The 40816-nt window shown below is 60.8% G+C and carries 41 protein-coding genes; 15 read left to right on the top strand and 26 right to left on the bottom strand.

Features of this window, described 5'->3' with window-relative positions; all coding sequences use genetic code 11:
• Positions 1–322: 322 nt before the first annotated feature.
• Positions 323–1114, bottom strand: coding sequence for a crotonase/enoyl-CoA hydratase family protein (locus JV201_RS08785; RefSeq protein ID WP_219406754.1), 792 nt, complete (start codon positions 1112–1114; stop codon positions 323–325).
• 423 nt (positions 1115–1537) lie between these two features.
• Here JV201_RS08785 and JV201_RS08790 point away from each other — a divergent pair, with 423 nt between their 5' ends.
• Positions 1538–3211 (top strand): DEAD/DEAH box helicase, encoded by a 1674-nt coding sequence (locus JV201_RS08790; RefSeq protein WP_003209050.1) that lies wholly within the window; start codon positions 1538–1540, stop codon positions 3209–3211.
• 69 nt (positions 3212–3280) lie between these two features.
• Here the strand turns inward: JV201_RS08790 and JV201_RS08795 are convergent, their stop codons facing one another.
• Positions 3281–4048, bottom strand: coding sequence for a class III extradiol ring-cleavage dioxygenase (locus JV201_RS08795; protein WP_102368447.1), 768 nt, complete (start codon positions 4046–4048; stop codon positions 3281–3283).
• Between the two features lie 102 nt (positions 4049–4150).
• Here JV201_RS08795 and JV201_RS08800 point away from each other — a divergent pair, with 102 nt between their 5' ends.
• Positions 4151–4807 (top strand): thiopurine S-methyltransferase, encoded by a 657-nt coding sequence (locus JV201_RS08800; protein WP_219406755.1) that lies wholly within the window; start codon positions 4151–4153, stop codon positions 4805–4807.
• A gap of 51 nt (positions 4808–4858) precedes the next feature.
• Here the strand turns inward: JV201_RS08800 and htpX are convergent, their stop codons facing one another.
• Both htpX and JV201_RS08810 read right to left on the bottom strand, forming a co-directional pair.
• Positions 4859–5746 (bottom strand): protease HtpX, encoded by an 888-nt coding sequence (gene htpX, locus JV201_RS08805; protein ID WP_003209055.1) that lies wholly within the window; start codon positions 5744–5746, stop codon positions 4859–4861.
• Positions 5747–6060: 314 nt separating this feature from the next.
• Positions 6061–7272: a pyridoxal phosphate-dependent aminotransferase gene (locus JV201_RS08810; protein ID WP_003209058.1), complete on the bottom strand. Its 1212-nt coding sequence runs from the start codon at positions 7270–7272 to the stop codon at positions 6061–6063.
• Between the two features lie 202 nt (positions 7273–7474).
• Here JV201_RS08810 and msrB point away from each other — a divergent pair, with 202 nt between their 5' ends.
• The 3 genes from msrB (at position 7475) to JV201_RS08825 (ending at position 8933) form a co-directional block, all read left to right on the top strand.
• On the top strand, positions 7475–7867 hold the full coding sequence (msrB, locus tag JV201_RS08815) for a peptide-methionine (R)-S-oxide reductase MsrB (RefSeq protein ID WP_003209059.1): 393 nt from the start codon (positions 7475–7477) through the stop codon (positions 7865–7867).
• Positions 7868–7998: 131 nt separating this feature from the next.
• Positions 7999–8484 (top strand): glutathione peroxidase, encoded by a 486-nt coding sequence (locus JV201_RS08820; RefSeq protein ID WP_219406756.1) that lies wholly within the window; start codon positions 7999–8001, stop codon positions 8482–8484.
• Positions 8481–8933 (top strand): MarR family winged helix-turn-helix transcriptional regulator, encoded by a 453-nt coding sequence (locus tag JV201_RS08825; protein ID WP_008432153.1) that lies wholly within the window; start codon positions 8481–8483, stop codon positions 8931–8933. The genes JV201_RS08820 and JV201_RS08825 overlap by 4 nt, the downstream gene beginning before the upstream one ends.
• Here JV201_RS08825 and JV201_RS08830 read toward each other — a convergent pair.
• Entirely contained in the window at positions 8917–11226 is a 2310-nt protein-coding gene (locus JV201_RS08830; protein WP_219406757.1) for a response regulator, read from the bottom strand. The genes JV201_RS08825 and JV201_RS08830 overlap by 17 nt on opposite strands.
• A 167-nt stretch (positions 11227–11393) precedes the next feature.
• Here JV201_RS08830 and JV201_RS08835 point away from each other — a divergent pair, with 167 nt between their 5' ends.
• Positions 11394–12284, top strand: coding sequence for an ATP-binding protein (locus tag JV201_RS08835; RefSeq protein WP_003209065.1), 891 nt, complete (start codon positions 11394–11396; stop codon positions 12282–12284).
• Positions 12281–12763, top strand: coding sequence for a GAF domain-containing protein (locus tag JV201_RS08840; RefSeq protein ID WP_003209067.1), 483 nt, complete (start codon positions 12281–12283; stop codon positions 12761–12763). The genes JV201_RS08835 and JV201_RS08840 overlap by 4 nt, the downstream gene beginning before the upstream one ends.
• 44 nt (positions 12764–12807) lie before the next feature.
• Here the strand turns inward: JV201_RS08840 and JV201_RS08845 are convergent, their stop codons facing one another.
• The 8 genes from JV201_RS08845 to JV201_RS08880 all read right to left on the bottom strand — a co-directional run bounded on the left by JV201_RS08845 (position 12808) and on the right by JV201_RS08880 (position 21659).
• The gene (locus JV201_RS08845) at positions 12808–16440 is read right to left on the bottom strand and encodes a transporter substrate-binding domain-containing protein (RefSeq protein WP_219406758.1); all 3633 of its coding nucleotides are present in this window, start codon (positions 16438–16440) and stop codon (positions 12808–12810) included.
• Between the two features lie 8 nt (positions 16441–16448).
• Positions 16449–17075 (bottom strand): response regulator transcription factor, encoded by a 627-nt coding sequence (locus JV201_RS08850; RefSeq protein WP_003209072.1) that lies wholly within the window; start codon positions 17073–17075, stop codon positions 16449–16451.
• 249 nt (positions 17076–17324) lie between these two features.
• Entirely contained in the window at positions 17325–17732 is a 408-nt protein-coding gene (locus JV201_RS08855) for a response regulator (RefSeq protein ID WP_003209073.1), read from the bottom strand.
• Positions 17733–17957: 225 nt separating this feature from the next.
• Positions 17958–19289 (bottom strand): deoxyguanosinetriphosphate triphosphohydrolase, encoded by a 1332-nt coding sequence (locus JV201_RS08860; RefSeq protein WP_003209075.1) that lies wholly within the window; start codon positions 19287–19289, stop codon positions 17958–17960.
• Positions 19290–19361: 72 nt separating this feature from the next.
• Positions 19362–20525, bottom strand: coding sequence for an EAL domain-containing protein (locus tag JV201_RS08865; protein ID WP_219406759.1), 1164 nt, complete (start codon positions 20523–20525; stop codon positions 19362–19364).
• A gap of 92 nt (positions 20526–20617) precedes the next feature.
• Positions 20618–20959, bottom strand: a complete 342-nt coding sequence (locus tag JV201_RS08870; RefSeq protein WP_008432159.1) for a hypothetical protein — start codon at positions 20957–20959, stop codon at positions 20618–20620.
• A complete protein-coding gene (locus JV201_RS08875; RefSeq protein WP_003209078.1) occupies positions 20956–21342 on the bottom strand; it encodes a phage holin family protein in 387 nt (128 codons plus the stop codon). The genes JV201_RS08870 and JV201_RS08875 overlap by 4 nt, the downstream gene beginning before the upstream one ends.
• Positions 21343–21344: 2 nt before the next feature.
• Positions 21345–21659, bottom strand: a complete 315-nt coding sequence (locus JV201_RS08880) for a YqjD family protein (RefSeq protein ID WP_003209080.1) — start codon at positions 21657–21659, stop codon at positions 21345–21347.
• Between the two features lie 348 nt (positions 21660–22007).
• Here JV201_RS08880 and JV201_RS08885 point away from each other — a divergent pair, with 348 nt between their 5' ends.
• Positions 22008–23216, top strand: coding sequence for an ammonium transporter (locus JV201_RS08885; RefSeq protein WP_003209083.1), 1209 nt, complete (start codon positions 22008–22010; stop codon positions 23214–23216).
• Here JV201_RS08885 and JV201_RS08890 read toward each other — a convergent pair.
• The gene (locus JV201_RS08890; RefSeq protein WP_032898912.1) at positions 23203–24924 is read right to left on the bottom strand and encodes a monovalent cation:proton antiporter-2 (CPA2) family protein; all 1722 of its coding nucleotides are present in this window, start codon (positions 24922–24924) and stop codon (positions 23203–23205) included. The two genes, JV201_RS08885 and JV201_RS08890, sit on opposite strands and share 14 nt — an antisense overlap.
• A 141-nt stretch (positions 24925–25065) precedes the next feature.
• On the opposite strand from JV201_RS08890, the gene JV201_RS08895 reads away from it, so the two are divergent.
• From JV201_RS08895 to JV201_RS08905, 3 genes are all read left to right on the top strand, one after another.
• A complete protein-coding gene (locus tag JV201_RS08895; RefSeq protein ID WP_087694778.1) occupies positions 25066–25302 on the top strand; it encodes a glutaredoxin family protein in 237 nt (78 codons plus the stop codon).
• A 74-nt stretch (positions 25303–25376) separates the two neighbouring features.
• Positions 25377–25712 carry a hypothetical protein gene (locus JV201_RS08900; RefSeq protein ID WP_003209087.1) on the top strand — a complete coding sequence of 112 codons (336 nt, stop codon included), beginning with the start codon at positions 25377–25379 and terminating at the stop codon, positions 25710–25712.
• 65 nt (positions 25713–25777) lie between these two features.
• Positions 25778–26668, top strand: coding sequence for a pseudouridine synthase (locus JV201_RS08905; RefSeq protein WP_219407146.1), 891 nt, complete (start codon positions 25778–25780; stop codon positions 26666–26668).
• Between the two features lie 57 nt (positions 26669–26725).
• Here the strand turns inward: JV201_RS08905 and JV201_RS08910 are convergent, their stop codons facing one another.
• Both JV201_RS08910 and mobA read right to left on the bottom strand, forming a co-directional pair.
• A complete protein-coding gene (locus tag JV201_RS08910; protein ID WP_003209090.1) occupies positions 26726–26947 on the bottom strand; it encodes a YgdI/YgdR family lipoprotein in 222 nt (73 codons plus the stop codon).
• An 80-nt stretch (positions 26948–27027) separates the two neighbouring features.
• Entirely contained in the window at positions 27028–27630 is a 603-nt protein-coding gene (gene mobA / locus JV201_RS08915; RefSeq protein WP_177035739.1) for a molybdenum cofactor guanylyltransferase MobA, read from the bottom strand.
• A 75-nt stretch (positions 27631–27705) separates the two neighbouring features.
• On the opposite strand from mobA, the gene moaB reads away from it, so the two are divergent.
• Both moaB and glp read left to right on the top strand, forming a co-directional pair.
• Positions 27706–28245, top strand: coding sequence for a molybdenum cofactor biosynthesis protein B (gene moaB, locus JV201_RS08920; protein ID WP_003209092.1), 540 nt, complete (start codon positions 27706–27708; stop codon positions 28243–28245).
• Positions 28229–29455 (top strand): gephyrin-like molybdotransferase Glp, encoded by a 1227-nt coding sequence (glp, locus tag JV201_RS08925; protein WP_219406760.1) that lies wholly within the window; start codon positions 28229–28231, stop codon positions 29453–29455. The genes moaB and glp overlap by 17 nt, the downstream gene beginning before the upstream one ends.
• Positions 29456–29598: 143 nt before the next feature.
• Here glp and JV201_RS08930 read toward each other — a convergent pair whose 3' ends face one another.
• The 5 genes from JV201_RS08930 to minC all read right to left on the bottom strand — a co-directional run bounded on the left by JV201_RS08930 (position 29599) and on the right by minC (position 33799).
• Positions 29599–30888: a M18 family aminopeptidase gene (locus tag JV201_RS08930; RefSeq protein WP_219406761.1), complete on the bottom strand. Its 1290-nt coding sequence runs from the start codon at positions 30886–30888 to the stop codon at positions 29599–29601.
• A gap of 171 nt (positions 30889–31059) precedes the next feature.
• Positions 31060–31695 carry an RluA family pseudouridine synthase gene (locus JV201_RS08935; RefSeq protein WP_008432172.1) on the bottom strand — a complete coding sequence of 212 codons (636 nt, stop codon included), beginning with the start codon at positions 31693–31695 and terminating at the stop codon, positions 31060–31062.
• Between the two features lie 96 nt (positions 31696–31791).
• On the bottom strand, positions 31792–32046 hold the full coding sequence (gene minE, locus JV201_RS08940) for a cell division topological specificity factor MinE (RefSeq protein ID WP_003175252.1): 255 nt from the start codon (positions 32044–32046) through the stop codon (positions 31792–31794).
• 3 nt (positions 32047–32049) lie between these two features.
• On the bottom strand, positions 32050–32862 hold the full coding sequence (gene minD, locus JV201_RS08945) for a septum site-determining protein MinD (protein ID WP_003209098.1): 813 nt from the start codon (positions 32860–32862) through the stop codon (positions 32050–32052).
• Between the two features lie 199 nt (positions 32863–33061).
• Positions 33062–33799 carry a septum site-determining protein MinC gene (minC, locus tag JV201_RS08950; protein ID WP_219406762.1) on the bottom strand — a complete coding sequence of 246 codons (738 nt, stop codon included), beginning with the start codon at positions 33797–33799 and terminating at the stop codon, positions 33062–33064.
• 118 nt (positions 33800–33917) lie between these two features.
• On the opposite strand from minC, the gene JV201_RS08955 reads away from it, so the two are divergent.
• Both JV201_RS08955 and JV201_RS08960 read left to right on the top strand, forming a co-directional pair.
• A complete protein-coding gene (locus JV201_RS08955; protein WP_219406763.1) occupies positions 33918–34853 on the top strand; it encodes a lipid A biosynthesis lauroyl acyltransferase in 936 nt (311 codons plus the stop codon).
• A gap of 32 nt (positions 34854–34885) precedes the next feature.
• Complete coding sequence (locus JV201_RS08960; RefSeq protein WP_087694783.1) at positions 34886–36037, top strand: patatin-like phospholipase family protein; 1152 nt, start codon at positions 34886–34888, stop codon at positions 36035–36037.
• A gap of 140 nt (positions 36038–36177) precedes the next feature.
• On the opposite strand, the gene JV201_RS08965 is transcribed toward JV201_RS08960, so the two are convergent.
• From JV201_RS08965 to JV201_RS08985, 5 genes are all read right to left on the bottom strand, one after another.
• Complete coding sequence (locus JV201_RS08965; RefSeq protein ID WP_003209104.1) at positions 36178–36963, bottom strand: outer membrane protein OmpK; 786 nt, start codon at positions 36961–36963, stop codon at positions 36178–36180.
• Positions 36960–37355 (bottom strand): hypothetical protein, encoded by a 396-nt coding sequence (locus JV201_RS08970; protein ID WP_219406764.1) that lies wholly within the window; start codon positions 37353–37355, stop codon positions 36960–36962. The genes JV201_RS08965 and JV201_RS08970 overlap by 4 nt, the downstream gene beginning before the upstream one ends.
• A 43-nt stretch (positions 37356–37398) precedes the next feature.
• Positions 37399–38751, bottom strand: a complete 1353-nt coding sequence (locus tag JV201_RS08975; RefSeq protein ID WP_219406765.1) for a nucleobase:cation symporter-2 family protein — start codon at positions 38749–38751, stop codon at positions 37399–37401.
• Between the two features lie 196 nt (positions 38752–38947).
• Complete coding sequence (locus JV201_RS08980) at positions 38948–40249, bottom strand: urate hydroxylase PuuD (RefSeq protein WP_219406766.1); 1302 nt, start codon at positions 40247–40249, stop codon at positions 38948–38950.
• Between the two features lie 50 nt (positions 40250–40299).
• Complete coding sequence (locus tag JV201_RS08985; protein ID WP_003209110.1) at positions 40300–40803, bottom strand: ureidoglycolate lyase; 504 nt, start codon at positions 40801–40803, stop codon at positions 40300–40302.
• Positions 40804–40816 lie beyond the last annotated feature (13 nt).

Below are 40816 nucleotides of genomic sequence, written 5' to 3' on the forward strand. Positions count from 1 at the left end.
AGGCCGCTGTGCTCTTGATCTGCTTTTGATCTTGATCTTAGGCGCCCCGTTAAACCACGCTGGCCGAACGCAGGCTTTGGAGCGTGGGTAACCCGGCAGGACGCCGGGTTAGCCGTCCTGGGCCAAGGATGGCCCATGACGGCGGCCCACGGTCCAAAGCCGGAGTGAGGGCACACCGAGCCTAGGCGAGGTGCCGAGTGGTGGGGCAAGAGCGTTTTGCTTACTTTTGCGCTGTTCAAAAGTGAGCCGCTGTAAGAGCGGAACCAATAGTGGCCGTTACCTAAATAACGGATATGTACCCCGCCCCAAGCCCCCTCCACAATCAACAGCCTTTAAAAACCCCAGGCCGCTTCTCGATCATCGCCCGTACACCTTCCTTGGCATCCTCACTATTCAGCAGTTTCTCCACCAAAACGGGCAACCCGGCCGCCGCCGCGGTCTCCCCCTCGATCCGTGCCTGGCGCGCCGACATCAGCGTGGCCTGCACCCCCAGCGGCGCCTGCTGGGCAATGCGGTTTGCCAGCGCCACCGCCCGGGGCAACAAATCCTCGCTGGCCATCACCTCCTGCACCAACCCCAACCGCAGCGCTTCATGGGCATCAAACTCATCCCCCGTGAGCAACCAGCGCATGGCATTCCCCCACCCCGCGATCTGATGAAAGCGCAACGTCGCGCCCCCAAAAGGAAAAATCCCGCGCTGCACTTCCATCTGCGCAAACCGGGTATTGCTGGCACACAGATTGATATCCGCCGCCAACATCAACTCGATACCAATGGTCAGGCAGTACCCCTGAGCCGCAACAATCACCGGCTTACTGACCCGGGGCCCCGCGAAAACGCCCCACGGATCACAACCACCCAACGGCGGTTGCCAGCCTTGTGCCATCGTGGGCCCCACATTGGCCAGGTCCAATCCGGCGGTAAAGTGATCGCCATGCCCGAAGACAATGGCCACCCGCGCTTCCTCATTGCGATCAAATTCGCCATACGCCAGGCTCAAATCATTGAGCAATTCCAGGTCGAACGCATTGCGCTTGGCCACGCGATCCAGGCCCAGCAACAGGACATGACCCTGCTGTTCACGGCTGACGCGGCTGCTGGTGGCTTGGTTCATGGGGTGTGCCCTCGGGCGCAAAGGGAGGTTTCGGACCGAAGGGCCCGCTGTTAAGGGTGAACCGTTTAAGCGTCATGACCAACAGGGCCGGGCCTTTGAAAAATAGACCCTGCTGCCTGGATGCGCAAAGCCTTTGATGCAGAGGCGTTTACCTGCGGTTTGCGATAAAAAAAGCTCCCTTTTTCAGCGATTTCCGGTATAGTGCGCGCCGGCCTTTAACCGGGCCGCGTTTAGGTAGCGCAATTCCCCGAAGTCAGCTTCGGCTGCACGTCCGCACAGCGGACTCTTCCTTGACGAATCTTTTTCATTCATTCGTTTTCGCAAATCCCCGCCGACAAAGCAGCCAGGGCGACTCTTGAGTCTCAACACGGCATGCGCAGCTTTGGAGCATGGGTCTTTGCGGATGCACTTAGAGGCAGACCCATGACCCAGGAAACCGGCGGCTTCGCCGCTTTTAATCTTAACCCGAACATTCTTGCTGCCGTCATCGCGACTGGCTACGAAGAACCTTCGGCTATTCAGCAGCAATCGATCCCGATCATCATGGCCGGCCAAGACATGATTGGCCAAGCGCAAACCGGTACCGGTAAAACCGCCGCGTTCGCCCTGCCAATCCTGCACTGCATCGATCCTGCCAAGCGCGAGCCGCAAGCCCTGATCCTGGCGCCAACCCGTGAGTTGGCGCTGCAAGTAGCAACCGCTTTCGAAACCTACGCCAAGCAAATGCCGGGCGTTACCGTTGTGGCCGTTTACGGCGGCGCGCCTATGGGCCCACAACTGAAAGCAATCCGTAACGGCGCACAGATCGTTGTCGCCACTCCGGGCCGTCTGTGCGACCACCTGCGTCGCGACGAAAAAGTGCTGTCGACCGTGAACCACCTGGTTCTGGACGAAGCTGACGAAATGCTCAAGCTGGGCTTCATGGACGACCTGGAAGTCATCTTCAAGGCACTGCCAGCAACCCGTCAGACCGTACTGTTCTCGGCTACCCTGCCACAGTCGATCCGTGCCATTGCCGAACGCCATCTGCGCGATCCGCAACACGTGAAGATCCAGACCAAGACTCAGACCGTTACCGCGATCGAACAGGCTCACCTGTTGGTTCACGCTGACCAGAAGACCTCGGCTGTATTGAGCCTGCTGGAAGTCGAAGACTTCGACGCCCTGATCATGTTCGTGCGCACCAAGCAAGCGACCCTGGACCTGGCCAGCGCCCTGGAAGCCAAAGGCTACAAAGCCGCTGCGCTGAACGGTGACATTGCCCAGAACCAGCGTGAGCGCGTGATCGACTCCCTCAAGGATGGCCGTCTGGACATCGTTGTGGCGACCGACGTTGCTGCCCGTGGCCTCGACGTTCCACGTATCACCCACGTGTTCAACGTTGACATGCCTTACGATCCAGAGTCCTACGTTCACCGTATCGGCCGTACCGGCCGTGCTGGTCGCGAAGGTCGTGCATTGTTGCTGGTGACTCCACGTGAGCGCCGCATGCTGCAAGTGATCGAGCGTGTAACCGGTCAGAAAGTTGCCGAAGTCCGCCTGCCGGATGCCCAGGCCGTTCTCGATGCGCGCATCAAGAAACTGACCAACAGCCTGTCGCCACTGGTGGCTGATGCTGAATCGACCCACGGCGACCTGCTGGACCGCCTGACTGCCGATATCGGTTGCACCCCGCGTGCCCTGGCTGCAGCCCTGCTGCGCAAGGCGACCAACGGTCAGGCCCTGACCCTGGCTGCCATCGAGAAAGAACGTCCACTGGTGCCGAACAACGCTCCGCGCGGTGATCGTCCAGAGCGTACTGGCGACCGTCCGGACCGTGGTGATCGTGAGCGTCGTGCTCCGGTTCCATTGGCTGAAGGCCGTGCTCGCTGCCGTACCGCGCTGGGCGCGCGTGATGGCATCGCTGCCAAGAACCTGCTGGGCGCTATCCTCAACGAGGGTGGCCTGGCACGTGAAGCGATCGGTCGCATCCAGGTGCGTGACAGCTTCTCCCTGGTAGAGCTGCCGGAAGATGGTCTGGAGAAACTCCTGACCAAGCTGAAGGACACCCGCGTTGCCGGTAAGCAGTTGAAGCTGCGTCGCTACCGCGAAGATTGATCCGCCCCCGGGCTGATTGATCGAACATAAAAAATCCCCGACTGGTTCGGGGATTTTTTTTGCCTGCAATCAGGCGAAACGGTAGATGTCCATGCCCAGCGCGCCCATGGTGAAGCCTTGGTGGGCTGCGCTGAATTCACCGCCGGCGCCCCGGGCGAAATACAGTGGCAGCAAATGCTCGTCGCTGGGGTGGCTGCGCACGGCATGAGGTGCCTGGCGACGATAGTCGTGCAGCGCGGCTTCATCGTTGGCTGCCAGTTTGCTGACCATCCAATCGCGAAAATCCCGCGCCCAGGGCTCGATGCTCTCCGGCCCGGCCTGCCAGTCCAGTTCGCCGAGGTTATGGGTAATGCTGCCGGAGCCGATCAGCAGCACGCCCTGTTCCCGCAGGCTCGCCAGTGCGTGGCCGACACGGGTTTGCAGGGCAGGGCCCATGCGGCTTGGCAGCGATACCTGCACCACCGGGATATCGGCCGCCGGGTACATCAGCGACAGGGGCACCCAGGTGCCGTGGTCGAAGGGGCGCTGATCATCAATGCGCGCTTCCAGGCCGTCAGCCTTGAGCAACTGCACGATTTGGGCGGCCAACTGCGGGTCACCGGGTGCCGGGTACTGCACCGCGAACAGTTCCCGTGGGAAGCCGCCAAAGTCGTGCCAGGTCTCTGGTGCGGCGCTGCCAGTCACGAGCAGCCCCTGGCTTTCCCAGTGCGCCGAGACCACCACAATGGCCTTGGGGCGTGGCAGCTCGGCTGCCAGGCGCTTGAGTGCCGGGCCACTGGCACCGGGTTGCAGGGCAAGCATGGGCGAACCGTGGGAGATAAACAGGCTGGGCAGCATGAGTAGGGTCCTGAGGGTTAAGATGGGACCATCTTCAATCAGATCATTGATCTAAATCTAATATAAGTTTTAGCGCTATTTGATCAAGTTTTAGGGTGAATCATGGAACCTGGATTTTGGCATGAGCGTTGGGCGCGCAATCAGACGGGTTTCCACTTGCCCGAGGTGAATCCTTACCTGCTGCGCCACTGGCCCGGTCTGGGTGTGGCGAGCGGGGCGCAGGTGCTGGTGCCGTTGTGCGGCAAGAGCCTGGACCTGGTGTGGCTGGCGAGCGTCGGGCATCGGGTGATCGGGGTCGAGTTGTCGGAAAAGGCCGTTGAAGAGTTTTTCAGCGAGCAGGAGCTGATGCCGCAGGTCAGCCAGCGCGGCGCTTTCAAAGTTTTCCAGGCGGGTTCCATCGAGCTGTGGTGCGGGGATTTCTTCGCCCTGGATGCCGGTGCCGTGGTTGGTTGCACAGCGCTTTACGACCGGGCGGCGCTGATTGCCCTGCCACCGTTGATGCGCGAGCAGTATGCGGCGCACTTGAATGGGATTCTGGCGGGAGGCAGTCGTGGCCTGTTGATCACCCTCGATTATGAGCAGTCGCAAAAGGCCGGCCCGCCGTTCGCGGTGAGCGATGAGGAAGTGCAATTGCTCCTGGGCGGCCGGTGGAGCCTGGATGTGCTGCAGGAGCAGGACATCCTGGGGGACAGCTGGAAGTTTGTTAAGGATGGCGTCACGCGCCTGGACGAGCGGGTGTACCGGTTGGCCTGGCGCTGAAGAGCGCCCACAAAAAAGGGGCGATTGAATCGCCCCTTCTTCTTGTCGCTATCAGCCGCGACGACGCAGTGCGTCAATTCGCTCTTCCAGTGGCGGGTGGCTCATGAACAGGCGAGCCATGCCCTGCTTGATGCCACCGTTGATGCCAAAGGCGGTCAGGGTGTTCGGCATGTGCACCGGCAAGCCCTGTTCGGAGCGCAGGTGCTGCAGGGCGCTGATCATCGCGCCGGTACCGGCCAGGCGTGCGCCGGCTTCGTCTGCGCGGAATTCCCGTTTGCGCGAGAACCACATCACGATCGAGCTGGCGAGGAAGCCCAGTACCAGTTCGGCGAAGATGGTCGCCACGTAGTAGGCCATGCCCTGGCCCTGTTCGTTCTTGAAGATCACCTTGTCGACGAAGTTGCCGATGATCCGCGCGAAGAACATCACGAAGGTGTTCACCACGCCCTGGACCAGCGCCAGGGTGACCATGTCACCGTTGGCCACGTGGCCGATCTCGTGGGCCAGCACCGCCTTGATTTCGTCGGGCGAGAACCGCTCCAGCAAGCCCTGGCTGACGGCCACAAGGGCGTCGTTCTTGTTCCAGCCGGTAGCAAAGGCGTTCGCTTCATAGGCCGGGAAGATCCCGACTTCAGGCATCTTGATCCCGGCTTCGCGGGACAGTTGCTCGACGGTCTGCAGCAGCCATTGCTCATGACGGGTGCGTGGCTGGGTAATGATCTGGGTGCTGGTGCTCATCTTCGCCATCCACTTGGAGATGAACAGCGAGAAAATCGACCCGGCAAAACCAAAGACCGCACAGAAGATCAGCAGCTGATTGAGGTTCAGATCAACCCCGTTGGCCGCCATGATCCCATTGAAGCCGAAAAGGCTCAGCGTGATGCTGGCAATCAGCACGACCGCCAGGTTAGTGGCCAAGAACAGCAGAATGCGCATCATGGTTGTAGAATTCTCCTCATGCTTAATATGTCGCGTACTGCGGGGTATATAAGGTGCGGCATGGGGCTATTCAACCGGGGGACTATTTCAAACTGTGTCCTACAGCCTGAATGTAGAGCCTTGAAGGGAATTTCCGAGGCCTGGTGTGGCTCGGCAGCCTCGCCCCATTACCTTGCAGCCCTGTAATTATAGGGTGATGCCCGAGCAAGGGTGGAGCCGGCAGGCGTAAAAGGCGATACCGCCCGCGCAGGGCAGAGAAGTGTTGCCAGATAATCGCTGTACGACCACGGGTGGGCCGCACAGCGCAATGCCCATTACTGGCGATAGGACTTCAGGAAGTTGCCGATGCGACCGATGGCCATCTCCAGGTCATCCACCCGCGGCAGGGTGACCACCCGGAAGTGATCCGGCCACGGCCAGTTGAACGCCGTACCCTGGACCACCAGCAGCTTTTCCGACAGCAGCAGGTCGAGCACGAACTTCTCGTCGTTGAGGATCGGGCACACTTTCGGGTCGATCCGCGGGAACGCATACAGCGCCCCCATCGGCTTGACGCAACTGACGCCGGGAATCGCGTTCAGCAGTTCCCAGGTGCGGTTGCGCTGCTCCAGCAGGCGGCCTTGTGGCAGCACCAGGTCGTTGATGCTCTGGTAGCCGCCCAGTGCGGTCTGGATGGCGTGCTGGCTCGGCACGTTGGCACACAGGCGCATGTTGGCCAGCATGTCGATGCCCTCGATGTAGCTCTGGGCATTGTGCTTGGGGCCGGAAATGGCGATCCAGCCGGAACGGAAGCCCGCCACCCGGTAGGATTTAGACAGCCCGTTGAAGGTCAGGCACAACAGGTCCGGCGCCAGGGAGGCGGTGCAGATGTGCACGGCGTCGTCGTAGAGGATCTTGTCGTAGATCTCATCGGAAAACACCACCAGGTTGTGCTGGCGCGCGAGTTCGAGCATGCCCAGCAACACTTCCCTGGAGTAGACGGCGCCGGTGGGGTTGTTCGGGTTGATGATCACCAGGGCCTTGGTGTTCGGGGTGATCTTGGCCTTGATGTCGGCCAGGTCCGGGAACCAGTCGGCGCCTTCGTCACACAGGTAATGCACCGGATGGCCACCGGCCAGGGTTACGGCGGCGGTCCACAGCGGGTAGTCGGGAGCCGGAACCAGCACTTCGTCGCCGTTGTTGAGCAGGGCCTGCATGGACATGACGATCAGCTCGGACACGCCGTTGCCCAGGTAGATGTCTTCGATGCCGACACCTTCAACCTGCTTCTGCTGGTAGTACTGCATGACGGCCTTGCGCGCGCTGAACAGGCCTTTGGAGTCGCTGTAGCCCTGGGCGGTAGGCAGGTTGCGGATCACGTCCTGGAGGATTTCGTCCGGCGCTTCGAAACCAAAGGGTGCCGGGTTGCCAATGTTCAGCTTGAGGATGCGATGGCCTTCCTCTTCCAGGCGTTTGGCGTGCTTGAGCACCGGGCCGCGAATGTCGTAGCAGACGTTGGCGAGCTTGTTCGATTTGCTGACCTGCATGGCGATGTGATCCTGAAAATGAACGATCCAGACGGTGTGAAGACTACCGTGCTGAGAATCCTGCGTTGGCCTGACCCATAAATACGTTTGAATGCCGGTAACGCGGGTGCCAGACTGGCGCTTTGAAGAGGCGCAATCATACGTGCCGCCTGATCCATGGAAAAGACACAGATCAGGCTTTTTCAGTTGCCGAGGTGTACCGATGGAAAAGTTGCAGAAAACCGTTGAAGAATGGAAAGCCATGCTCGACCCGGAGCAGTACAACGTGTGCCGCCTCAAAGGCACCGAGCGACCGTTCAGCGGCAAGTACAACGGCACCAAGACCGACGGCGTCTACCACTGCATCTGCTGCAATGAGCCGCTGTTCGATTCCAGGGCCAAGTTTGACTCCGGCTGCGGCTGGCCCAGCTTCTACGAGCCGATCGCCGAGCAGGCCATGGTCGAGATCCGGGACGTCAGCCACGGCATGATCCGCACCGAAGTCACCTGCGCCAAGTGCGATGCGCACCTGGGCCACGTGTTCCCGGACGGACCGCCACCGACCGGTTTGCGTTACTGCATCAACTCGGTGTGCCTGGACCTGGTACCGCGCTGAGCCGTCAGGCTCCTGCGGGCTTCGTGCCCGCAGGGGCCGTTATATCAAGGCATAAGTCCCGCCAATTAAATTGCACACAATTGAATTGCCTACTATCGTTTAGTCCTTCTTATCTCTGTAGAGGCACTGCCATGAGCGACAACCTGCTGAGCATCCCTTGCACCACCATCAAGGGTGAGCAAAAGACCTTGGCCGATTTCGCCGGCAAGGCGATTCTGGTGGTCAACACTGCCAGCAAGTGCGGCTTCACCCCGCAATACAAGGGGCTTGAGGAGCTCTGGCAGCATTACAAGGACCAGGGACTGGTGGTATTGGGCTTTCCCTGCAACCAGTTCGGCAAGCAGGAGCCGGGCAACGAAGGCGCCATTTCGGAGTTTTGCGAGCTGAACTTTGGTGTCAGTTTCCCGCTGTTCAAGAAGATTGACGTCAACGGCAGCGATGCCCACCCATTGTTCGTACAGCTCAAAAAGCAGGCCCCGGGATTGCTGGGCTCCAAGGGCATCAAGTGGAACTTCACCAAGTTCCTGATCGGTCGCGACGGCCAGGTGGTCAAGCGCTTCGCCCCGATCACCAAGCCCCAGGACCTGACCCAAGAGATCGAAGCCCTGCTCAAATGACCGACCTGTCCCTGGCCCTCGACGACCAACTGTGCTTCAAGCTCTACGCCGCCTCCCGCGCAGTCACCCGGGCCTACAAGCCGATGCTCGATCAGTTGGGCCTGACCTATCCGCAATACCTGGTGATGCTGGTGCTGTGGGAATGGCAGGCTGCAGCTGTGTCGCAGCCTACGGTCAAGGCCCTGGGCGAGCGCCTGCTGCTGGATTCCGGCACGCTGACGCCACTGCTCAAGCGCCTGGAGCAGCTTGCCCTGGTGCGGCGTCAGCGCAGTGCGCTGGATGAGCGTGAAGTGCACCTGAGCCTGACCGATGAAGGCCGGCACCTGCGCGACCGGGTGCAGCCGCTGAAGGCCCGCCTGTTGTGTGACAGCGGCGTTGACCTGAACCAGGCCGATGCCTTGCGTGACGGCCTGGATCAGCTGTTGCGCCAGGTCAAAGACTTGTCGTAGTCGGCACCCACAGATCGAGCAAGGCCTTGAGTTCTTCCCGGCGAAACGGCTTGGCCAGGTAATCGTTCATGCCTGCCGCCCGGCAGCGCTCGCGTTCCTCGGACATGGCATTGGCCGTCAAGGCGACGATCGGCAAGTCCGGCCAGCGCCCGCTGCGGCGGATCTGCCGACTGGCCTCATAGCCATCCATCACCGGCATATTGCAGTCCATCAACACCATGTCGAAGCCTTGCTCTTCCAGCAGCTTGAGGGCTTCACCACCGTGGGCGGCGACGATCACCTCGCACCCGAGCTTGCCGAGCATGCCCTTGGCCACCAGTTGATTGACCGGGTTGTCCTCCACCAGCAGGATGCGCGCCCGGTGGGCGAGGGGGCCGGTTTCCAGCTGGATCAGGTCCAGGACCAGGTCCGGATCGGTGCGCAAGTTGCGTTGCAGGACCTGGTACAGCGCGGTGCGGCTCAGGGGGCGGGCCTGTTGCTGCAAGGGGGCCAGGGCCGCGACTTCTTCGCTGGGCATGAAGTTGCCGTAGGCGGTTACCACCAGGATCGGGGCGGTGATCATCGGGCGCAGGCGGAACAGGCATTCGGGGCAGTCGGTGATCAGCAGGTCGGGATTCTGCCCGCTCAAGTCATCGTCGATGGAATAACAGCGCGGAGCCAGGCCCCAACTCGGCAGCAGGCTGGTGAGGAGTTCTGCCAGCCCGCTGCTGGTGCTGGTGATGGCGATTACATCTCCAGCCAAAGGCGCCAGGCGCACCGCCGGCAAGTGGGTCGGCAAGGGCAGGTCGGCACAGAACTTGCTGCCAAAGCCAGCTTCCGAGCTGATGCTCAGGCGGCCCTTCATGGCTTCGCACAGGTTGTGGGTCAGCGCCAGGCCCAGGCCTGTCCCGCCGAACTGGCGGGTGATGCCCGCACCGGCTTGGGTGAACGGCTGGAAAATCTTGACCTGGGCATCCTGGGCGATCCCGATACCGGTGTCGCACACCTCGATCCTTACCCGGCCGGCCTGGGCACTGAGGCGTACATCCACCCGGCCGAAACGTGTGAACTTCAGGGCGTTGGACAGCAAATTGCTGACAATCTGCCGTACCCGCGTCGGGTCGCCCAGCACCTGGGCGGGAAACTGCGGGTCGATCAGGCACGTCAGCTCCACGCTGGGCGCGGCGTTTTGCGAGAGCAGGTTGGCGGTGTCTTCCACCAGTGAACCGAGGTCGAACGGGATGCTTTCCAGTTCCAGTTGGCCGGCGTCGAACTTCGACAGGTCGAGGATATCGTTGAGTAGCTCCACCAGTACTTTGCCGGAGTCATGGGCGATCGACAGTTGCTGGCGTTGCTCGGCGTTCAGCGGGCTGTCGAGGGAGAGAGCGATCATCCCCAGCAGGCCGTTCAGCGGTGTGCGGATTTCATGGCTCATGTTGGCCAGGAACGCCGCCCGTGCCTGGGCCATGCCCAGGGCCGTCATCTTCGCCGCTTCCAGCTCGTCGTTCGAGAGCGTCAGCCGATGATTGATCGCCTTGAGCTCGGTGGTGCGTGCGGAGACGATGTCTTCCAGTTGGCCGAGGTATTCGGTCAGGCGATTTTCAGCATGCCGGCGTTGCTGGATTTCAGTCTCCATGTTTTCAAACTGTTGGTTGGCGACGTTGACCAGTACGCCGATCTCGTCGTGCTCGTGCCCCGGCGGGCAGTCCAGGCGCTCGTGCTTGCGTGAGCTCAGCTCGCGGATAATGCGCACCAGCGGCTTGGTCAGCATCACGTAGAAAAGCGCCAACAGAATGCCGGTGAGGATCAGGCTGCGGGCGAAGCCGTTGAGCAGGGTGATCTCGGCGCGGTGCAGGAAGCGGCTGCCGAACGCGTAGGTGTCTACGTCAAGACGCAGTACACCGAGGGAATCATTGGGCATGTGGGTGAGGTACAGCCGGTCTTCGAATTGGCGGTTGGCGCCAAACAGGAAGTCGCTGATGGGCCGGTAGGTGCTTTCCTTGCGCGGACGATGGACATCGGCTAGGACCAAACCATTGTTGTCGACCAGTTGTGCATGGGTGATGGCGGGGGAGTGCAGCAGGCCCAGCGTCAGTTCCTGGGCCAGCTCGGCGTCGATGTTGTAGGCGATGCGCGAAGCCGGGTTATGGCTGATTTCAATCAGCGCATGTATTTCCCGGTTGATGGAAGCGTCTTCGCTGGCATAATCAATCCCAATCTGTATCAGGCTGAGCAAGGTTCCCAAGACGAATCCGACCAGCACTGTCAGTCTGGCTTGTTTATAAGACAAGCGGTGGGCGAACTTGATATCCATCGGGTGCTGTACCACTTTACGTTTCCTTTCGCCCGGCAAGCATAGCTGAACATCCACAGGCTCAAACTTGCCCGGCACGAATCGATTTTATTCGGTGCAGCCCTGCACGGTCTGCCTCAGGGTTGCCAATACGCCATCTTTTACAAGAACTTGCCAGAGGAATAGTCGTGGATTCTCGATTGAATGCCTTTCTTGAGCGTGCCGACGCGGTACTGGCTCGCCTGGAGCCCTTGTTGCCTGCCCCGCGCGAAGCCGTTGACTGGAACCATTGCCTGGCTGCCCGTTGGCAGCGCGAAGGTCGCAGCGGCTTTTTATTGCCACTGGAAGTCAGCCTGGATATGCGCCTGTCCGACCTGATCGGCGTGGATAAACAGCGCGAACAATTGGCCCGTAACACCCAACAGTTTCTCGACGGCCTGCCGGCCAACCATGCGCTGCTCTGGGGCTCGCGCGGCACCGGTAAATCGTCCATGGTGCGCGCCTTGCTGGCGCAGCACGCCAAGGCCGGGCTGCGCCTGATCGAGATCGAGCGCGATCACCTGGCGGACTTGCCGCGGGTGGTCGAGCAACTGATCAAATTGCCACAACGCTTTGTGTTGTTCTGCGATGACCTGTCTTTCGAAGCCGGCGAGAGCGATTATCGTGTACTCAAGAGCGTACTCGACGGCTCCCTGGAGCAGGCGCCGGAAAACGTCCTGTTGTATGCCACCTCCAACCGTCGTCACCTGGTGCCCGAGAACCAGAGCGATAACGAGAACTGGAAGACCATAGACGGCGAGCTGCATCCCAACGAAGCGGTGGAGGACAAGATTGCCCTGTCTGACCGTTTCGGTTTGTGGCTGTCGTTTTACCCGTTCAATCAGGAGCACTTCCTGGATGTGGTCGAGCACTGGATCGGTGAGTTGGCGAGTAAGGCCGGTCTGCAGTGGCAACGCGATGAAGAGTTGGACATCCTCGCCGTGCGCTGGGCCACCGGGCGCGGTAATCGCAACGGCCGTTGTGCCTATCAGTTCGCCCGCTACTGGGTGGGCCTCAAGTTGTTGGAGCGTCAACCATGATTGATTTGCAACAGGCTGGAACCGGCCTCGATGGCTACGCCATGCTGCATGCGCAGCTGGAATCGCTGTTGGCGGATGAGCGGGATTTCATTGCCAATGCCGCGCAGTTTTCTGCGTTCCTGTTCAACCAGCTGGATGATTTGAACTGGGCAGGCTTCTACCTCAACCGCAATGAAGAGCTGGTGCTCGGGCCGTTCCAGGGGCAGATCGCCTGTGTGCGCATTCCGTTTGGTCGCGGTGTGTGCGGCGCGGCAGCGGCCTCGCGGCAAACCCAGCGGGTGGAAGACGTGCATGCATTCCCGGGGCATATCGCCTGTGACAGTGCGTCCAACAGCGAGTTGGTCGTCCCGTTGGTCAAGGACGGGCGCTTGATTGGTGTGCTCGACCTGGACAGCCCATCGCTGTCGCGGTTTACCCCGCAGGATCAGGCCGGCATCGAGCAGTTGGCGGCGATTTTCCTGCGGTTGACCGATTGTTGATGGGGTGAGTCTCCTGCAGGAGCGAGCAGGTTCGCTCCTGCAGGCTATCGACAGTCCAGCACGTCCAGTTGCATCTGCAGCATCCTCTCCAGCTCAAGCATGGATTTCTCTATTGCCTTGATGCCCGCCTCGATAACGTGTGGTGTCTCGCGTTCGCCACACGCCTGCTCCAACGCTTCGCATTGTCCGGACAAGGTATCGGCCTGGATGATCCGGGCGGCGCCCTTGATCTTGTGGGCCTGGTCGATCAGGTCGCCGGGCACGGCTTGCCGTGCCAGCATGGCCATCAGCTCGACCCGATCATTCCGGCTGCTGCTGAGCAACTCCTCGAGCAAACGCCGGCTCAACTGTGGGTCACCGCCCGTCATCGCGTCCAGGCTTTGCAGGGTAAACACGTTGCGGGTGGGCAGCGGATCGACCTGCGCCAGGTGCTGTTCCAGCGCAGTAAGACTGATGGGTTTGAACAGGCAGTCATTCATGCCGGCGTCAAAGCAGCGTTGTTTCTCCTCGGGCTGCGCGTTGGCGGTGAAGCCGAGTATCACGCACGGGGTTTTCTGCTCGCGCTCCTCATACTCGCGAATGGAGTGACTCAATTCGTAGCCGTTCATGATCGGCATATTGCAGTCGGCAATGACCAGGTCGAAGTGTTCCTGGCGCCAGGCCTGGAACCCCGCAGCACCATGATGGGCCGCGGTGAACTGATGCCCCAGGAAACCCAGTTGCTGGCACATCAGCAAGCGGTTGGCCGGATGGTCATCCACCACCAGCACGTTGAGTACTGGCGCCGGCGTGGCCGCGGCCGGTTCAAGCTTGTCTACGGCCTTGACCGGCGGCAGGCTGGTCATCTTCAGGCTGACGTGGACCTGGGTGCCTACCATGGGCACGCTGCTCAGGCTCAATTGCCCGCCCATCATGGCGCACAGGCTGCGACAGATCACCAGGCCCAGGCCGGCGCCGCTCCTGGCCAGGTGCCCGGAGTTGTCGGCCTGGGCGAACGGCTCGAACAGGCGTAGCTGGTCTTCGCGATTGATCCCGATGCCGGTGTCCTCCACTACCAGTTTCATCTCGATCTGTTGAGGTTGCCCGGTCGCCTTCAGCTGCACCTTGATCTTCACCTGCCCGCGTTCAGTGAACTTGATCGCATTGCTCACCAGGTTCGAGAGCACCTGCTTGAACCGCAGAGGGTCGATCAGTACGTCGGTATCCTCGACATCGGGGGTGAACTCCAGCACCAGGCTCAGGGTTTTCTGGCGCGCCAGGCCATCGAACACGCGGACCACCGACTCGATGACTTCGCGCAGGTTGACCCGCTCCGGGGCCAGGCTCAATCGACCGGACTCGATACGTGCAATGTCCAGAATGTCGCCGATCAACTCCAGCAGGTCCTTGGCCGAGTTGTAGGCGACCTCGATCGCAGGGCGATCGAGATGTCCCTGATCGGCGCGCTTGAGTGTCAATTCCAGCATGCCAATGACGGCGTTCATCGGCGTGCGGATTTCGTGGCTCATGGTGGCCAGGAACGTGCTTTTCGCGCGATTGGCCTCGTCGGCGCGTTCCTTGGCGGCGCGCAACTCGTCGAACAACTGGCGCCGTTCGCTGATATCGATCCAGCCGCCAATGATGCCCTGGACCTCGCCCACGGAGTCGCGGTAGGGGAGGATCCAGTGGTAGATCGTGAGTTTTTTTCCGTGCACGTGCAGGGTGCGATCAAGGATCAACGGTTTACCCTCGGCCACTACCCGCTGGTAGTCGGCATGGTACTGCGCCGCCTCCGTCTCAAGGGCCATGCTCATCTGCGTGATGCTTTTGCCGATGACGTCTTCACGCTTGATGTCGAACGTCTGCAGGTAGCTGTCGTTGCAGGTCTGCAGATAGCCGTTGTGGTCGCGTACGTAGATCGGATGGGGCGTTTCATTGACCAGCGCCCGCATGAACTCGAACTGGTCGTTAAGGGCGCGCTCGGCCAGTTTTCGGTGCTTGATCTGGCGCTGCAGGTAGCCGTTCCAGGCCAGGGAAATCAACAGCAGCAGCCCGGTGCCGATGATGATCTGGGCAATCAGGCGATGGTAATTGCGCCAGTAGCCATCGGACGCTGCGTTGTAGCCGCGCCAGCGGCTGTTGATCGCCGCCATCTCATCCGGGGCGATACTCAGCAATGCCTTGTCCAGGATCGAACTCAGCTCCGTGGCGTGTCGGGACGTCGCCAGGGCAAACGTCGCAGGCAACGTGCCGATGCTGGAACTGATCTGCAGTTTGTCCTGGAATGCCGGAGAAGAAAGCAGGTAGTTGGCGATCACCAAAGGGTTCACTGCGCCGTCGACTTGCCCCTGTGCCAGCAATTCCGATGCCTTGAAGGTATCCCCGGTTTCCACCAGGTTTATCTGGGCAAATGCCTGCTGCAGGAATTTTTCCAGCTGATTGCCCTGGGTAATCGCCAGGCGCTTGCCGGCCAGTTCTTGAAGGCTTGTGGGCGCGCCCGGCTCTTTACGGGTCAGTAATACGTAGGAGTTTTCCAGGTAGGGGCGGCTGAAGTTCAACTGGGACTCGCGCCCGGTACTGGGGGTAATTGCGCCGATGATGTCGGCTGCGCCGGTCTGCACCAGTTGCATCATGTTGGCGACGTCACGCACGTGTTGAATCTCGAAGCGCAGGCCGGTTCGCAGGCGGATCAGCTCCAGCACGTCGGCGGTGATGCCCCGGAAGTTGCCGTCGGTATCGAAGAACGTCAGGGGGGCGAGGGTTTCATTGACCACCACCTTCACCACGGGGTTGTCCTTGAGCCAGCGCTCTTCGCGCAGGCTCAGTTGCAGCTTGCGGTCGGTCAGCAGAATGTCGCTGCCCGCACTCCAGCGCTTGGCGATGCTGTCACGTTCATAGGTTGATACGCCATCGAGCACTGAGTCGATGATACTCAGGAGAATGGGTTGATCCTTGCGCAAGGCGAAGCTGAACCCGTGGGCCTCGTGCTTGCCGAAGTTGGCCATGCGGATATTTTTCAGGTAGCCCTTGTTGATCATGTAGTGAGTGGAAATGGTGTCGCCCAGGAATACGTCAGCCTGGTCGAATGCCACGGCATTCAAGGCATTTTGATAGGACGGGTAGGCGTGGATGGTCGCCTTGGGGTACAGCGCCTGCACTTCGTCCATGGGCAGGTAATGGTAGACAAGACTCAGGCGCAGGCCGGCCAGGCCGTCGCCAAGTTCGCGGTTCTCACCTTCACGGGTCACCAGTACCGGCTGATCCACTGCGTAGGGCAGTGACAGGACGATGTCGGGATTCGCCGCTTCAAAACCGTTGGCAGACCCCAGAAAATCGATTTCGCCGTTTGCCAGCGCCTGGATCGCGGCTTCACGGGAGGAGTAGCGCAACACGGTGAGCGGTATCGCCAGTGTCCTGGCCAGCAGCCCGGCGTAATCGGCAGTCAGCCCTTCATAATCACGCCCGCTGGAGGTGATGTCGAAGGGCGGATAGTCGGGTGCAGAGGTGCCCAGTATCAGTTCCCGTTTGTTCTGCAGCCACTGGCGCTGTGTCTTGTTCAGGGGGGTGTCCAGTTGAACGGCACCGGCACGCCCCAGCAGGGCATATTGCTCGGGAACAGTTTGTTCGGCAGGCACGGAAGTGCTGAGGCACACCCCGATACTCAATATGATTAGATAGTCCTTTAATCGCCTGGGCATCCGATTTCTCACACTAGCGCGTTACGTTTTGCCATCTCGATAAGTTCTACCAAGGATTTGGCTTTCAGTTTTTGCATGAGCCTTTTTTTGTAAGTGCTGACGGTTTTGTTGCTGAGAAACATGCCCTTGGCGATTTCCTTGTTTGTCCGGCCTTGGGCAAAAAGTTGTAATACCATGAGTTCACGATCGTTGACGACTTTGAACAGTTCAAGCTCTTCATTGTTATCCGTTTCGTTAGTGCTGCCGTTAAGGGCCTGGCTCGGGAAGTAGTTGTAACCTGACAAGACCGCCCTGATGGCACTGAGCAGTTCGCTCAAGTCACCTTCCTTGCACACATAGCCATCGGCACCGGAGCGCATGCACCGGGTAGCAAAGAGCTTGGGGGTCTGGGCGGTGAGTATCAACGTCTTGGTCGGCGTACTCATTGCGTTGAACCGGCACAGCACTTCCAGGCCATCGAGTTTCGGAATGCCGATATCAAGGATAATCAGGTCAGGCTGACACTCCTTGACCATTTGTATCGCATCACAACCGTTATCGGCTTCTCCCACTACTTTATAGCCTTCGTGTTCTAACAACATCCGAATGGCAAGTCGGATGACGGGGTGGTCGTCAATAATAAAAACTGAGTTCATGATCAAATTCCATACAGGCGCAAATAAAGTCGGCACATTAGCTCACATGGCAATGAAGGAGGATGAACTTGATGTGGAACAAACGTAAAACAAGAATAATCCTACATCAAAAAAAGCAAGGGATTACGCTCTGTGAGGTGTTTGTTGTTTGGGTGTAAGAGTTTTGCGTGGGTGGAATTTAAAAGTAACTGGTCGTGAGAGCGCAGCGTTATAAAGAGGCGTTTTCGGATTGCCCGGGTGTTTAACTTCCTACTTTTCTGTTGAACGAGTAAGGCGTGATTGGCGTATGAGTTCATTCAGCTCAAGGTGGCTTAACGGCTTCGACAAATAGCCAAGTAATGGAAAGTTGCGTCGGGATGCCTGGGCCATCAGGTGTTCCAGTTCATTGACGGGCAGGCCGCTGAGCAATATCGCGGACCTTATAAAGCCTCTGCGGTTGGCAATTTCAATCAACTCCAGCCCGGGCAAGTCGGGCAAACATTGATCACAGAGCAGAATATCGAATGGCACGTCGGTTTGTGTCATCAGCCGCATTGCCTGTTCTGCATTCTCGGCCAGTGCCAGGTCGTGGTAGCCATAGTTTCGTAGCAGGCATTGGGTGGCCAGCAATTGAAAGGGGTGATCCTCCACCAACAGGATGCGAAGTTGTTCGAGCATGGTTTTTTCCATGGAATGGACAAGAGCCCTGAAGACGCTCCACCAGGGCGTGTAGTAAGAAGTTAATGGGCCCGCCAGCTATCGGGCGCAGGAGCAGGTCGAAAGACTGCGGTCAGGGCGCGCGATTATTCATCGCGGCGGGGAAGAACTTCGATCAGGCCGCTCTGTTCCGTGCGTAGGGCGATTCTTTGAAAAGTCGCCCTGGCCATCAGCCAGGGCTCCGATTTATTGCGGGCTGGAGCGGCCGGTCATCTCGCGGGCCATCTCGCTGGCGTAGCTGTCAGTCATGCCGGCGATAAAGTCGATCATGCGCAGGAAGGACGCGTGCAATGACCAGGAGGGATCCGGGGCGCTATTGCCCAACAGGTCGAGGATGCGTCGGTTCTTGAACGACGGGGTGCGACCGCCATGTTGTTCCAGGGCCGCGCCGCAGAAGGCATTCAAGAGGATTTCCAGGGTGGTGTAGGCGCCGATCTCATGCAGGGTCTTGCGCTTGTCCTGGAAAATCTTCTTGCGGGCCATGTCCTTGGCATCCAGCACGCAGCGCTTGGCCGGGCCGTGCATATGTTCCACCAGGTCCCCCGGCAGGGTGCCGGCCAGCAGCGCGTCCTGTTGTTCGACGAACGCCCGGGCCGCGGCGTTGGTCAGGTGTTCGATGGCCTTGCCTCGCAGGATCGCCAGCTTGCGTCGCCGGGAATCCAGCGGGCCGAGTTGCCGATAGGTTTGCGGCAAGTCGTCGCCCACCAGGTCCAGCAGCAGTGACTCGACCTCGGCGTATTCCAGCAGCTCCATTTCCAGGCCGTCTTCGAGGTCGATCAACGCGTAGCAGATATCGTCGGCCGCCTCCATCAGGTACACCAGCGGGTGCCGGGCCCAGCGTTGTTCTTCCAACTGCGGCAAGCCGAGCTTCTGGGCGATCTGCTCCAGGATCGGCAGTTCGCTCTGGTAGCAGCCGAACTTGTGTTTCTTGTAGCCCAGGGAGTCGGCGTGGCGGGCGGTCCAGGGGTATTTCAGGTAGGTGCCCAAGGTGGCGTAGGTCAGGCGGGTGCCACCATCAAACTGGTGGTATTCCAGTTGCGTGAGTACCCGGAAGCCCTGGGCATTGCCTTCGAAATTGAGGAAGTCATTGCGTTCGGCGCTGCTCATGTCATCCAGCCAGCCACGGCCTGAAGCTTGCTGGAACCAGTGCCGGATCGCGTCCTCGCCGGAATGGCCGAAGGGTGGGTTGCCGATGTCATGGGCCAGGCAGGCCGACTGCACCACCATGCCCAGGTCGCTCGGGTCGCACCAGTCGGGCAGGGCACTGCGGATGGTCTCGCCTACGCGCATGCCCAGGGATCGTCCCACGCAACTGACTTCCAGGGAGTGGGTCAGCCGGGTGTGGATGTGATCGTTGCTGGTCACCGGGTGCACTTGCGTCTTGCGGCCCAGGCGGCGAAACGCACCGGAAAAGATGATGCGGTCATGGTCTTTGTGAAACGGGCTGCGCCCCAGTTCTTCCGGGCTGTGCAGGGGTTTTCCAAGGCGTTCGCGGGTAAGCAGGGTGGGCCAATCCAAGGCGGGTACTCTCCGTGCGGTGAATGACGGCTCCCAGCTTCCCGGTTCAGCCAGGCCTTCGCAAGCGAAAAACTACAGGCCGGCGGCGTCGATATCGATTAACAGCAGGCGCTGACCATTATCAAAGAATTGTCCGGCAGTCAGGCAGTACTGGTTGGTCGTGGCATCGCGATAGGTTGAGGACAGGGTCAGCCGCCGCTCCTCCCAACCTTCGGCCAGCAAATGATAAAAATACGGACGCCATGACCAGTTGTGGCCCAGGTAGCGGCTGTCGGCTTGCCAGGCGCCCTGGTGCCATTCGAAGTTGGGTGTCAGTTGCGTGCCATGCCGGTCGCACTGGTAAAAACGCAGCAGCCAGGGAAACGCCGGCAATTGCGGCAGGTGGCTCAGCGGTGCGCGGGTGTGGGCCCAGGTTTGCAGGATCTGCATCAGCTCCGCCAGTTGCTGGCGCAGTTGCATGATCCGGCCACGTTCGGCGAGCTTCTGTTGGACATAGCCGGTGCGCAACTGGGCGAAGCGCGGCACGAATGCGTCGGTGTCGAACCAGTCCAGTTGGGCCTGGGCGAACAGGTAGCCCTGGACATAACGCGAACCGCATTCCAGGGCGAAATTCAGTTGGGCCTCGGTTTCCACCCCTTCGGCGATGATCCAGCAGCCGGTTTTTTCCGCCATTTGCGCCAGTGCCCGTACCACCTCACCGCTCGGGCCACCGCGGGCCGCGGCCTGGAACAGGCGCATGTCCAGCTTGAGAATGTCCGGCTGCAAGGCCAGCACCCGGTCCAGCTGCGAATAGCCGGCGCCGAAGTCATCAATGGCAATCCGCGCGCCGGCCTCGCGGTAGCGCTCGACGACTTCGGCCAGGCGCAGGATATCGCCGCCCAGTTCAGTGATCTCGAACACGATGCGGCGCGGGTCGACGTTATGCAGCTGCAATTGCTTCAGGCTCGGCAGCGCCTGGCCCGGGCGCAGGCGGATGATCCAGCGTGGCGAGATATTCAGGCTGAGGAACCACTCCTGCGGGGCTTCATGCAGGCGGCTCAGGGCATTGTCACGGATCTGCCGGTCCAGGCGGCGCAAGGCCACCGAGGGCGTGCGCGGGTCGGCGAACAGCGGACCCACCGAGCGCAGTTGGCCATTCGCCTGGCGTAGGCGGCCCAGGGCTTCTACGCCGGCGATGCGGCCGGTGGCGGTGTCGATGAATGGCTGGAAGCAGGCGAGCGGTTGCCCGTCGATCACGGGGCCTCCTTAAAAGACCGGAAATAAAAAAGGCCCGGCCCTCAATGGAGAGGGCCGGGCCTGATCTGTTTGCAAGAATGCAGCCAGCACGCTCAACTTTTGCGCGAAGCACCTTGCATGGCCAGTTTGATCAGCGGGATCAGGCCGGCACCCAGCCGCACCAGGCGGGTCATGGTGCCGATTCCGCCACCCTTGGCGCCTTTGCCGGTGAGAAACCCCAGCAGCGTCACCACGCCCACGCCCCACAGCGGCGCGTGCTTGATGCCAAAACCGTCCTGCCAGCTCTGGCCCATGTTGCGGACCTTTTGCAGCGGCAGCATCAGTTGCTGGGACTCGTGACGGATTTCCTGGCGGTGCATTTCCATGCGCAGGCGGATCAACGCCTTGCGCATTTCTCGCCGGGAAGTGTTTTGCGGCAATTCAGTCATGCTCATGGCAGCAGGCGCTCCCGGTCGTTGGCCAGCTCTTCGAGGGTGGCGTGGAACGGCGTGGACTCATCGAACACCGCCGCCTTCAGGCGCAACCCGCAGAATGCTGCGGCCAGTATGTAGAACACACACAGGCTGATAATCCCGGTCAGGCGGTAGGTATCCCACACCAGGATCATCACCAGCGCCGACAAACCCACCAGCAACAGCAAGGCAAACACCAGCGCCAGGCCGGCGAACAGCAACAGGCTGACGGTGCGGGCTTTCTGCTCCTGCAACTCGATGCCGAACAGCTCGACATGGCTGTGCAGCAAACCCAGGACAGCCGCGCCCAGGCGCCGTGAAGTAGAACTTGGGCCCGTGGACGAGCCGGATTCGCCGATAGACATGATTAGCGCCTTGTAGCCAGCAGGCCGATCAAAAAGCCCACGCCGGCCGCAATGCCGACGGACTGCCAGGGGTTGGCCTGCACATAGTCTTCAGTGGCCGTGACCGCCGCCTGGCCGCGTTCGCGCAGGGAGTCTTCGGTCAGTTGCAGGGTTTCACGGGCCTTGAGCAGGCTTTCGTGAATCTTGCTGCGCAGCTCGTCAGCCTGGTCACCGGCGAGGATCGCCGTGTCGTCCAGCAGCTTCTCGGTATCGCTGACCAGGGTTTGAAAATCCGCCATCAGTATTTCTTGAGCAGTCTTTGCCGTTTTTCTGGCCATGGTTATCTCCGTGAGTGGCTGGTCTGTTTACTTCTGGTTTCGAGTCACCGGTGTCGGTGAAGGTTCACTGCAATTGTCTGGTACAGCTTTTGCTTTGCCTTGGTGCGCGGGCCCGGGGCCTTGCGCTGAATCCGGGCGGTTGGGGCTCAAACCCTGAAAAACCTTACCCCAAATAACTAAAACTCGCGGAAAAACCCTGTCGGATTCTGCCTTTTTCAATGATCGCTGCGCCAAAGCGGTTCACGGCCTGAAACGAGGGTCGGACCGCTGGTGCCAATTTAGTGCGCATCATGAAGGTCATGAACTGCTTTGGTGCTTTTTCCTGCATGTGCAGGCCTGCCATCCTCCATGGAAAATTTGCAAAGCGCGGTGGACACCCTCGTCCACAGCTCCAACACGCTGTTTATTCTGATTGGTGCGGTCATGGTCCTGGCCATGCACGCCGGCTTTGCCTTCCTGGAAGTCGGCACGGTGCGCCAGAAGAACCAGGTCAATGCCCTGTCGAAAATCCTCAGTGACTTCGCGATTTCCACACTGGCCTATTTCTTTATAGGCTATTGGATCTCCTACGGGGTGACCTTCATGCAACCGGCGGCGGTGATCAGCGCCGACCACGGCTACGGCCTGGTGAAGTTCTTCTTCCTGCTGACCTTCGCGGCGGCGATCCCGGCGATCATTTCCGGGGGAATCGCCGAGCGTGCACGGTTTGTTCCGCAACTGTGTGCCACTGCGTTGATCGTAGCCTTCATCTACCCGTTTTTCGAAGGCATGGTGTGGAACGGCAACTACGGCCTGCAAGCCTGGTTGCTGGCCACCTTCGGCGCCAGCTTCCATGACTTTGCCGGCAGCGTCGTGGTGCACGCCATGGGCGGCTGGCTGGCGCTGGCGGCGGTGCTGTTGCTGGGGCCAAGGCAGGGCCGTTATCGGGAAGGGCGCCTGGTGGCGTTCGCGCCGTCGAGCATTCCATTTCTCGCGTTGGGCTCGTGGATCTTGATCGTCGGCTGGTTCGGCTTCAACGTCATGAGTGCGCAAACCCTGTCCGGGGTCAGCGGGCTGGTGGCGGTCAATTCGTTGATGGCGATGGTCGGTGGCACGGTAGCGGCATTGGTGATCGGGCGTAACGACCCAGGCTTCTTGCACAACGGTCCATTGGCCGGGTTGGTGGCGATCTGTGCCGGTTCCGACCTTATGCACCCGGTGGGCGCGTTGGTGACCGGCGTGGTGGCGGGCGGCTTGTTCGTCTGGTTCTTCATTGCCGCCCAGGATCGCTGGAAAATCGACGATGTGCTGGGTGTATGGCCATTGCACGGGCTGTGCGGCGTGTGGGGCGGGATTGCCTGCGGGATCTTCGGCCAGACCGCCCTGGGCGGCCTGGGCGGCGTGAGCCTGATCAGCCAGTTGATCGGCACCGCGCTGGGGGTAGTGGTAGCCCTGGCCGGCGGCTTCCTGGTGTATGGCGTGATCAAACGCGTGCATGGCCTGCGCTTGAGCCAGGAAGAGGAGTATTACGGCGCGGATTTGTCGATCCACAAGATTGGCGCGGTCAGTCAGGATTGAGGGGCGCGTCCCCTTCGTTCTGGTTGCAGCCATGTAACAGGCGGTACCGGCTCTGGCGCACTTCATCGACACGGCCTTGCACCTGCTGCTCCGACAACCCCAGCAGGATCAACGCATGGGAGGCGAGCATCAGGCTCGACTCCAGCAACTCGGGCACCACTTCAGTGGCGCCGGCGGCTTTCAGTTCGGCCAGCTGACTGTCGTCGCGGGTGCGTACCAGGATCGGTACGGTCAGGTTGATCCGCCGCGCTTCGTTGAGCACGGTCAGGGCGACGTCGCTGTTATCCACCGCGATCACCACCAGGCGCGCACGTTCCAGGCCGACCGCGCTGAGCAGGGCGCCACGGCGGCAGTCGCCGTAATGCACGGCGCTGTCTTCGGTAGACGCTTCCTGGACTCGCTCCGGGTCGTCATCAAGGGCAATGAACGCCTGTTGTTCACGGTGCAGGAAGCGCCCGATGGACTGGCCAACCCGGCCGTAGCCGCAGATCACCGCGTGGTCGCGCAGCTCGGCATTCAGGGCCGTAATCTCTTCAAGCTGTACTTGCTGGTTGGGCTTGCGGTGCAGGCGCAGGGCAATCGCGGGTGCAGCCCTGAGCAACAGCGGAGTCAATAGCATCGAGCAGAAGGTGGCAGCCAGCAGCAGGCCGCTGATGTCGGCGGGCATCAGGCGGCTTTGCTGCATTTGCGCCATCAAGGCGAAACAGAACTCGCCGCCCTGGGCCAGCGCCAGGCCGCTGCGCCAGGCGGTTTCACCGTCGCTGCCGCGCAGTTGCACCAATAGCGCGACCACACAGCCTTTAATCAACATCAGCGTGAGGGTCAGGCCGAGAATCAACAGGCTATGACTGACGAACAGTTGCAGGTCGATCAGCATGCCGATGCTGACAAAAAACAGTCCTAGCAGGATGTCGCGAAACGGTCGGATATCGGCTTCGATCTGATGGCGGTAATGGCTTTCCCCCAGCAGCATGCCGGCGAGAAACGCACCGAGTGCCGGGGACAGGCCCAGCAAGTGGGTCAGCCAGGCGGTGAGCAGTACGATCACCAGTGCCAGCAGCACGAACAATTCGGCCGAATGGGACGCCGCCACCTCACGGAACAAACGCGGCAGCAACCAGCGGCTGGCCAGCAGCAGGCCAAGGAACAGCACCACGGTTTTGCCCAGGGTCAGTGGCAATGCCCAGTACCAGGCTTGCTCGCTGTTACCGGCGAACACTGGCACGAGGGTCAGCAGCAATACGGCCACTACATCCTGGAACAGCAATACCCCAATCGCATTCTGGCCATGGCTGCTGAAGATTTCGCCGAGGCTGGTCAGCTCCTTGCTGACGATGGCGGTGGACGACAGTGCCAGTCCAGCACCGAGCAACAGCGCGGTCGTCGGCGACAGGCCGAACAGTGCCAGCAAACCGCCCAGCAGCAACCCGCAGCACAGTACCTGCAGGCTGCCCAAGCCAAACACCACCCGGCGCAGGCTGAGCATTTTGTTGAGAGAAAACTCCAGGCCCAGGGAAAACAGCAGGAACACCACACCCAGTTCGGCAAGATCTGGCAACTCTTCGCTGTCATTGACCCAGTCGAGGGCGGTGGGGCCCACGGCCAGGCCAACACACAGATAGCCCAGCACCGGCGGCAGTTGCAGGCGACGAAACAGCGCAATCACCACCAGGGAGGAGGCCAGGATAATCAGCAGGTTGGCAAACACATGCAGCTCCATTGCAGGTATTACGGGAAAAAAGTCGCGAGAGTCGCTGAATCAGTTATACGCCATGCTGATCTGGGTCAGGCTTTTGCAGTGTCCCGACGCTGTTAGAATAGGTGCCTGATTCTTCTTGGACCCGTTGCCATGCTTCCTGAATGTCAGTTGTTCGGCACCCTGGGCTGCCATCTGTGTGAGTTTGCCGAAGCCGAAATCATGCCGTTGGTCGAACACGGCCTGCTGGTGGAGTTGGTGGATATCGCCGATTCCGAGGCCCTGTATGAAGCCTACGGCCTGCGGATTCCGGTGCTGCGCCGGGTGGACACGGGCGCGGAGCTGGAGTGGCCGTTCGACGAAGCGCAGGTAGTGAACTTTCTTAGCTAGCACTCGGCGATGGCGAGTTCCCGATTATTCGGTTACTGTATGTTTGTACAGCGATTGAATGAGAGGGAACGCCCGTGGTGAATGTTGAACAACTGAAAAGCAGCGTCAATCGCATGTCCGCCGACGTCGTGCGCGACGCGGTGAACGAGCTGCGCCTCGATGGCCTGGTCACGGAAGGCAAGACGCCGTTTAACAAAGTGCATTTCAACACCTGCTTTGCCGAGATCGAGGCGCTGTTCCAGCGCGCGGGTTATCACAAGCAGCTGGATGTGGTGGGTTATCAGGGCTTGCTGTATGCGCTTTACGACCCGGGCCGCTGGGAAGCGGTGGATGTGCTGCGCTGGCTCAAGGAATTCACCGAGGCGGCCAGTGCGTCACCGGTGTTGCGCGCGGAATTGGCCAAGGCCTGAATCTGTGCTGGGCCTGATCCGGCTGCATGCGGGATAATGCGCGCCTGTATGTCCACGTCTTGAGCCTGCCCATGTCCGTTTTTTCCGCTGCCCAGCACCAAGCCAGCACCTTGTACCTGCCGCCAGGCGCCTGGGCCACCGTGCTGGATTGCCTGTCTGAGCACTTCCAGGCCATCAGCCGTGAGCAATGGCTGGACCGCATCGCCCGGGGCAGGGTGCTGGACATCAATGGCACTCCCATCAATCAGGACCTCGCCTACCGCGAAGGCCTGTGCATCTACTACTTTCGCGAAGTACCGAACGAGAAAGTAATCCCGGTGCAGGAGACGATCCTGTACGCCGATGAACACCTGGTGGTAGCCGACAAGCCGCATTTCCTGCCGGTCACGCCTGCCGGTGAATACGTCGAGCAGACCCTGTTGCGGCGTTTGATCCGTCGCCTCGACAACCCGGCGCTGGTGCCGCTACATCGCATTGATCGGCATACCGCAGGGCTGGTGCTGTTTTCGGCCAACCCCCAGACGCGCTCGGCGTATCAACAGCTGTTTCCCACGCGCAAGATCGACAAGTTCTACGAAGCCATTGCCCCTGCATTGCCTGGGCTGACCTTTCCGCTGGTGCACAAAAGCCGGCTGGTGGATGGCGAGCCGTTCTTTCGCATGCAGGAAGGCGAGGGGGCGAGCAACACCGAGACGGCGGTCGAGGTGCGGGAAAAGAATGGCGACCTGTGGCGCTATGGCCTGTTTCCGGTGACCGGCAAGAAGCATCAGTTGCGGGTGCACATGACGGCCCTGGGCGCGAGTATCTGCAACGATCCGTTCTACCCCGACGTTATCAAGGATGCCGAGGACGACTACGCCAACCCGCTCAAGCTGCTGGCCCAGGGGGTGCGTTTCATCGACCCGGTCACCGGCCTTGAGCGCGACTTTCGCAGCGAGATCAGCCTGGACTGGTAAATCCCAGCAACGAAAAAGCCCGCATTACGCGGGCTTTTTTGTATCTGGCGTTAAGACTTACAGGTCTTTAACGGTGCGAACCTGATCCTTGTTGATCTGGGTGCGCTTGCCATCCAGCTGTTCGAATTCGTAGAAGCCGGTGGACTTGTCGAATTTAGGAGTGTCGACGGCCTGGATTTCGCGACCGTCATTCAGGGTGATCACTGTCGGCGAGGCGCAACCGGCAAGGGTAGCGAGGCCCAGTGCAAGCATGAGAGCGGCGATGGTCCGTTGAGTCATGAGTTTGTCTCCGAGAGAATGCTTTGTTGAGTACTGACCTTGTGACGTGTGTAACGTCGGCAAAGTTCCTTGTTCGACGCTCATTCTGACACGCTGGGCGGGCGGTGCAACAACTCCGGTGTATTGAGGTTGGCCAGGCGCGGATCGTCGGCGGGGCAATCCAGGGCCTTGGCCCCCAGCGCCTGCATGATCTGGCGCGGGCTGCGCTCGCCGGCTGCCCAGGCCCGTTCGAAGGGCTCGCGCAGCGAAGTGGGGATCACGCAGAGCAGCGGTTCCCAGAAATCGCCGTGGCGCACCATCACCGGCAGCAACGGGTTTTGCTGCGCCGTGCTGCGCAGGTCGGCGAGCAATCGTGCATCGATCTGCGGCACATCGCACGGCAATACCAGCAGATGCCCATGCTGCGCCACCGCCAGTCCTGCGCGAATGCCGGCCAGTGGCCCGGGAAAGTCGGGGCTGTCATCGCCGACCAATTGATCGGCGTAGGCCGCGTACTGCGCCTGGTTGCGATTGCAGGAGATGATCAGGTCGTCGGTCAACGGCCGCACCAGGCGATGCAGGTGCGCGATCAGCGGCTGCCCGTGCCAGTCCAGCAGGCCCTTGTCGAGGCCGCCCATGCGCTGGCCACGACCGCCGGCCAGCAAAAGGATCGAGCAGGGCAGTGGGGAAGAATGGCTTGGCATGACGGCTCCTGCGGGCAGTGAAATGGGGGGCTGTGATATAACATCGGGCTGTTCCTTCGACAACCGGACCGAGCCATGAAAGCCAAGGCTGATGCGCCCTTTGTACCCCTGAATATCGCTGTATTGACGGTCAGCGACACCCGCACCCTGGAAACCGACACCTCGGGCCAGGTCTTCGTCGACCGCCTGACCGCCGCCGGTCACCTGCTGGCCGAGCGAGTTTTGCTTAAAGATGATCTGTACAAAATCCGTGCGCAAGTGGCGCACTGGATTGCCGAAGACGTGGTGCAGGTGGTGTTGATCACCGGCGGCACCGGCTTCACCGGCCGCGACAGCACCCCGGAAGCGGTGAGCTGCCTGCTGGATAAACAGGTGGATGGTTTCGGCGAACTGTTCCGGCAAATCTCCGTGGCCGATATCGGCACCTCCACCGTGCAATCCCGTGCCCTGGCCGGCCTGGCCAACGGCACACTGGTGTGCTGCCTGCCGGGCTCCACCAACGCGGTGCGCACCGGTTGGGACGGGATTCTCGCCGAGCAATTGGATAACCGTCACCGCCCGTGCAACTTCGTCCCGCATTTGAAACAGGCCGAGCCCTGTGAATCCCGTGGGTAAGCCGGGCAAGACCGGCGCGTTGATGCCGGTGGAAGACGCCCTCGAACAATTGCTGGCGATGGCCGAGGCAGCGCCGATCCGCGAGCCGGAAACGTTGCCGCTGGCCGAGTGTGATGGTCGGGTGCTGGCCCAGGCGTTGATCTCCACGCTGGACTTGCCGCCCTGGCCCAACAGCGCCATGGACGGATACGCCCTGCGCCTGGCGGACTGGACCGGTGAGCCACTGGTAGTCAGCCAGCGCATTTTTGCGGGCACGGCACCCGAGCCCTTGGCTGCCGGTACCTGCGCGCGGATCTTCACCGGAGCCCCGGTACCGGAGGGCGCGGACTGCGTCGAGATGCAGGAAAACGCCGTGGTCCATGCCGATCAGCGGGTGAGCTTCACCGAAGCGTTGCAGGTGGATCAAAACATCCGTCCCCAAGGCCAGGAAACCACGGTGGGCGACTGGGTGTTGCCAGCAGGTACACGCCTGGGCCCGATCGAGTTGGGCCTGGCGGCTTCGCTGGGTCGTGATCGGCTGGAGGTGGTACGACGCGCCCGCGTGGCTGTGCTGTCCACCGGCGACGAGTTGATCGAGCCGGGTCTGCCGCTGGGTCCCGGGCAGATCTACAACAGCAATCGCCGAGTGCTGTGCAGCTGGCTGGAGCGCCTGGGCTGCGAAGTGGTGGACGCCGGGATCCTGCCGGACGACCTGGAACAAACCCGCGAACGCCTGGGCGCATTGGGCTCGGTAGACCTGATTCTGTCCACCGGCGGTGTGTCGGTGGGGGAGGCGGATTTTCTCGGGATTGCGCTGCGGGAAGAAGGGGAGCTGGCGCTGTGGAAGCTGGCAATCAAGCCGGGCAAGCCGCTGACGTTCGGGCATTTCCGTGGTGTACCGGTGATCGGTTTGCCGGGCAATCCGGCGTCGACGCTGGTGACCTTTGCCTTGCTGGCGCGGCCTTACCTGTTGCGCCGCCAGGGCGTGGAAGACGTGCAGCCGCTGCGCATTGAAGTGCCCGTGGGGTTTGTCTGGCCCAAGCCGGGGAATCGCCGCGAGTATTTGCGCGGGCGGCTGGAGCAGGGCAAGGCGATCATCTACCGCAACCAGAGCTCGGGTGTGCTGCGTAGCGCGGCGTGGGCCGAAGGTTTGGTAGAAGTGCTGGAGGGGACGACGCTGGAGATCGGTGACCGGGTCAACTTCATTCCGCTGAGTGAAGTGTTGAACTGAGCCCGATCTATCAAACAATGAAGATCAAAATGTGGGAGCGGGCTTGCTCGCGAAAGCGGTGGATCAGTCACCCGATGTATTGACTGACCCTCTGCATTCGCGAGCAAGCCCGCTCCCACATTTGATTTGTGTTCATCCTGCAATTACGGCAAGTCGCGACTCGCGTAGAACGCACTCAACACCTTCACCAGGTGCGCCAGGTCGTGGCTGCCGCACAGCTCGCGAATCGAGTGCATGGCAAACGTCGGCAAGCCGATATCCACGGTGCGCACGCCCAGGTGGCTGGCGGTGATCGGGCCGATGGTCGAGCCGCAACCCATGTCGCTGCGAACCACAAAGCTCTGCACCGGCACTTCTTCGGCCATGCACAGGTGGCGGAAGAACCCGGCGGTTTCGCTGTTGGTGGCGTAGCGCTGGTTGCTGTTGACCTTGATCACCGGGCCGGCATTGAGTTTCGGGCCGTGGTTGGCGTCGTGCTTCTCGGCGTAGTTGGGGTGCACGCCGTGGGCGTTGTCGGCAGACACCAGCAGCGACTTCTGGATGGTGCGTACGAATTCATCACCTTCCGGCAGCAGGCGGCGCAGGGTCTGCTCCAGCATCGGGCCGTCGGCACCACAGGCGGAGCACGAGCCGACTTCTTCGTGGTCGTTGCATACCAGCACGCAGGTTTCATCGGTTTCGGCGGTGAGCAGGGCTTGCAGGCCGGCGTAGCACGACAGCAGGTTGTCGAGGCGGGCACCGGCGATAAAGTCGCCATTGAGGCCGATCACGGCCGCGCTCTGGGTGTCGTAGAAGCTCAGCTCATAGTCGAGCACCACGTCAGCGTTCAACCCGTGTTCACGAGCCAGTTGCTCGGTCAGCACTGCGCGGAAGTCTACGCGCTCGTCACCGGCGAACTGCGCAAGGATCGGCGGCAGTTCGGTCTGGGCATTGATCGCCCAACCCTGGTTGGCTTCACGGTTCAGGTGAATGGCCAGGTTGGGGATGATCGCGATGGGCAGTTTGAAGTCGATCAGCTGGCTTTCGACCTTGCCGTCGCGGCGCAAAGTGACGCGGCCGGCCAGGGACAGATCGCGGTCGAACCACGGCGCCAGCAGCGCGCCGCCGTACACTTCCACACCCAGTTGCCAGAAGCCCTGGCGTTGAAGTTCAGGCTGTGGCTTGACCCGCAGGCACGGGCTGTCTGTGTGGGCGCCGACCAGGCGGATGCCGCCTTGCAGGGGCGAGTGGCGGCCGAGCTTGAAGGCGATGATCGAGGAGTCGTTGCGGGTCACGTAGTAGCGCCCGTTGGCCTCGGTGGTCCAGGTCTCGCGCTCGTCAAGACGCTGGAAACCGGCCGCTTCCAGGCGCTGTGCAAGGGCGGCGGTGGCATGGAACGGGGTAGGGGAGGCCTTGAGGAAGTCGATCAGGCCTTGGTTCAACTCTTCGCGCATAAGTAGCTCCAGACAGCAATGGCGCGAGTTTACCGTCCGACGGGATAAGTGCACAGAACAAATGTGGGAGCGGGCTTGCTCGCGAATGCGGTGTGTCAGTCGCCGAATGAGCTAACTGATCCACCGCATTCGCGAGCAAGCCCGCTCCCACATTTTAATTGCGTTTACAGGTTAAAACGGCGCGGGGCACTCGAAGCGCAGACGCTCGCCGCTCTGGGGATGGGTGAAGCTCAGCATGCTGGCGTGCAGGCACAGACGTGGCCAGGCAGCCAAGGCCTGTTCGTGGGCGTACAAGCCATCGCCCAGCAACGGATGCCCGATGGACAGCATATGCACGCGCAGTTGATGGGAGCGGCCGGTGATCGGTGTCAGCTCAACCCGACACCAGTCGCCGCAACGCTCCAGGACTTTCCAGAAGGTCAGCGCGTTCTTGCCGAACTCGTGGTCCACCACGTGCCGTGGCTTGGTCGGTGGGTCGTAGCGCAAGGGCAAGTCGATGCTGCCGCTGTCCAGTTCCGGTTGGCCCCAGCACAGTGCGGTGTAGGCCTTTTCGGTTTCCCGGTCATGAAACTGGCGGGACAGTTCACGGTGGGTATCCGCGTCTCGGGCCAGCAGGATGATCCCGGACGTTTCCCAGTCCAGGCGATGGACGATGCGGGCTTCGGGGTAGCCGTTTTCCTGCAGGCGGGTGATCAGGCAGTCCTTGTTGTCGTCGGCGCGACCGGGCACCGAGAGCAGCAGGGTAGGCTTGTTCACCACCAGGACAGCAGCGTCCTGATGAAGGATATGGACATTGGACAACGGCATTAAAACAGCCTCGTAACAAACGCCAACGGCGGCTCGCTCACCCGGCCCCGTGAGGGGAGCCAGGTAACCGAGCCGCCGTGGCGACCGCCTTTTCGATCAACGATCAGGCAGGGTGATATTGAGTTCCAGAATCGAGCAGCTGCCGTCATTTTCCAGGGCGACATGCACGTCATCGTTACCGATGTTGACGTACTTGCGGATCACTTCCACCAGTTCCTTCTGCAGGGCTGGCAGGTAATCCGGGGTGCTGCGTTGGCCGCGTTCGTGCGCCACGATGATCTGTAGACGCTCTTTCGCTACCGACGCGGTACTTGGCTTTTTGTTGGCGCGAAAGAAGTCGAGAAATTTCATTGTTTAGTTGCCTCCAAAGATACGCTCGAAGAATCCCTTCTTCTTAACATCGAGGAAGCGATGTTCCACGGTCTTGCCCAGCAAGCGATCTACCGCATCGCTGTACGCCTGGCCGGCGTCGCTCTGGTCGTCAAGAATCACCGGCACACCTTGGTTGGATGCCTTCAGGACGGCCTGGGATTCCGGGATCACACCCAGCAGGGTCACGGCGAGGATTTCCTTCACGTCTTCAACGCCGAGCATTTCGCCATTGCTGACGCGCTCAGGGTTGTAGCGGGTCAGCAGCAGGTGTTCCTTGATCGGATCTTCACCTTTCTCGGCGCGCTGGGACTTGCTGGCCAGCAGGCCGAGCATGCGGTCCGAGTCACGTACCGAGGAGACTTCAGGGTTGGTCACGACGATGGCTTCGTCGGCGAAGTACATCGCCAGGTGAGCACCGGTCTCGATACCCGCCGGGGAATCGCACACCACGTATTCGAAGGTTTCCTTCAGTTCGGCAAGGACCTTGCCCACGCCTTCCTTGGTCAGCGCGTCTTTGTCGCGGGTCTGGCTGGCGGCCAGTACATACAGGTTCTCAAGGCGCTTGTCCTTGATCAGTGCCTGTTGCAGGTTGGCTTCGCCATTGACGACGTTGACGAAGTCGTAAACCACGCGGCGTTCACAGCCCATGATCAGGTCGAGGTTACGCAAGCCGACGTCGAAGTCGACGATAACTGTCTTGTGGCCGCGCAGAGCGAGGCCGGTACCGATAGCGGCGCTGGTGGTGGTCTTACCCACACCACCCTTGCCGGATGTAACCACGAGAATCTTGGCCAAGGTGTTTCACCCCTAAGGAAAAAGGACTTTTTAGTCCCTGAAAAACATCTCTTGTCACTCGCTGCAGGCGGGCAGCTCTTGTAGGAGAAAGCACGGTTTGCCTGGGCAAACCCCACCTTAAAATTATTCCTACACAAGTTTTGCCGTTTTCGCTGTGCTATCAGAGTCCAGAGATGCTTGGAAAATGCGGCAGTATCCGTTAAAGACGAACGATGTTCAACACATCGCCCGACAGGCTGACTTGTACCCCGGCCCCCCACAGCGGATCGCGGCGCAAATCTTCCGAAACCTTGTACTGGCCTGCGATGGACACTAGCTCAGCGGTCAACTGCTGGCAAAAAATACGGGCCTTGGTGTCACCTTTTATGCCGGCCAGGGCACGACCACGCATGGGGCCGTATACATGGATGTTTCCATCGGCGAGAAGTTCCGCCCCCGGGCTGACCGGGGCGATGACGACAAGGTCGCCACCCTGGGCGTAAATCTGCTGCCCGCCCCGTACGGGAGAGGTGATGATCTTTGTCGGCTTGATCGTCGGCTCCGGCGGTTTCTCCGGTTTTTTCTTCTCTTCGCCGACCAACGGGTCGAGCGGACGCTCGCGGGCACCCGACGGCGGCAGTACTGGCAGTTCAATAGCGATTGCCGCAGCGATGTCTTCGATACGGCTGGCACGGATCGCCAGGGTGCGCAGGCCATGCTGGCGGCACACGCGCATCAGCCCGGGCAGGTCGACCGCGCCCTGGCTGGCCGGGAGCTTGTCCAGGGCCAGCACCAGCGGTGCATTGTTGAAGAAGTTCGGCGCCAGGGCGACCTTGGCGGCGAGCTGGCGGTCCAGGGCATCAAGGTCGTTGCGGGCCAGTTCCAGCACGGTAATGGCGAGCATGCTGCCTTTCAACTGGAACACGGGATCTTGGTCTAGCGGTTCGGTTTGGCTCATGGTCGGCAAAGCGGCTTGTCACGAAAAGTGTCGAGACTTATAACGAGAACATCCGCTAGCCGCAAGCCGGGTCGAACCGTTGTAGAATGCGCGGCCGTTGTCTTTACCGGAATCTTGAATGGATCGCCCGCGTTTTCGAGCTGTATTTTTTCATCCGCGCTTCTGGCTGTTATGGCTGGGGCTGGGTTTGCTGTGGCTGATTGTGCAGTTGCCGTACCGGGCTTTACTGGGGGTTGGCCGTGCCTTGGGGGCGGGAATGTACCGGGTGGCCGGTGAACGTCGACGTATCGCCGCACGAAACCTGGAACTGTGCTTCCCGGAAAAGTCCGCTAAAGAGCGTAAACATTTGCTCAAGGAAAACTTTGCCTCCACCGGCATCGCGTTCTTCGAGATGGCCATGAGCTGGTGGTGGTCCAAGCCGCGCCTGGCGCGCCTGGCCCATGTCGAAGGGCTGGAGCACCTCAAGCAGGCGCAACTGGAAGGCAAGGGCGTGATCCTCATGGCCCTGCATTTCACCACCCTGGAAATCGGTGCCGCCTTGCTCGGGCAGAAGCACACCATCGACGGCATGTACCGCGAGCACGGCAACCCCTTGTTCGATTTCGTCCAGCGCCGTGGCCGCGAGCGGCACAACCTCGACTCCTTGGCCGTAGAGCGCGAAGACGTGCGCGGCATGCTCAAGCTGCTGCGGGCCGGTCGTGCGATCTGGTACGCACCGGACCAGGACTACGGCGCCAAGCAAAGTATCTTCGTGCCATTGTTCGGCATTCAGGCCGCCACCGTGACCGCCACCAGCAAGTTCGCCCGCCTGGGCAAGGCACTGGTGGTGCCGTTCACCCAGGAACGCCTGGCCGACGGCAGCGGTTATCGCCTGGTGATCCATCCGCCGCTGACCGACTTCCCCGGTGAAACCGACGAGATCGACTGCCTGCGCATCAACCTGTGGGTCGAAGCCTCCGTGCGCGAATGCCCCGAGCAATACCTGTGGACGCACCGCCGCTTCAAGAGCCGGCCGCCAGGTGAGCCTAAACTGTATGAAAAACGTCGCCGTTGATCTGAAGTCCCCAAGCACCATGGAGTGATGCAATGCGCCCAGCTGAACCGGTCACAGGCTTGATTCTTTCCGGCGGCGGGGCGCGGGCCGCCTATCAGGTGGGGGTACTGGCGGCGATAGCCGAGCTGTTGCCGCCGGGCGCGGCCAATCCGTTTCCGGTGATTGTCGGCACCTCGGCCGGGGCGATCAATGCGGTGAGCCTGGCCAGTGGCGCCATGGACTTTACCGCCGCCATCCAGCGCCTGACCGCCTTCTGGCAGGGCTTTCGCAGCCACCTGGTGCTGCGCAGCGACTGGCCCGGGGTGATCAGCCAGGCGAGTCGATTCCTTATCCACAGCCTGCTGGGGATGGGGGCGCAGGTGCCAGTGGCGCTGCTCAACAGTTCGCCGCTGCGGGACTTGTTGCGCGACAAACTGCACCTGGAAGGCATCGCGCAGTCGATCCGCGAGAAACACCTTCATGCTGTGGCGGTGACCGCGTTCGGATACGAGTCCGGGCAAGCCGTGACCTTCTATCAGGGCGGCGGCACCATCGATGCCTGGTTGCGGCATCGGCGCATCGGCATTCCCACCCAATTGACCGTTGAACATTTGCTGGCCAGCTCGGCGATTCCGTTGCTGTTTGCGCCGGTCAAACTCGGGCAGGAATATTTTGGTGACGGGGCGGTGCGCCAGTCGGCGCCGATCAGTCCTGCGTTGCACCTGGGCGCCAGCCGCGTGCTGGTGGTGGGGGTCAGTGGCAACCCGCGTGGCAACGATCCATCGAACCCGGCGCGCACCTTCACCGGCCAGGAGCCGACGTTGGCGCAGATCGGCGGGCACATGCTCAACAGCACGTTCATCGACAGCCTGGAAAGCGATATCGAATTGCTTGAGCGCCTGAACCAGTTCAGCCACGTGTTGCCGGCCAACGCGGCGATACAAGGTTTGGCGCCAGTGGAAGTATTGGTGATCGCTCCCAGTCAGCCAATCGACGAAATCGCGGCACGTCACCGCCAGGAATTGCCGGCGGCATTGCGCCTGTTTCTGCGCGGGCCGGGGGCGACCAAAACCAGTGGCGCGGGTGTGCTCAGCTACCTGCTGTTCGAGGCGGGGTATTGCAGCGAATTGATCGAATTGGGAAGGCGGGATGCGCTGGCCAAGCGCGAAGAGTTGCAGCGGTTCCTGGGCCTGACACCGGACTGAATGTGGGAGCGGGCTTGTGTGGGAGCTGGCTTGCTCGCGAATGCGGTGTGTCAGTCGCCAGATGTATTGACTGACCCACCGTATTCGCGAGCAAGCCCGCTCCCACATAAACCCGATTCCACAGGGGATAGGCGGTGTGGTTAGAAGTGGTACTTCACCAACAGGCTCGCAGTGTCCTGGTTGGTCTCGAACGCGCCGCTGTCCTGGATCCCGTACTTGTTCTTCCAGTAGTCGTATTCGATACCGACATACAACTGCTTCTCGCCCCAATGCAACGCCTTGCCCAGGTCATATTTGATCTGCGGGTTGAAGTGCAGGTTGGCGTGGTAAGTGCCGCGGGCGTTCTTGTCGTTATCCACCACCCAGTCCATGAAGCCGTCGATCAGCACATTGGAGTTGCCCACCGGGATCGTGTACGACCACACCGGTGTGATCTGCCATACGCCGTCACCCGGGCGATTGCCTTCGGTCTGGCGCTGGTAGAAGTTCAGCTGGAAGTAGTCGAAACCAGGGATTGCCAGGTCGAAGCCCGGGCCGAGCAAGTACGACTCGTTGTCGCCTTCGCCGAACTCGTAAGTGAACGCCAGCAACACGTCCTTGATCGGACCGAACGACAAGTCCTTGTCGAAAATCTTGCCGAACGACAAGCGTGGGCTGAACTCACCGTAGTAAGTACTCGGGCCGACATTGCCGTCTTCCTTGCCGTTGTAAAAGATGCGGTCGAGGAAGAAGAAGTTGTCGCCGTACTTCCACGCATCGGCGTGTTCGAAGGTCACGGTTTGCTGGATCTGCGGGTTAACAGTGAAGTTCTTGCCCCACAGATAAGTCAGGCTGTTGTTCTGCCACTGCAGCAGATCACCGGCCATGGCCTGGCCCCCGGCCAGCAGGGATCCTGCCAGCATCAGGCTGTTCACGGTACGTTTCATTCGGTTGCTCCCGAGGTAAAGGTTTCTGGTTTTTTTTCTAAGCGGACGCTCTGGTGTGGCGTCTTTTGGCTTGCCGCAAAAATCGTCTGTTCGGTCAGCTTTGATGCTTTTAGCAAGAGCTGCGCCAAGGTGTTTAAAAAGCCAAAAAATCCCCGTCGGCTGTGATGAACACAGTCGAATTCGGAGGGTTTTTGCACACGTTGGCTGCGGACGTGGGGCCGGGATAAGTTGGCCTTGCAGTCAGCTTTTACATTCGCTGTTTTTTTTTGAGTCGATTTGAGCGGGCGCCGAGAATACTGACTCCCAGGCCTGTGCTCAAGTGCGCCGTTAAAGAGCGCGCGGGGCGAGAATGGGGCACGGCGCGTGGCCGGCCCCGGGTGAATGGCGTACATGGTGTGTTCCCTGATCGTTATTGTTTTTGTTGTGACGCAGGAATCAATGTGGGTGTGCGTGAGCGCTTGGGGCAGCGCGTTCGGCGCCACCCAGGATGTTGAATAACAGGTTCAGCGACAGCGCGCTGATCGTGGCCATGGCGATGCCGCTGTGAGTGATCGGGCTCATCCATAGCGGCAGCTGTGCAAAGAATTCGGGACGTACCACCGGGATCAATCCCATGCCGATACTCACCGCCACCAGCAACTGGTTACGACGGTCGGCAATGTCGGCTTCCTGGAGGATCTTGATCCCGGTGGCTGCCACCATGCCGAACATGGCAATCGCCGCGCCGCCCAGCACTGCGGGTGGAATCGACGCTACCAAAAAGGCGGCCTTGGGCAGCAGGCTCAGCACAATCAGGAACGCGCCGGCCACGATCGTCACCGAACGGCAGCGCACGCCGGTCATCTGCACCAGGCCGATGTTCTGCGCGAACGAGGAGTGGGTGAAGGTGTTGAAGAACCCGGCAAAAAACGATGCGCCGGCGTCACACAACAGGCCACGGCGGAGCATTTTCGGCGTGACTTCCTGGCCGGTGATCTTGCCCAGGGCGAGGAACATCCCGGTGGACTCGACGAAGATGATCACCACCACCAGGCACATCGACAGGATCGGCGCCAACTCGAACTTGGGCATGCCGAAATGCAGTGGCGTCACCACTTGCACCCACGGGGCGCGCGCCAGGCCGCTGAGGTCGACCATGCCGATCATCCCGCACAGCCCGTAGCCGAGGGCCATGCCGATCAGCACCGAGATATTCACCCAGAAGCCGCGCATGAAACGGTTGATCAGCAGGATGGTGGCCAGCACCAGCGCGGCAATCGCCAGGTAAATCGGTGAGCCAAACGTGGACGCCGCTGCGCCACCGCCGGCCCAATTGACCGCGACGGGAAACAGCGAAAGACCAATGGCGGTGATCACGGTACCGGTCACCAGCGGTGGAAAGAAGCGCACGACCTTGGACATGAACGGCGCGATCACCATGCCGAAAAAACCGGCGGCGATGGTCGCACCGAAGATCCCCTGCAGACCGATGCCGGGCATGCCGGCCATGGCCACCATGCTGCCGACAGCGGCGAAACTGGCGCCCATCATCACCGGCATACGAATGCCTACCGGGCCGGTGCCGAAGGACTGGACCATGGTTGCGATGCCCGCCACCAGCAGGTCGGCGTTGATCAGGAAGGCGATTTCTTCACGGCTCAGGCCCGCGGCCTGGCCGATGATCAAAGGCACGGCGACGGCGCCACCGTACATCAGCAAGACGTGTTGCAGGCCTACCAGAATCAGTTGCAAGAGGGGCAGCCGCACCATGGCGGGCGCGGCAGGAGTCTGCGTTTCTAGCTGGGACATGCAACACCTCGGATCTTTTTATTGTTGTGTTGTTCGGCATTCAATTGCCGGGTGGAACTCATTCGTCAAAGCACACCGCAGATCCCATGTGGGAGCGGGCTTGCTCGCGAACGCGGTGGTTCAGTCACCTGAAGTGTTGAATGACACACCGCATTCGCGAGCAAGCCCGCTCCCACACTAGTCCTGCGTTAATCAGTCAGTTGGTACGCGCCCCCTGAGTGATCCAGGTGCCAATCAAGTCCCGTTCCTGCTGGGTCATCTGGGTGATATTGCCCAGCGGCATGATCTGGCTGGCCACGGCCTGTGCCTGGATGCGCGGGGCCATTTGCTGGATCTGCTGCGGCGTATCAAACATCACCCCGGCCGGCGCGGTGCTGAACAGCGGGCTTGTCGGCTTGGCCGAATGGCACACCGCGCAGCGCTCCTGGATCACCCCGTGGACCTTGTCAAAATCAATCGATGCCTGGGCCGGTGCTGCTTCGGCAGGTGCCGGTGCMGGTGCCACTGGAGCAGCCGGTTTAAGCCCGCCACCCAACGCCGTTTCCGGCAGCGGCTGGTACTCGATGGCCGCTGGCGCCTTGGCCACTTCCGGTGCAGTCGCCACCGGTTTTGGGCCGGTCACGTAGGCCAGGCAAATCATTGCCAGTGCGCCCACCGGCAAGGTCCAGGCGTATTTCTGGCTGTTGTGACGGGTGTTGAAGTAGTGACGCACCAACACCGCCGCCACCGCGATACCTGCGAGGATCAGCCAGTTGTATTGGCTGCCGTAGGTGCTCGGGAAGTGGTTGCTGATCATGATGAACAGCACCGGCAAGGTGAAGTAGTTGTTGTGGCGCGAACGCAGCAGACCCTTGGCCGGCAGTGCCGGGTCGGGCGTGCGGTTTTCGGCGATGGCCGCCACCAGCGCACGCTGGGCCGGCATGATGATGCGGAACACGTTGCCCACCATGATGGTGCCGATCACGGCGCCCACGTGCAGGTACGCACCACGACCGCTGAACACCTTGCTGAAGCCGTACGCGGCGGCAATCAACAGCACGAACAGGATCAGGCCGAGCAGGGCGGGGCGCTTGCCCAGTGCCGAGTCGCAGAGAAAGGAGTAGATGAACCAGCCGGCCAGCAGCGAGCCGAGGCCCAGCAACACACCTTCCGGACCGCTGAGGCTGCTGCCCGGGGCCAGCAGGTACAAGGTCGGGTTGGCGTAGAACACCACGCACAGCAGCGCGATGCCGGACATCCAGGTGAAGTAGGCTTCCCATTTGAACCAGTGCAGGTTGTCCGGCATGGTCGGTGGGGCCAGTTTGTATTTTTCCAGGTGGTAGATACCGCCACCGTGGATCGCCCACAAGTCACCGGCGAGGCCGTCCTTGGGGTTGACGCGGTTGAGGTTGTTTTCCAGCCAAACGAAGTAGAACGAAGCGCCGATCCAGGCGACGCCGGTGATCATGTGAACCCAGCGCACGCTCAGGTTCAGCCATTCCATCAAATGTGCTTCCACAGTCTTTACCTCTCGCCTGTCACTCTGTCGTCGAGTGATCAGACCTTCTCTTATTGGTGGGGGGCGAGGATCAACCGCTCATCCTCTTTGAAAAAATGCTCATCGCAGTTATTGCCTGTGCCACTGCGATCAACCACCAGGAAGTCATCCCGCTTTTCGATCGTCAGCACCGGGTGGTGCCAGACGCCGCGATGGTAATTAATGCCCTGCCTGCCGTTGGTAACGAAGGCGCGGACCAAGCCCGATACAGGTTCATCGCCAAGTGGCGCGACCACGATCAGAAAGGGGTTGCCGAGCAGCGGGATGAAAGCCTGGCTGCCCAGCGGGTGTCGTTCCAGCATGCACACGGTCAGCGGCATGTCCTGCGCGTCGGCGCGGAAGATGCTGATGATCGCGTTATCTTCTGGCGTGGCGGTTTCAACCGTCGCCAGTTTATGAAAGCGCATGGTCGACCCGTTGTTGATCATGAAGTGATCGCTGCCATCGGTTTCGATAACGTCTCCGAAAGGGGCGAAGGCTTCTTTGGTCAGGGGTTCGATCATCAGTGTGCGCATGGCTGTCTTCTTA

Source organism: Pseudomonas sp. Colony2 (genome assembly GCF_019382755.1).
Classification (GTDB): Bacteria; Pseudomonadota; Gammaproteobacteria; order Pseudomonadales; family Pseudomonadaceae; genus Aquipseudomonas.

What these genes read in the sequence shown, in the direction of transcription:
- JV201_RS08960 (WP_087694783.1), top strand. Translation starts at nt 34,886, where the DNA reads ATGCGCCCAGCTGAACCGGTCACAGGCTTGATTCTTTCCGGCGGCGGG.
- JV201_RS08895 (WP_087694778.1), top strand. Translation starts at nt 25,066, where the DNA reads ATGCTTCCTGAATGTCAGTTGTTCGGCACCCTGGGCTGCCATCTGTGT.
- JV201_RS08825 (WP_008432153.1), top strand. Translation starts at nt 8,481, where the DNA reads ATGACCGACCTGTCCCTGGCCCTCGACGACCAACTGTGCTTCAAGCTC.
- JV201_RS08955 (WP_219406763.1), top strand. Translation starts at nt 33,918, where the DNA reads ATGGATCGCCCGCGTTTTCGAGCTGTATTTTTTCATCCGCGCTTCTGG.
- JV201_RS08850 (WP_003209072.1), bottom strand. Translation starts at nt 17,075, where the DNA reads ATGAACTCAGTTTTTATTATTGACGACCACCCCGTCATCCGACTTGCC.
- JV201_RS08875 (WP_003209078.1), bottom strand. Translation starts at nt 21,342, where the DNA reads ATGTCTATCGGCGAATCCGGCTCGTCCACGGGCCCAAGTTCTACTTCA.
- JV201_RS08840 (WP_003209067.1), top strand. Translation starts at nt 12,281, where the DNA reads ATGATTGATTTGCAACAGGCTGGAACCGGCCTCGATGGCTACGCCATG.
- JV201_RS08870 (WP_008432159.1), bottom strand. Translation starts at nt 20,959, where the DNA reads ATGAGCATGACTGAATTGCCGCAAAACACTTCCCGGCGAGAAATGCGC.
- JV201_RS08935 (WP_008432172.1), bottom strand. Translation starts at nt 31,695, where the DNA reads ATGCCGTTGTCCAATGTCCATATCCTTCATCAGGACGCTGCTGTCCTG.
- JV201_RS08885 (WP_003209083.1), top strand. Translation starts at nt 22,008, where the DNA reads ATGGAAAATTTGCAAAGCGCGGTGGACACCCTCGTCCACAGCTCCAAC.
- JV201_RS08790 (WP_003209050.1), top strand. Translation starts at nt 1,538, where the DNA reads ATGACCCAGGAAACCGGCGGCTTCGCCGCTTTTAATCTTAACCCGAAC.
- JV201_RS08810 (WP_003209058.1), bottom strand. Translation starts at nt 7,272, where the DNA reads ATGCAGGTCAGCAAATCGAACAAGCTCGCCAACGTCTGCTACGACATT.
- JV201_RS08965 (WP_003209104.1), bottom strand. Translation starts at nt 36,963, where the DNA reads ATGAAACGTACCGTGAACAGCCTGATGCTGGCAGGATCCCTGCTGGCC.
- JV201_RS08930 (WP_219406761.1), bottom strand. Translation starts at nt 30,888, where the DNA reads ATGCGCGAAGAGTTGAACCAAGGCCTGATCGACTTCCTCAAGGCCTCC.
- moaB (WP_003209092.1), top strand. Translation starts at nt 27,706, where the DNA reads ATGAAAGCCAAGGCTGATGCGCCCTTTGTACCCCTGAATATCGCTGTA.
- JV201_RS08820 (WP_219406756.1), top strand. Translation starts at nt 7,999, where the DNA reads ATGAGCGACAACCTGCTGAGCATCCCTTGCACCACCATCAAGGGTGAG.
- minE (WP_003175252.1), bottom strand. Translation starts at nt 32,046, where the DNA reads ATGAAATTTCTCGACTTCTTTCGCGCCAACAAAAAGCCAAGTACCGCG.
- JV201_RS08910 (WP_003209090.1), bottom strand. Translation starts at nt 26,947, where the DNA reads ATGACTCAACGGACCATCGCCGCTCTCATGCTTGCACTGGGCCTCGCT.
- JV201_RS08800 (WP_219406755.1), top strand. Translation starts at nt 4,151, where the DNA reads ATGGAACCTGGATTTTGGCATGAGCGTTGGGCGCGCAATCAGACGGGT.
- JV201_RS08795 (WP_102368447.1), bottom strand. Translation starts at nt 4,048, where the DNA reads ATGCTGCCCAGCCTGTTTATCTCCCACGGTTCGCCCATGCTTGCCCTG.
- JV201_RS08855 (WP_003209073.1), bottom strand. Translation starts at nt 17,732, where the DNA reads ATGCTCGAACAACTTCGCATCCTGTTGGTGGAGGATCACCCCTTTCAA.
- htpX (WP_003209055.1), bottom strand. Translation starts at nt 5,746, where the DNA reads ATGATGCGCATTCTGCTGTTCTTGGCCACTAACCTGGCGGTCGTGCTG.
- JV201_RS08970 (WP_219406764.1), bottom strand. Translation starts at nt 37,355, where the DNA reads ATGTACGCCATTCACCCGGGGCCGGCCACGCGCCGTGCCCCATTCTCG.
- minC (WP_219406762.1), bottom strand. Translation starts at nt 33,799, where the DNA reads ATGAGCCAAACCGAACCGCTAGACCAAGATCCCGTGTTCCAGTTGAAA.
- JV201_RS08830 (WP_219406757.1), bottom strand. Translation starts at nt 11,226, where the DNA reads ATGGATATCAAGTTCGCCCACCGCTTGTCTTATAAACAAGCCAGACTG.
- msrB (WP_003209059.1), top strand. Translation starts at nt 7,475, where the DNA reads ATGGAAAAGTTGCAGAAAACCGTTGAAGAATGGAAAGCCATGCTCGAC.
- JV201_RS08880 (WP_003209080.1), bottom strand. Translation starts at nt 21,659, where the DNA reads ATGGCCAGAAAAACGGCAAAGACTGCTCAAGAAATACTGATGGCGGAT.
- JV201_RS08975 (WP_219406765.1), bottom strand. Translation starts at nt 38,751, where the DNA reads ATGTCCCAGCTAGAAACGCAGACTCCTGCCGCGCCCGCCATGGTGCGG.
- JV201_RS08985 (WP_003209110.1), bottom strand. Translation starts at nt 40,803, where the DNA reads ATGCGCACACTGATGATCGAACCCCTGACCAAAGAAGCCTTCGCCCCT.
- mobA (WP_177035739.1), bottom strand. Translation starts at nt 27,630, where the DNA reads ATGCCAAGCCATTCTTCCCCACTGCCCTGCTCGATCCTTTTGCTGGCC.
- JV201_RS08845 (WP_219406758.1), bottom strand. Translation starts at nt 16,440, where the DNA reads ATGCCCAGGCGATTAAAGGACTATCTAATCATATTGAGTATCGGGGTG.
- JV201_RS08785 (WP_219406754.1), bottom strand. Translation starts at nt 1,114, where the DNA reads ATGAACCAAGCCACCAGCAGCCGCGTCAGCCGTGAACAGCAGGGTCAT.